The sequence below is a fragment of the Microbispora sp. CSR-4 genome (genome assembly GCF_008033685.1).
GTDB lineage: Bacteria > Actinomycetota > Actinomycetes > Streptosporangiales > Streptosporangiaceae > Microbispora.
In genome coordinates this window covers 55,890-110,433 of sequence record NZ_VJVX01000026.1, presented here as the reverse complement: position 1 = coordinate 110,433, position 54,544 = coordinate 55,890, and the positions used below count along the sequence as shown (strand labels likewise).

General features: G+C 71.5%; 54 protein-coding genes and 3 tRNA genes (1 of these 57 running past the window's edge). 40 read left to right on the top strand and 17 right to left on the bottom strand.

All coding sequences use genetic code 11. The annotated features are described in order from the left end of the window. Positions 1–110 precede the first annotated feature (110 nt). The 3 genes from FLV34_RS20400 to FLV34_RS20390 are packed head-to-tail and all read left to right on the top strand — an operon-like array spanning position 111 to position 2,281. On the top strand, positions 111–494 hold the full coding sequence (locus tag FLV34_RS20400; RefSeq protein ID WP_142646102.1) for a group 1 truncated hemoglobin: 384 nt from the start codon (positions 111–113) through the stop codon (positions 492–494). After that, positions 495–1,616, top strand: coding sequence for a globin domain-containing protein (locus FLV34_RS20395; protein ID WP_142646100.1), 1,122 nt, complete (start codon positions 495–497; stop codon positions 1,614–1,616). It abuts the gene before it with no gap. Next, positions 1,613–2,281: a DivIVA domain-containing protein gene (locus FLV34_RS20390; RefSeq protein WP_168065704.1), complete on the top strand. Its 669-nt coding sequence runs from the start codon at positions 1,613–1,615 to the stop codon at positions 2,279–2,281. The genes FLV34_RS20395 and FLV34_RS20390 overlap by 4 nt, the downstream gene beginning before the upstream one ends. A 32-nt stretch (positions 2,282–2,313) precedes the next feature. On the opposite strand, the gene FLV34_RS20385 is transcribed toward FLV34_RS20390, so the two are convergent. Continuing rightward, the gene (locus tag FLV34_RS20385) at positions 2,314–3,984 is read right to left on the bottom strand and encodes a heparinase II/III family protein (protein WP_142646096.1); all 1,671 of its coding nucleotides are present in this window, start codon (positions 3,982–3,984) and stop codon (positions 2,314–2,316) included. Positions 3,985–4,175: 191 nt separating this feature from the next. Between FLV34_RS20385 and FLV34_RS20380 the strand changes: the two genes are divergently transcribed. Beyond that, the gene (locus FLV34_RS20380) at positions 4,176–4,823 is read left to right on the top strand and encodes an HD domain-containing protein (protein WP_222709564.1); all 648 of its coding nucleotides are present in this window, start codon (positions 4,176–4,178) and stop codon (positions 4,821–4,823) included. A gap of 210 nt (positions 4,824–5,033) precedes the next feature. Here the strand turns inward: FLV34_RS20380 and FLV34_RS20375 are convergent, their stop codons facing one another. Then, positions 5,034–5,453 (bottom strand): antibiotic biosynthesis monooxygenase, encoded by a 420-nt coding sequence (locus FLV34_RS20375; RefSeq protein ID WP_222709563.1) that lies wholly within the window; start codon positions 5,451–5,453, stop codon positions 5,034–5,036. Between the two features lie 262 nt (positions 5,454–5,715). On the opposite strand from FLV34_RS20375, the gene FLV34_RS20370 reads away from it, so the two are divergent. Continuing rightward, entirely contained in the window at positions 5,716–6,486 is a 771-nt protein-coding gene (locus FLV34_RS20370; protein WP_142646094.1) for a fumarylacetoacetate hydrolase family protein, read from the top strand. 28 nt (positions 6,487–6,514) lie between these two features. Continuing rightward, a complete protein-coding gene (gltX, locus tag FLV34_RS20365; RefSeq protein WP_205829978.1) occupies positions 6,515–7,843 on the top strand; it encodes a glutamate--tRNA ligase in 1,329 nt (442 codons plus the stop codon). Here gltX and FLV34_RS20360 read toward each other — a convergent pair. Further along, positions 7,740–9,071 carry an MATE family efflux transporter gene (locus FLV34_RS20360; protein ID WP_187280675.1) on the bottom strand — a complete coding sequence of 444 codons (1,332 nt, stop codon included), beginning with the start codon at positions 9,069–9,071 and terminating at the stop codon, positions 7,740–7,742. The two genes, gltX and FLV34_RS20360, sit on opposite strands and share 104 nt — an antisense overlap. 72 nt (positions 9,072–9,143) lie before the next feature. Here FLV34_RS20360 and FLV34_RS20355 point away from each other — a divergent pair, with 72 nt between their 5' ends. Then, positions 9,144–9,683: a PadR family transcriptional regulator gene (locus tag FLV34_RS20355; protein ID WP_142646088.1), complete on the top strand. Its 540-nt coding sequence runs from the start codon at positions 9,144–9,146 to the stop codon at positions 9,681–9,683. 15 nt (positions 9,684–9,698) lie between these two features. On the opposite strand, the gene FLV34_RS20350 is transcribed toward FLV34_RS20355, so the two are convergent. Then, the gene (locus FLV34_RS20350; protein ID WP_147943802.1) at positions 9,699–11,681 is read right to left on the bottom strand and encodes a M3 family metallopeptidase; all 1,983 of its coding nucleotides are present in this window, start codon (positions 11,679–11,681) and stop codon (positions 9,699–9,701) included. Positions 11,682–11,929: 248 nt separating this feature from the next. On the opposite strand from FLV34_RS20350, the gene FLV34_RS20345 reads away from it, so the two are divergent. From FLV34_RS20345 to FLV34_RS20330, 4 genes are all read left to right on the top strand, one after another. After that, a tRNA-Gln gene (locus FLV34_RS20345) sits at positions 11,930–12,001 on the top strand. A 45-nt stretch (positions 12,002–12,046) separates the two neighbouring features. Further along, positions 12,047–12,119, top strand: a tRNA-Glu gene (locus tag FLV34_RS20340). Positions 12,120–12,132: 13 nt separating this feature from the next. Beyond that, a tRNA-Glu gene (locus tag FLV34_RS20335) sits at positions 12,133–12,205 on the top strand. A 353-nt stretch (positions 12,206–12,558) separates the two neighbouring features. Then, positions 12,559–12,987, top strand: a complete 429-nt coding sequence (locus FLV34_RS20330; RefSeq protein ID WP_142646085.1) for an ester cyclase — start codon at positions 12,559–12,561, stop codon at positions 12,985–12,987. A 31-nt stretch (positions 12,988–13,018) separates the two neighbouring features. Here the strand turns inward: FLV34_RS20330 and FLV34_RS20325 are convergent, their stop codons facing one another. Then, entirely contained in the window at positions 13,019–13,741 is a 723-nt protein-coding gene (locus tag FLV34_RS20325; RefSeq protein ID WP_142646083.1) for an MgtC/SapB family protein, read from the bottom strand. 77 nt (positions 13,742–13,818) lie between these two features. Between FLV34_RS20325 and FLV34_RS20320 the strand changes: the two genes are divergently transcribed. Next, positions 13,819–14,313, top strand: coding sequence for a PaaI family thioesterase (locus FLV34_RS20320; protein WP_147943801.1), 495 nt, complete (start codon positions 13,819–13,821; stop codon positions 14,311–14,313). Here FLV34_RS20320 and FLV34_RS20315 read toward each other — a convergent pair. Further along, positions 14,291–15,892: a hypothetical protein gene (locus FLV34_RS20315; protein WP_261985846.1), complete on the bottom strand. Its 1,602-nt coding sequence runs from the start codon at positions 15,890–15,892 to the stop codon at positions 14,291–14,293. The genes FLV34_RS20320 and FLV34_RS20315 overlap by 23 nt on opposite strands. 259 nt (positions 15,893–16,151) lie before the next feature. Next, positions 16,152–16,868: an IclR family transcriptional regulator gene (locus tag FLV34_RS20310; protein ID WP_079312748.1), complete on the bottom strand. Its 717-nt coding sequence runs from the start codon at positions 16,866–16,868 to the stop codon at positions 16,152–16,154. A 140-nt stretch (positions 16,869–17,008) separates the two neighbouring features. Between FLV34_RS20310 and leuC the strand changes: the two genes are divergently transcribed. The 5 genes from leuC (at position 17,009) to FLV34_RS20285 (ending at position 22,031) form a co-directional block, all read left to right on the top strand. Further along, on the top strand, positions 17,009–18,394 hold the full coding sequence (leuC, locus tag FLV34_RS20305; RefSeq protein ID WP_147943799.1) for a 3-isopropylmalate dehydratase large subunit: 1,386 nt from the start codon (positions 17,009–17,011) through the stop codon (positions 18,392–18,394). Between the two features lie 32 nt (positions 18,395–18,426). Then, positions 18,427–19,014, top strand: coding sequence for a 3-isopropylmalate dehydratase small subunit (gene leuD / locus FLV34_RS20300; RefSeq protein WP_142646074.1), 588 nt, complete (start codon positions 18,427–18,429; stop codon positions 19,012–19,014). Beyond that, positions 18,993–19,253, top strand: coding sequence for a hypothetical protein (locus FLV34_RS20295; RefSeq protein ID WP_147943798.1), 261 nt, complete (start codon positions 18,993–18,995; stop codon positions 19,251–19,253). Before leuD ends, FLV34_RS20295 begins: the two co-directional genes overlap by 22 nt. A 53-nt stretch (positions 19,254–19,306) precedes the next feature. Beyond that, positions 19,307–19,603, top strand: a complete 297-nt coding sequence (locus FLV34_RS20290; protein WP_142562214.1) for an HU family DNA-binding protein — start codon at positions 19,307–19,309, stop codon at positions 19,601–19,603. Between the two features lie 403 nt (positions 19,604–20,006). Beyond that, on the top strand, positions 20,007–22,031 hold the full coding sequence (locus tag FLV34_RS20285) for a SpoIIE family protein phosphatase (protein ID WP_261985845.1): 2,025 nt from the start codon (positions 20,007–20,009) through the stop codon (positions 22,029–22,031). Here FLV34_RS20285 and FLV34_RS20280 read toward each other — a convergent pair. Continuing rightward, complete coding sequence (locus tag FLV34_RS20280) at positions 22,010–23,581, bottom strand: MFS transporter (RefSeq protein ID WP_147943796.1); 1,572 nt, start codon at positions 23,579–23,581, stop codon at positions 22,010–22,012. The two genes, FLV34_RS20285 and FLV34_RS20280, sit on opposite strands and share 22 nt — an antisense overlap. A 149-nt stretch (positions 23,582–23,730) precedes the next feature. Between FLV34_RS20280 and FLV34_RS20275 the strand changes: the two genes are divergently transcribed. Both FLV34_RS20275 and FLV34_RS20270 read left to right on the top strand, forming a co-directional pair. Beyond that, a complete protein-coding gene (locus FLV34_RS20275) occupies positions 23,731–24,102 on the top strand; it encodes a YciI family protein (protein WP_142646071.1) in 372 nt (123 codons plus the stop codon). Beyond that, positions 24,099–25,313, top strand: a complete 1,215-nt coding sequence (locus tag FLV34_RS20270; protein WP_142646070.1) for an RNA polymerase sigma factor — start codon at positions 24,099–24,101, stop codon at positions 25,311–25,313. Before FLV34_RS20275 ends, FLV34_RS20270 begins: the two co-directional genes overlap by 4 nt. A gap of 16 nt (positions 25,314–25,329) precedes the next feature. Here FLV34_RS20270 and FLV34_RS20265 read toward each other — a convergent pair whose 3' ends face one another. Together FLV34_RS20265 and FLV34_RS42570 are read right to left on the bottom strand one after the other, a co-directional pair. Next, a complete protein-coding gene (locus tag FLV34_RS20265; RefSeq protein ID WP_142646069.1) occupies positions 25,330–25,512 on the bottom strand; it encodes a hypothetical protein in 183 nt (60 codons plus the stop codon). Between the two features lie 411 nt (positions 25,513–25,923). Next, positions 25,924–26,742, bottom strand: coding sequence for a TetR family transcriptional regulator (locus tag FLV34_RS42570; RefSeq protein WP_261985844.1), 819 nt, complete (start codon positions 26,740–26,742; stop codon positions 25,924–25,926). 110 nt (positions 26,743–26,852) lie between these two features. Between FLV34_RS42570 and FLV34_RS20255 the strand changes: the two genes are divergently transcribed. After that, entirely contained in the window at positions 26,853–27,644 is a 792-nt protein-coding gene (locus FLV34_RS20255) for an SDR family oxidoreductase (RefSeq protein ID WP_142646068.1), read from the top strand. A gap of 269 nt (positions 27,645–27,913) precedes the next feature. Here FLV34_RS20255 and FLV34_RS20250 read toward each other — a convergent pair whose 3' ends face one another. Further along, positions 27,914–28,114, bottom strand: a complete 201-nt coding sequence (locus FLV34_RS20250) for a hypothetical protein (RefSeq protein WP_142617359.1) — start codon at positions 28,112–28,114, stop codon at positions 27,914–27,916. Positions 28,115–28,185: 71 nt separating this feature from the next. On the opposite strand from FLV34_RS20250, the gene FLV34_RS20245 reads away from it, so the two are divergent. Further along, positions 28,186–29,433: an MFS transporter gene (locus FLV34_RS20245; RefSeq protein WP_147943795.1), complete on the top strand. Its 1,248-nt coding sequence runs from the start codon at positions 28,186–28,188 to the stop codon at positions 29,431–29,433. Here the strand turns inward: FLV34_RS20245 and FLV34_RS20240 are convergent. After that, complete coding sequence (locus tag FLV34_RS20240; RefSeq protein ID WP_147943794.1) at positions 29,430–30,173, bottom strand: TetR/AcrR family transcriptional regulator; 744 nt, start codon at positions 30,171–30,173, stop codon at positions 29,430–29,432. The two genes, FLV34_RS20245 and FLV34_RS20240, sit on opposite strands and share 4 nt — an antisense overlap. 198 nt (positions 30,174–30,371) lie before the next feature. Here FLV34_RS20240 and FLV34_RS20235 point away from each other — a divergent pair, with 198 nt between their 5' ends. After that, positions 30,372–31,835 (top strand): MFS transporter, encoded by a 1,464-nt coding sequence (locus tag FLV34_RS20235; protein WP_147943793.1) that lies wholly within the window; start codon positions 30,372–30,374, stop codon positions 31,833–31,835. Between the two features lie 158 nt (positions 31,836–31,993). Here the strand turns inward: FLV34_RS20235 and cofC are convergent, their stop codons facing one another. After that, positions 31,994–32,641 (bottom strand): 2-phospho-L-lactate guanylyltransferase, encoded by a 648-nt coding sequence (gene cofC, locus FLV34_RS20230; RefSeq protein ID WP_147943792.1) that lies wholly within the window; start codon positions 32,639–32,641, stop codon positions 31,994–31,996. A gap of 78 nt (positions 32,642–32,719) precedes the next feature. Between cofC and FLV34_RS20225 the strand changes: the two genes are divergently transcribed. The 3 genes from FLV34_RS20225 to FLV34_RS20215 all read left to right on the top strand — a co-directional run bounded on the left by FLV34_RS20225 (position 32,720) and on the right by FLV34_RS20215 (position 35,814). Next, a complete protein-coding gene (locus FLV34_RS20225; RefSeq protein ID WP_260617146.1) occupies positions 32,720–33,517 on the top strand; it encodes a 1-acyl-sn-glycerol-3-phosphate acyltransferase in 798 nt (265 codons plus the stop codon). A 53-nt stretch (positions 33,518–33,570) separates the two neighbouring features. Next, the gene (locus tag FLV34_RS20220; RefSeq protein ID WP_142646063.1) at positions 33,571–34,578 is read left to right on the top strand and encodes an NAD(P)H-dependent glycerol-3-phosphate dehydrogenase; all 1,008 of its coding nucleotides are present in this window, start codon (positions 33,571–33,573) and stop codon (positions 34,576–34,578) included. Between the two features lie 120 nt (positions 34,579–34,698). Continuing rightward, positions 34,699–35,814 (top strand): D-alanine--D-alanine ligase family protein, encoded by a 1,116-nt coding sequence (locus FLV34_RS20215; protein WP_142646062.1) that lies wholly within the window; start codon positions 34,699–34,701, stop codon positions 35,812–35,814. Here FLV34_RS20215 and FLV34_RS20210 read toward each other — a convergent pair whose 3' ends face one another. Both FLV34_RS20210 and FLV34_RS20205 read right to left on the bottom strand, forming a co-directional pair. After that, positions 35,815–36,270, bottom strand: a complete 456-nt coding sequence (locus tag FLV34_RS20210) for a DUF3515 domain-containing protein (RefSeq protein ID WP_142646060.1) — start codon at positions 36,268–36,270, stop codon at positions 35,815–35,817. It abuts the gene before it with no gap. A 23-nt stretch (positions 36,271–36,293) separates the two neighbouring features. Continuing rightward, positions 36,294–36,527, bottom strand: a complete 234-nt coding sequence (locus tag FLV34_RS20205; RefSeq protein ID WP_030506047.1) for an Lrp/AsnC family transcriptional regulator — start codon at positions 36,525–36,527, stop codon at positions 36,294–36,296. A 47-nt stretch (positions 36,528–36,574) separates the two neighbouring features. On the opposite strand from FLV34_RS20205, the gene FLV34_RS20200 reads away from it, so the two are divergent. From FLV34_RS20200 to thiD, 3 genes are all read left to right on the top strand, one after another. Further along, positions 36,575–37,543, top strand: coding sequence for a thiamine-phosphate kinase (locus FLV34_RS20200; RefSeq protein WP_147943791.1), 969 nt, complete (start codon positions 36,575–36,577; stop codon positions 37,541–37,543). A 182-nt stretch (positions 37,544–37,725) separates the two neighbouring features. Next, on the top strand, positions 37,726–39,090 hold the full coding sequence (locus tag FLV34_RS20195) for a hypothetical protein (protein ID WP_147943790.1): 1,365 nt from the start codon (positions 37,726–37,728) through the stop codon (positions 39,088–39,090). Between the two features lie 259 nt (positions 39,091–39,349). Next, entirely contained in the window at positions 39,350–40,147 is a 798-nt protein-coding gene (gene thiD, locus FLV34_RS20190) for a bifunctional hydroxymethylpyrimidine kinase/phosphomethylpyrimidine kinase (RefSeq protein ID WP_147943789.1), read from the top strand. Between the two features lie 67 nt (positions 40,148–40,214). Here thiD and FLV34_RS20185 read toward each other — a convergent pair whose 3' ends face one another. Then, the gene (locus tag FLV34_RS20185; protein ID WP_261985847.1) at positions 40,215–40,889 is read right to left on the bottom strand and encodes an NAD(P)H-binding protein; all 675 of its coding nucleotides are present in this window, start codon (positions 40,887–40,889) and stop codon (positions 40,215–40,217) included. A 205-nt stretch (positions 40,890–41,094) separates the two neighbouring features. Next, complete coding sequence (gene rpmB / locus FLV34_RS20180) at positions 41,095–41,280, bottom strand: 50S ribosomal protein L28 (protein WP_030506042.1); 186 nt, start codon at positions 41,278–41,280, stop codon at positions 41,095–41,097. 207 nt (positions 41,281–41,487) lie between these two features. On the opposite strand from rpmB, the gene FLV34_RS20175 reads away from it, so the two are divergent. The 12 genes from FLV34_RS20175 to ftsY form a co-directional block, all read left to right on the top strand. Then, the gene (locus FLV34_RS20175) at positions 41,488–43,056 is read left to right on the top strand and encodes a DAK2 domain-containing protein (protein ID WP_147943787.1); all 1,569 of its coding nucleotides are present in this window, start codon (positions 41,488–41,490) and stop codon (positions 43,054–43,056) included. 36 nt (positions 43,057–43,092) lie between these two features. After that, on the top strand, positions 43,093–45,255 hold the full coding sequence (recG, locus tag FLV34_RS20170; protein ID WP_147943786.1) for an ATP-dependent DNA helicase RecG: 2,163 nt from the start codon (positions 43,093–43,095) through the stop codon (positions 45,253–45,255). Positions 45,256–45,578: 323 nt separating this feature from the next. Then, positions 45,579–46,148, top strand: coding sequence for a 16S rRNA (guanine(966)-N(2))-methyltransferase RsmD (rsmD, locus tag FLV34_RS20165; protein WP_142646044.1), 570 nt, complete (start codon positions 45,579–45,581; stop codon positions 46,146–46,148). 17 nt (positions 46,149–46,165) lie between these two features. Then, positions 46,166–46,642 carry a pantetheine-phosphate adenylyltransferase gene (gene coaD, locus FLV34_RS20160; protein ID WP_142617375.1) on the top strand — a complete coding sequence of 159 codons (477 nt, stop codon included), beginning with the start codon at positions 46,166–46,168 and terminating at the stop codon, positions 46,640–46,642. A gap of 70 nt (positions 46,643–46,712) precedes the next feature. Continuing rightward, complete coding sequence (locus tag FLV34_RS20155; RefSeq protein WP_142646042.1) at positions 46,713–47,267, top strand: DUF177 domain-containing protein; 555 nt, start codon at positions 46,713–46,715, stop codon at positions 47,265–47,267. Position 47,268: 1 nt separating this feature from the next. After that, a complete protein-coding gene (rpmF, locus tag FLV34_RS20150; RefSeq protein ID WP_142646040.1) occupies positions 47,269–47,448 on the top strand; it encodes a 50S ribosomal protein L32 in 180 nt (59 codons plus the stop codon). 268 nt (positions 47,449–47,716) lie between these two features. Beyond that, on the top strand, positions 47,717–48,466 hold the full coding sequence (gene rnc, locus FLV34_RS20145) for a ribonuclease III (RefSeq protein WP_142646039.1): 750 nt from the start codon (positions 47,717–47,719) through the stop codon (positions 48,464–48,466). Between the two features lie 16 nt (positions 48,467–48,482). After that, positions 48,483–49,364: a bifunctional DNA-formamidopyrimidine glycosylase/DNA-(apurinic or apyrimidinic site) lyase gene (gene mutM, locus FLV34_RS20140; RefSeq protein WP_142646037.1), complete on the top strand. Its 882-nt coding sequence runs from the start codon at positions 48,483–48,485 to the stop codon at positions 49,362–49,364. Between the two features lie 35 nt (positions 49,365–49,399). Next, a complete protein-coding gene (locus FLV34_RS20135; RefSeq protein ID WP_222709565.1) occupies positions 49,400–49,681 on the top strand; it encodes an acylphosphatase in 282 nt (93 codons plus the stop codon). Positions 49,682–49,869: 188 nt separating this feature from the next. Then, a complete protein-coding gene (locus FLV34_RS20130; RefSeq protein ID WP_036331364.1) occupies positions 49,870–50,064 on the top strand; it encodes a hypothetical protein in 195 nt (64 codons plus the stop codon). Positions 50,065–50,342: 278 nt separating this feature from the next. Continuing rightward, entirely contained in the window at positions 50,343–54,065 is a 3,723-nt protein-coding gene (locus FLV34_RS20125; protein ID WP_147943784.1) for a chromosome segregation SMC family protein, read from the top strand. 334 nt (positions 54,066–54,399) lie between these two features. Then, positions 54,400–54,544, top strand: partial view of a signal recognition particle-docking protein FtsY gene (gene ftsY, locus FLV34_RS20120; protein ID WP_142646033.1) — the 5' portion only. The gene runs 1,037 nt beyond the window's last position; the window shows 145 of its 1,182 coding nt (coding positions 1–145); its start codon is at positions 54,400–54,402; the stop codon falls past the right edge of the window.

Here is a 54,544-nt window from a genome sequence, read left to right as displayed (position 1 = left end):
TGAGGGGTCGCGTTTGTCATCTCCGCACCGGGGCGCCCTCAACTACCCGTCCGTCCCAGGGCTGCGCCCATCTCACCAGCCGAGAACGCTTGGGCCCTGTGGGAGGGTCTGTGATCACCTCGCCGTCTTACTATGACCAGATCGGCGGCGCACCTGTGGTGCGCGAGGTCGTCGAGCGTTTCTATGATCGCGTGCTCGGCGACGACGATCTGAAGCCGTACTTCACCGGCATCGACATGCCCAGGCTGAAGCGGCACATGGTCATGCTGCTGTGCTCCGTCCTCGGCGGGCCCGAGCCGTACGAGGGCCGTGACCTGGGCGAGGCCCACGCCGGCATGGGCATCACGTCGGAGCACTACGACAAGGTCGGCGAGCACCTGGTCGCGGTGCTGCAGGGCGGCGGCGTCGGCGAGGACATCCTGCGCGACGTCGGCCTCGTCCTCGGCAAGGTGAAGTCGTCCATCGTCGCCGAGCCCGCGGAAACGGCCGACTGAGTGGACACGCAGGCTCTCAAGGACAGCTGGCACCTTGTTTCCCGATCGGGCGACCAGGTGCCGCTGTACTTCTACTCGATTCTTTTCCTGATGAACCCGGACGTACGGGACATGTTCCCGGTGTCGATGGCGCGTCAGCGTGACAAGCTCGTGGGCGCCCTGGGCCGCGTCGTCAGCAACGTCGACCGGGTGGAGGAAGTCGTCCCGTTCCTGCAGCAGCTCGGCCGCGACCACCGGAAGTTCGGGGTGACCGCCACCCACTACCCGGCCGTCGGCCAGGCGCTGCTCGCCACGCTGGAGCACTTCCTGGGCGACCGGTGGACGCCCACTCTCGCGCACGACTGGACGCAGGCGTACAACCTGGTCGCCCAGGTGATGGTCGACGCGGCGAACGAGTCGTCGAAGGTCTCCCCGCCCTGGTGGGAGGCGGAGATCATCAGCCACGAGACGCGCACCCTCGGCATCGCCGTCATCCGCGCGCGGCTGAACTACCAGTACCCCTTCCGCCCGGGCCAGTCGGCGTCGATCTCCTACGCCATGCGGCCGCGCGTGTGGCGCTTCTACTCCTTCGCCAACGCGCCCCGCCAGGACAACACCATCGACCTGCACGTACGCATGGTCGACGGCGGCGTGCTCAGCTCGGCGCTCGTCATGGGCGCGCGGCGGGGCGAGGTGCTGCGCGTGGGCGCGGCGGTGGGCGAACGGCTGACGCTCCCCGCGGACGTCCAGGGCGACCTGCTGATGATCGCGGGTGGCACCGGCCTCGCGCCGCTCAAGGCGCTCGTGGAGCAGATCGCCTACGAGGGCCCGACGCGCAGGGTGGACCTCGTGATCGGCGCCCGGAACTCCAGGGAACTGTACGACTACGAGGCGATGGCCAAGATGGCCGCCGAGCACCCCTGGCTCAACGTCGTGCCGGTCGTCTCCCATGACCCCTTCTATCGGGGCAACCGCGGCTACGCCGTGGACGTCGCGCTGCAGGGATGGCGTGGCCAGCACGTCTACGTCTGCGGCTCGGAGGAGATGGCACAGGCCACCGTCGGACGGCTGCTGGACGCCGGCGTGCCGACCGAGCAGATCCACTTCGACGAGTTCACGAGCGACAAGGGTCGGGAGTCATGACGGCAGAGACGCCTTGGGGCAACCCGACGGGGGAGCGCCAGCCGCTCACCCCGGATCGGGTGCGCAAGCAGGAGTTCACGCGCACCTCGCTCGGGCGCCGCGGCTACAGCGAGGACGAGGTGCGCGCGTTCCTCTACCGCGTCGCGGAGGACATGGCGGCCAGCGACAAGGAGAAGGCCGACCTGCGGGCGTACATCGACCGCATGAAGCAGTGGTACAAGGAACACGGCATGAACCCGGAGCAGGCCGCCGTGTCCCAGACCCCGAACGTCGACGCCATCAACATCCTGTCCCGCGCCCAGCAGACCGCCGACGCGCAGATCGCGGAGGCGGAGGACTACGCGCGGCGCATCGTGAGCCAGGCCCGCCGGCAGTACGAGGAACTCCTGATGGAGGCGCAGCGGCAGGCCGAGGAGGCCGCCAACCAGGCGGTCGGCGCCTACCGCGCGTCGGGCAACGGGCTGCAGAGCGCCGAGGCCGAGGAGCTGGAGCGCCGGATCGCCTACCTGCGCACGTTCGCCGACGTCACGCAGGTGCAGTTGCGGGCGGTCCTCGAGGGGCTGGCACAGGAGGTCGACAAGCTCGGCCACGTGCCCGAGCAGGCCAAGCAACTGGCGGCCGGTCCTCTGGCGGGCGGCTCCCCGTCACCCTCGGTGTACGGATAACCGCCCGCCGCCCTCCTGTCGGGGGAGGAGGTCTACGACAGCGTGCCGGCAGAGCTCGCGTGCAGCGTGACCGAACCGGCCGGGGTGTGAACGATCAGAGTGCGTCCTGAGCAGCTGACCTCCGGCCGGTCGGTTCCGGGCACCACCACGGTCAGCAGCGACGTGGCCACGGGCGAGACGATCACCGGAGCCGGCTCCTTGTGCATGTAGCTCGGCGAGACCCAGCCCTGGTAGGGCGAGGTCTGCCCGCGCACCACCCGCTGGCCGCCGACGGGCTTGCACGACGGCATCGCGAGCTGGACGATCGACGCCTTCCAGTCGCCGTCGCCCACCACTACCTGCCCGCCCGAGTCGGACACGACCTTCAGCTTGGGATCGAGGTGCCACAGGTTCTGGAGCTTGCCTCCGCCGCTGTCGAGCACCGCCATGACGTCCTCGCCGTGGTTCACCAGCACCGACCGCTTGCGCGGCACGCCGTACGCCTTGTCGGTGAACGTGAACGCCTGCCGGTCCTTGCGAACGGACTTCGACACCAGGGCCGTGGGGGTGTGCCCGCGGAACTTCCTGCCCACGATGATCGGCACGTTGTGCGCCTCGGGGCTCATCGTCCACCGCCGGTAGGGCGTGTTCTCGTACGAGACGAAGCCCGCCTCGGTGAGGATCGAGCGGCCCTGGGCGTAGTAGGTGACGCCCATGTGGTCCTCGTGGCCGTGGAACTTCAGCGCCGGCCCGAAGCGGATCGAGTAGTAGGCCGACTTGGGGTCGTCCCACGCCGTACGGCCGAACACGTAGCCGGCGTTGAACACCTGCACGGTGGACCTGGCGTGCTCGAAGGCGGTCGGCTGGACGTCGGCGGGACCGTCGCCGATCGGCACCATGTAGCCGTTGGGCTGGGTGGCGGCGCTGATGTGCCGCGGCAGGCTCTCCCAGCGGGTGGCCAGCGCCGCGGGCACCTTCATCTTGCAGTCCTTGATCGTGTCGACCGCCACCCTGAGCCGGTCGTGCACGTAGATGGCGTAACGCGGCGCCTGCTCGCGCAGCGCGCCCTGCGCGTCGATGTCGAGCTTCATCGACTTCACCATGCGGTTCACGGCGAGGTTCTTCCACGTCGCGTTGCCGTAGCGGCAGCCGATGCGCAGCAGGCCGATGTCCTGGTCGAGCCCGTGGTTGTGGCCGAGCTCGTAGTTCTTGGGGTCCGACAGCAGCTTCGCGTGCAGGGCCAGGCTCTTCGTCAGCCAGTCGGCCTTCACATACCTGCTCAGGCACACCAGGGCCGGGGCGCGCAGCGCGATCGGGTGCTCGGCCCAGGCGTACGGGCTGGTGGTGCGCCCGCCGTACGGGTTGTCCTTGACCCAGTCCTTGGCGATCTCCTCGGCCCGGCTGAGGTAGTCCTCCTCTCCGGTCGTCTCGTAGTCGGCCACGAGCCGGCCCATCCACCGCAGCGACTGGAACACCATCTGCCAGGACCGGTTCTTGTACGGGTCCGTGTGCCAGTTGACGTCCTTGCCGACGGTGACCGCGGGCAGGCCGAGGAAGGACAGCTTGCCGCTCATGACGTCGCCGGCGGTGGGGGTCGCGGGCAGCCAGTCTCCCTGGCACTCCGCGGTGCGGTGCGGCGCCCGCGCCTGGGCGGGTGCGGCCACGGCGAGCGCGGTCAGCGGGAGGACGGCCACCAGAGAGAGGGCTGAGAGGCGGCGGAACACGCCGGATTCCTTCCGAGATCGAATTGGGAGCCGCTCATGCTGTCCGAATTCTGGCGATCTGGTCAAGTCACTCTGATTACAAGTGCACAACTGCTCACAAAAGCCACTTCGGGCCGGGCTGGCCCGAATCATGCGGCACGTGGCCGTACGGCTGCTCGCGCCCGGTCTCCGCGCTCTGCCAGCATGAGGCCATGCCGGCTCCGTTCCCAGAGAGGTTCCCGGACGCGTTCCGAGACGCGTTCCGAGACTCGTTCCGAGACGCGTTCCCCGAGACGCCCGCCGCCGCGGCCGCGCTCGCCGTCGCCACCCGCTTCTGCTCGCCCGCGCTGCTCAACCACTCGATCAGGGCCTACGTGTGGGGCGCCGGCTACGCCCGGGCGCACGGGATCGAGTTCGACGACGAGCTCTACTACGTGTCCTCCCTGCTTCACGACATCGGGCTCACCGAGACCTTCGACAGCCACACGGTGCCGTTCGAGGAGGCGGGGGGACGCCTCGCCTGGGTCTTCGGCACGGCCGCCGGATGGTCGCCGGAGAGGGCCGCGCGGGCCGAGAAGATCATCGTCGTGCACATGCGCGACGACGTCGCCGCGTCCGACGACCCGGAGTCGCACATGCTGCAGGTGGCCACGTCGTGGGACGTGTCGGGACGGCGGCCCGAGGAGTTTCCGCAGGACGCCCGGGCCGCCGTGCTCGCGCGGCATCCCCGGCTCGGGTTCGGCGCGGAGTTCCTCGCCGCCTTCGAGGATCAGTCGCGGCGCAAGCCGGGCTGCGCGGCGGACCGCTCCGTCACGGGAGGCATCGCCGCCCGGATCGCCGCCCACCCGCTCGACGCCTGAACCCGTACGTACGACGGCCCGGCGGGGCGTCCGGGTCCGTCTCGGTCAGGACGCCATCCGCAGGGTCGGCCGCAGGGTCGGCCGCAGGGTCGGCATGGAGACACGCGAGCGGCGGCCCCGCGTTCCGGGGCAAGGAATTCACGCATCCCACACGGCCTGTCCTCGTCGCGGACAGGCCGGGCCGCGGACAGCGACGCCGACGGGTCTGACTCAGCCGTCCTGCTTGGGACCGGTGCTCTCCACGACCTCGAACGTCCACAGCTCGGAGCCGGTCGCGGCCGGGCCCTGCCCGTGACCATGACCATGTCCCTGAGCCTGCCCCTGCCCCTGAGCCTGGGCCTGGGCCTGGGCCTGGCCGTGTCCGTGGCCCTGCGCCCCGGCCTCGGCGGCGGCCTGCGCGTGCCCCGCCTGGAACGCCCGGCTCTCCTGCCAGCGCCGGAAGTCCTCCTCGCTGCGCCAGCGGGTGTAGACGAGGTAGCGGTCGCTGCCCTCCACCGGCCGCAGCAGCTCGAACCACTCGAACCCGTCGGCCGACTCCACCATCCCGGCCCGGTTGGCGAACCGCTTCTCCAGCTCGCGCCGCATCTCCTCGGGCACCGTCAGCACATTGATCTTCACGACCGAAGGCACATCGACTCCCCGTAGCGCTCGACAACGTACGTGACCACCTTACGTACGCCCACCCGGCGTCCCCCACTTCGTGCCCCTCCCGTCTGTGTTCGCCCGTCGAGTCGCTCGTCGCGCCGCCCGTCGCGCCGCCCAGAACGGCACCTCGCTGCGTTGTGCGGACGCCCACGGCTCCGCTGTGGCCTCCTCCTCCGCCTTGCGATGCACCACTCCGGACACCGCTCCTTCTGGCAAACCTTGGCGGTCGCGGCACTAGGCTCGTGACGTGCGTATTGCGAGGTTCTCGATGGGCGACCAGGTCGCCTTCGGCGTGGTGGAAGAGGGCGGGCAGGTCATCGCCCGCATCGGCGGGCACCCCTTCCACGGGGTGGAGTTCACCGGCGAGCGGTTCCCGGTCGCCGAGGTCCGCCTGATCGCCCCCATGCTGCCCAGCAAGATCATCGCTATCGGCAAGAACTACGCCGACCATGCCAGGGAGATGGGTGGCGAGCCTCCGGCCGAGCCGGTGATGTTCCTCAAGCCCAACACGACCGTGATCGGGCCGTCGGAGGCGATCGCCTACCCCGGGAAGCTGACGGAGCGGGTCGACTACGAGGGCGAGCTGGCCGTGGTGATCGGCCGGCTGTGCCGTGACGTCCCCGCCGAGCGCGCGAGCGAGGTGATCTTCGGGTACACCTGCGCCAACGACGTGACCGCACGCGACCTGCAGGCCAGGGACGGCCAGTGGACCAGGGCCAAGGGCTTCGACACGTTCTGCCCGCTCGGTCCCTGGATCGAGACCGAGCTCGACCCGGCCGACCTGGCGATCACCACGACGCTCAACGGCGAGGTCAGGCAGAGCGCCCGCACCTCCCTCCTGCTGCACGACATCCCCGCGCTCATCGCGTACGTGAGCGCGGTCATGACCCTGCTGCCCGGCGACGTCATCCTGACCGGCACGCCCGCCGGGGTGGGGCCGATGTCCGTGGGCGACGAGGTCGGCGTGACCATCGAAGGAATCGGAACTCTCACTAACCGGGTGATCTCACGTGACTAGGGTGCGCTTCGCCCCTTCGCCCACCGGCATGTTCCACGTCGGCGGCGCCCGTTCGGCGCTGTTCAACTGGGCGATCGCCGAGCAGTCCGGCGGCACGTTCGTGCTGCGCATCGAGGACACGGACGCGGCACGCAACCGGCCGGAATGGACCGAGGGCATCATCTCGGCCCTCGCCTGGATCGGCATCAGCGGCGACTCGCCGCACTTCGAGGGGCCCTACTTCCAGTCCGCCTACGAGCAGCAGCACCGCGACGCCGCGGCCAAGCTGCTCAAGGAGGGCAAGGCCTACCACTGCACCTGTACGCGTGACGACGTGAAGGCCAGGACCGGCTCGGAACACCAGGGCTACGACGGCTACTGTCGCGACCGTGGTCTCACCGAGGGCGCCGTGCGGTTCCGTACGCCCGACGAGGGCGTGACCGTGGTGGAGGACAAGGTCCGCGGCCGGGTGGAGTTCCCCAACTCGGCGATGGAGGACTTCGTCATCGTCCGCGGGGACGGCTCGCCGCTGTTCATCCTCGCCAACGTCGTGGACGACATGGAGATGCGCATCAGCCATGTCGTACGGGCCGAGGAGCACCTGTCGAACACGCCCAAGCAGCAGCTCCTGTGGGAGGCGCTCGGCCACGAGCCGCCGATCTGGGCGCACGTGCCGGTGATCGTCAACGAGAAGCGGCAGAAGCTGTCCAAGCGCCGCGACAAGGTCGCCCTGGAGTCCTACCGCGACGAGGGCTACCTCCCCGAGGCGATGGTCAACTACCTGATGCTGCTCGGCTGGGGGCCCGGCGACGACCGCGAGATCATGCCGTGGTCGGAGATGATGCCGCTGTTCCGGCTGGAGGACGTGAACCAGGCGCCGGCGTTCTTCGACGAGAAGAAGCTGCGGGCCTTCAACGGCGAGTACATCCGGGCGCTGCCACGCGAGGTGTTCGTCGCCCGCTGCGAGCCGTGGCTCGACCCGTCGTGGGACCGCTCGGTGTTCGAGCGCGTGGCCGACCTGGTGCAGACCCGGGTCGCCGTGCTGTCGGAGGTCACCGCCAACGTCGACTTCCTGTTCCTCGACGAGCCCGTCTTCGACCAGGCGTCCTGGGACAAGGCGATGAAGCCGGGCGCGGCCGAGATCCTGGCAGGGTACGCCGAGCGGCTGGAGACGGTCGACTGGAACCCCGAGTCGCTCAAGACCGCCCTGGAGGAGGTCGGCCTCGCGCACGGGCTCAAGCTCGGCAAGGCGCAGGCCCCCGTCCGCGTGGCGATCACCGGCCGGACCGTGGGCCTGCCGCTGTTCGAGTCGATCGAGGTGCTCGGTCGCGAGCGCTCGCTCGCCCGGGTGCGCGCGGCCCTCGCCAGGCTGGGCTGACCAGGCCGAGCGACAGCGCGGCGCCGGCGGCCATGGCCAGCCAGACTCCCGTGGTGCCCATCCGGGCGCCGAGCAGGAAGGCCAGCGGCAACTGGACGGCGAAGCCCGCCAGCGTGGCCGCGAGCAGGCCGGCGCCCCGCCCGCCGGCCTGCAGCACGCCGCCGACGGCGATCAGCCCGCCGAAGGGCACGAGATAGAGCGGCATGCAGCGCAGGAACCACACGGCCTCCGCGGCCACCGCGGGGTCGGCCGTGAACAGGCCCACGGCCGCCGGGGCGAGCGCGTTCAGCACGAGCGAGGCGGCCAGCCCCGCGGCCAGGCCATAACGCACCACGGGAGCGGCGTGCCCACGAGGCGGGCCGTCCGCCTCGCCGGCCCGCGAGGTGTGGATCATCGCCGCCTGCCGGAGGGCGTAGAAGGACATCACCCCGGCCATCATGATCTTCAGGCCGATGCCGTACCCGGCGAGCGCGGCCACGCCGTGCCGGCCGACGATGCCGGTCAGCGCCATGCCCACGAGCGCGCGGGCGAGGAAGTCGCCCGACATGGGCAGCCCGGTGCGCAGGATCGCCGCCGCGTCCGACCGGCTGACCGTGCCCTTCTCCGCCCCCGTCCGCGCGCGCAGCCGCCGTACGAGCAGGAGTGCGGACACGGCCAAAGTGGCCAGACGGGCCGCCACGGTGGCCAGCGCGGCTCCGCGCACGCCCAGGCCGAGCCCGTAGATCAGCAGCGGGTCCAGGCCGATCACGAGCACGTTGCAGAGCAGGGCGGTCCGCATCGGCGTCCGGGTGTCGCCGAGTCCCTTGAAGACGCCGTCGACGAGGTTCTGCGCGTAGAAGATCGGGATACCGGCGAACGCCACCGCGTAGTAGCCCGCGGCCAGCCCCACCGTCACGGGATCGTCGGTGAACAGGCGGGCGATCGGCTCGCGCAGCAGCACGCCGGGCACCGCCACGGCCAGGGCGAAGCCGCCCAGCAGCAGCCAGGCCGTACGGATGACCGGGGCCAGCGGGGCACGGCCGTCGCGCCGTCCGACCAGGACCGTCGTGCCGGTCCCGACGCACAGGATCACGCCCAGGGCCAGGTTCTCGGTCGTGGTGGCGACCGTGACCGCCGCGACGGCTTCGCTGCCGAGGCCGGAGACCCACAGCGTGTCGATCAGCCCGACGGCCACGACGGCCGTCAGCAGCTCGACGTAGACGGGCAGGGCGAGCCTGATCAGGCGCATACGTTCACCTCGGCATCCTGAGAACATCGAATCGAGATACATCGAATAGAGGTATAACGATACGATGCCGCCGTGGCAAGCGGTGACCTGGCGCTGACGATCCTCGGATTCCTCGACGAGGAGCCCATGCACGGATATGAGCTCAAGCAGCGGATCGCCGAGCTGAGCGGGCATGTCCGGCCGGTCAGCGACGGCGCGCTCTATCCGGCGATCGCCCGCATGGAGGCCGCGGGGCTCCTTGAGCGGCACGAGGAGGAGGGCTCGGGTGCCGCCCGGCGTCAGGTGCTCACGATCACCGAGCGGGGCCGGGAGGAGCTGTTCAGGCGGCTGCGGGAGCCGTCCGATCTCGAGATCAGCGACCAGGCGAGGTTCTTCACCGTGCTGGCGTTCCTGTCCCGGCTGCCCGATCCCGAGGATCAGGCGCGGGTGCTGCGCCGGCGCCTCGCCTTCCTGGAGACGCCGGCGAGCTTCTTCTACCGCGGCGGAAAGCCCCTCAGGGCCGAGGAGACGCCCGATCCCTTCCGCCGCGGCATGATGCTCGTCGCCCGGGCCGTGACCGCCGCGGAGAAGGACTGGCTCCGGCAGGCGATATCGGACCTCACCCGGACGTGACCGCTACCGGAGCCCTTACAGCAGCCCGCGGCGGTCGAGCAGGGGAGTGATCTCCGGGGCGCGGCCCCGGAAGTCGCGGAACGCCGTCATCGAGTCGATGCTGCCGCCCCGGGACAGCAGGGCCCGGCGGAACGTGTCGCCGTTCTCCCGGCGCAGCCCGCCGTTCTCGTTGAACCACTCGACGGTGTCGGCGTCGAGGACCTCGCTCCAGATGTAGGAGTAGTAGCCGGCGCTGTAGCCGCCCGCCCAGATGTGGGCGAAGTAGGTGCTGCGGTAGCGCGGCGGGACGGCCGGCAGGTCCACCCCGGCCTCCCGCCGCGCCCGCCGCTCGAACTCCTCCACGTCCTCCTCGCCGTCGTACGCCGTGTGCCAGGCCCAGTCGAGCAGGGTGGCGGCCAGGTACTCCAGCGTGGCGAAGCCCTGGTTGAACTTCTGCGTCTCCAGCATCCGGTCGACGAGGTCCTGCGGCATCGGCTCGCCCGTCTCGTGGTGCCGGGCGTACTCGGCCAGGATCTCCGGATGGGTCGCCCACATCTCGTTCACCTGGGAGGGGTACTCGACGAAGTCGCGCGGCACCGCCGTGCCCGAGAACCGGGGGTGGCGCACGTCGGAGAACAACCCGTGCAGCGCGTGCCCGAACTCGTGGAACATCGTGTTGACCTCGTCGAACGTCATCAGGGTCGGCTCGCCCTTGACGATGTTGAGGTTGTTGACCACGACCGGCCTCGTGCCCTCCAAGCCCGACTGCCGCACCAGACTGTTCATCCACGCCCCGCCCCGCTTGGAGGCCCTGGCGTGGAAGTCGCCGAGGAACAGGCCCAGCGGGGAGCCGTCCTCGTTGCGCACCTCGAAGACCCGTACGTCGGGGTGGTAGCCGTACAGGTCGGTGCGCTCGTGGAAGGTGACGCCGTACAGGCGCGACGCCGCGTTGAAGACGCCCTTCTCCAGCACGGTGTTCAGCTCGAAGTACGGCCGCATGAGCCGGCTGTCGATGTCGTAGCGGGCCTTGCGCACCTTCTCGGAGTAGAACGCCCAGTCCCACGGCTGGATCGGGTGACCGGCGATCTCCTCCAGGTCGGCCTGCTCCTTGCGCGCGTTGGCGACGGCGGGCGGCACGAGCCGGTCGAGCATCTCGGTGACCGCACGGGTCGAGCCCGCCGTCTGGTCGGCCAGGACGTACTCCGCGTGGTTCTCGTAGCCCAGCAGCCGGGCGCGCTCCCGGCGCAGGACCGCCATCTCCTTGATCAGCTCGGCGTTCGCCGCGCCCCGCCCGACCGAGGCGCGGTGGATCCGCTCACGCAGGGACCGGTTGGTAAGCTCGGCCAGGGCGGGCTGCCCGGTGGGCAGGACCAGCGTGATCAGATACTTGCCGTCCAGCCCGCGCTCCCTGGCCTGGTCGGCGAGCGCCTGGATCGCGTCCTGCGACAGCCCGTCGAGCTCGGCCACGTCCTCGACCACCACCGCCCGCTCGTTGGTGTCGGCGAGCAGGTTCTGCTCGAACGTCGTGCCCAGGGCCGACAACCGCTCGTTGATCTCCCGGAGCCTGGCCTGGTCCTGCGGGCCCAGCGTGGCGCCCGCCCGGGTGAAGTCGGTGACGTAGCGCTTCAGCAGCCACCGCTGCTCCTCGTCGGCCGCCTCGACCGCCTGGATGCGGGCGAAGAGCCCGGCGTTGAGGTGGATCGCGTCGGCGTGCTTGGAGAGCTTCGGCGTGACGTCCTTCTGGATCTCCTGGACGCCCGGCGTCGTGTCGGAGGACGCCTGGTTGAAGAACACCGCGGAGACCCGTTCGAGCAGGGCGCCGGACCTCTCCAGCGCCTCGATCGTGTTCTCGAAGGTAGGCGGCTCCGGGTTCTCGGCGATCGCCTCGACCTCCGCGAGCTGCTCGGCCATGCCCTGCTCGAACGCCGGCGCGTAGTGCTCCTCCCTGATCTCCTGGAAGGGGGGCAGCCCATAGGGCAGGGTGCTCGGGCTGAGGAAGGGGTTCGCGGCCGAGGTCATGGCTGGCGGCTCCTCACGTGGTGCTGACGGTTTCCCCCAGCCTCGCACAGGAGGATCCGGCCCCGCGCGCAGGAGGACCGCCGTTCTCCACCAGCGAAGATCCGGCCTTCCTCCGGGGGATCGGCCCTGCGTACGGGGCATCGGATCACGAGATCGCGAGGCGCGCCGCAATCGTTTTGGTAGTGGGTCGCAAGCTGGGCTATTCTTTCGGAGTCGCAAGCGAGAGCCGCGAGGCCCCCGCGAGCAGATGGGGTATGGGGTAATTGGCAGCCCGACGGATTCTGGCTCCGTTAGTCTAGGTTCGAGTCCTGGTACCCCAGCTGGATCCCCCCAAGGGATTCTGCTGGAAACAGCGCAGTGTGCAAGGTCCCGTCGTCTAGTGGCCTAGGACGCCGCCCTCTCAAGGCGGTAACGGCGGTTCGAATCCGCTCGGGACTACTTCACTGCACTCGGCTCCGTCGTCTAGTGGCCTAGGACGCCGCCCTCTCAAGGCGGTAGCGCCGGTTCGAATCCGGTCGGGGCTACATCCACCGAGAACCTCGGCACTTGCCCGTGCCGGGGTTTTCGCCGTTACGGACGCCGCGCCCCGCTCATGGCCCGCTGCGCGGGCGCGAATCCGGTGGGGGCTACATCCACCGAGAACCTCGGCACTTGCCCGTGCCGGGGTTTTCGCCGTTACGGACGCCGCGCCCCGCTCATGGCCCGCTGCGCGGGCGCGAATCCGGTGGGGGCTACATCCACCGAGAACCTCGGCACTTGCCCGTGCCGGGGTTTTCGCCGTTACGGACGCCGCGCCCCGCTCATGGCCCGCTGCGCCGGGTTACCCTCCGAGACCCGCCGCTTACGCTGGAAGCGACGGGGCGGGGGGTGATGGACGGTGACATCGGCGCGGGAGATCTTGGACCGGCTGGTGCGCGCCTTGGACGCTCATGACGTCGAAGGCGCGGCGCTGCTTTTTCATCCACGGGGCGCCATCGTGGGCCCGGAGGGCACGGCGGACGGGCGCATGGAGGTCGCGTCATACCTGGAGAGGTTCTTCGTCGCCTTTCCGGATTGTCACCACCTGATCTGGCGTCAGCTGGACGTCGGCGACTGCGCGGTCAACGAGTCGACGCTGACCGGCACGCACAAGGGTCCGCTGCTGTTGCCGACCGGTGAGGAGATCGAGGCGACGGAGCGGCGATTCCACCTGCGTGCCTGCCAGATCGCCACGGTCGAGGACGGGCTGGTGATCGGCTACCAGTTCTACTGCGACCAACTGGAGCTGCTCGCACAGCTCGGGCTCTATCCGCCGCCACCGGACTAGCCACCGGACCGGCCACCTGGCTGGAAGCGAGCTAGAAGTGCTGGGCGTTGGCGTCCTCACAGGCGACGGCGACCACGCCCTCTATCTCGGCCAGTTTGCTCGTGAGGTCCGCGATCGAGCCCGGGCCGCGGATCAGCAGGGTGACCGTTACCGTGCCGGCGTCGTGGCTCCTGCCGGGCTGCTCCAGCGACAGCTCGTCGACCACGAAACGCAGGCCCGTGCACTCGGCGAGGGCCTGGCGCAGCACGCCCCGTCCGTCCGCGTACGACAGGCGCAGCCGCGACTGGGCGTGCTTGGAGCGGGGGAGCCGGGCGGCCAGCGGGGTGAGCCCCAGCATCACGACGAAGTTCCCCACCGTGGCGAGGACGGCGAGCCACCAGAGGCCGGCCCCCGCGGCCATGCCGACCGCGGCGGTGAGCCACACGGCGGCGGCGGTGGTCAGTCCCTTGACCACGTCGCGGCGTACGAAGATCAGCCCGCCGCCGATGAAGCCGATGCCGGAGACGATCTGGGCCGCGACCCGGGACGGATCGAGCACCACCGACTCGCCGAGGATGTCGGAGAAGCCGTACTTCGACACGAGCATGAACAGCGCGGCGCCGAACCCCACGAGCGTGTGCGTGCGCAACCCGGCGCTCTTCTGCCGGATCTCCCGCTCCAGCCCGATCGCCGCCGACAACACGAGCGCGAGGGCGAGATCGACGCCCTGTTGCCAGCCGGGGGCGCCACCCGCGCTCAGTGATGCCGTTATCACACGACAAGACTAGGTTTCCTCGCCTCGGGATGTGCGCGATTTGCGTTACGGGAACCCTGAGTTCGAAAATTAGACTCATGACGACGACAGCGAACACGCGTACGCATACGTGGGCTCCGACGACCACGCCTCCGGCCGACATGAGCGGGATCGACTTCCTGCGGGCGCTGCTCGCCGGGCGGTTCCCGCCGCCCCCGATCGCCGGCACGCTGGGCTTCACCCTCGTCCGTGTGGAGCCGGGGGTCGCGGTCTTCGAGGGGGAGACGGGCGAGCACCAGTACAACCCGCTGGGCTCGATTCACGGCGGCTACTTCGCGACGCTGCTCGACTCGGCGCTGGGCTGCGCGGTCATGAGCCGCCTGCCCGCCGGGCGGGGCTACACCACCACCCAGCTCAACGTCCACATGGTGCGTCCCGCCTTCGCGCACACGGGAACGCTGAGGTGCGAGGCGACCGCCCTGCACGTCGGCAGGACGGTCGCGACCGCGGAGGCGCGGCTGACGGCCGTGGGCGACGGCAAGCTGTACGCCCACGGCACGACGACCTGCGCTATCTTCCCGACCGCGCCTTGAACAGCGCCCGCTTGGCGGCCTTGACCACCTGCTTGTCCGGGTGGGTCTCGCCGATGAGGTCCAGCAGCTCCTCGACGTGAGGGTGGTGGACCTTCCAGATCACGTCGAGCAGCCCGATGAGCGTCTGCGCGGGGCCGATGTCGTGCAGGCTGGACACGAACTCCGGCCTGCCGAGCCCGGCGGAGATCGTCCACATGTCGAGGATCAGCCAGTGGGTGTCCGCCTGGGTCGGCTCCGGGGCGTCCTCGACGTCCATCTGGGTCAGGTGCGTCGCGGCGTACGGCCGCAGCGAGGGCTCCTTGAGCGCCTCCTGCCAGGCGGGGATGGCGGCCTCGCCCAGGGAGCCCACCAGGCTGGCGGCCTGGACCCGCACGAGGGCGTCGGCCTCCTCCTCGGCGGCGGCCTGGAGCAGCTCGGAGGCGGCCCGCTCCGGGTCGCGCAGGGCGAGCCAGGCGGCGAACTCCTCGTCGGCCTCCTCCTCGGACATGTCGGCGCTGAACGACAGCAGGTCGAGCGCGGTCATGGCGTCGATGGCGGGCCGGGCGTCGATCTCGATGTCCTCGTCGTCCAGCATGTGGACGAGGCCCTCGGTGCCGAGCGGCGTGAGGGTCACCGCGTCGCCTTCGACGGTGACCATGCCGTAGCCGGTCAGCCAGGCGAGCACGGAGGCGAGCGGGTCGCCGGCCGCGGCCCAGGCGTCGGCGCCCAGGTCGTCGTACTCCGCCGCGGCCTCGGCCAGCTCCTCGCGCAGCGAGGACACCGGCCGCGTGCCGTCGGCCAGCAGCACGCGGATCAGCAGCGCGCGGGTCAGGCCCGACAGGGCCAGCGTGAGATCGTCGTCGTCCAGCTCGGGGTCGCCGTAGTCGAGAGAGTGGAGGCCGAGCATCCAGGCGTCCAGGACGTCGTCGTCGTCCTCGAAGGGCCAGGCGGCGGTGTCGGAGTCGACGCTGACCGTGTCGTCGCCGTCGGGGGCGAGGAACTCCAGGTCGATCGCGAGGTTCCACAGGTTCCAGATGTTGCGCGCGTCGGGCAGGCCGAGCGTGCGCACCGCCTCGTCCACCTCGGACTCGGTGAGCAGCGTCTCCTCGCCCACCTTGCGCCCGGTGCCGACCCACAGCGCCAGGTCGCGGGCCTGTGCGATGAGCGTCACCCCGCGGGCCGCCTCGGCCAGCTCGGTGTCGGGACGCAGCCTGATCGTGGGCAGGGCGCCGATCTCGTCGGCGAACGGCTCGAAGTCGCCGAGGCCCTCGTCGGCCTCGTCCTCGTCGAGCTCGTCCTCCTCCTCGTCCCAGTCGCGCTCGGCGATGGTGTCCTCCATCGCGTCCACGAAGTCGTCCTCGACCTCGTCCAGCTCCGCGAGCAGGGTCTCCAGGGACGCCGAGCCCGGCGAGAGCCGTCCGGTGGACGACAGGAACGTCAGATAGGACCGGACGGCGGTGATCATGCCGTCCGCGGCGGCGTCGGGGTCCTCGACGACCTGGGGCATGCGCTCCAGCAGGACCGTGCGCAGGTCTCCACGCTTCCACAGCCCGACGTCGTTGCGGGCGATCAGCCGATGCCACAGGGCGACGGGGCCCACGAGATCGGGGTCGCTGCCGGGTGCGTTGTCCGGCGCCCAGAGGATGAATTCTTGGAGCAGGGGACGCAGTTCAGCGGCGGCTGCCTCGATGCGGTCTGTCCCCCCGCCAGCCTAGTGCCGCGACCGCCAGGATTTGCCCGGAAGGAGCGGTGTCCAGGGCGGGTGGGGCGACCAATGCGGCGAGGCGCCGCTCCGGGTGACGCGACGGGGTCAAGAGCGGCGGGAGGGGGCGCCGGGGGCTGCCCGGACCGCTCTCCGATCAGTTCGCGCGGCGCATGGCTTCGGTGATCCGCTCGGCGGCCGCGACGACGGGGGCGGCGTGCATCCGGCCGGGCGTACGGGTCAGCCGCTCGATGGGGCCGGACACGGAAACCGCGGCGATCACCTTGCCGCCGGCGCCGCGGATGGGCGCGGAGACGCTCGCCACGCCCTGCTCGCGCTCGCCGACGCTGTGGGCCCAGCCCCTCCTGCGTACGCTCGCGAGCGTGGCGGCGGTGAACTTGGCCCCTCGAAGGCCGCGGTGCAGCCGGTCGGGCTCCTCCCAGGCGAGCAGGATCTGCGCGGCGGAACCCGCGGTCATGGGCAGGGCGGAGCCGACCGGCACCGTGTCGCGCAGCCCGCTGGCGCGCTCGGCGGCGGCCACGCAGACCCGCTCGTCGCCCTGACGCCGGTAAAGTTGAGCACTCTCCCCGGTCAGGTCGCGAAGCTGGGTGAGCACCGGGCCGGCGACGGCGAGCAGCCGGTCCTCGCCCGCGGCTGTGGACAGTTCCGACAGGCGGGGGCCGAGGATGAACCGGCCCTGCGTGTCGCGGGAGACGATGCGGTGGTGCTCCAGCGCGACGGCCAGCCGGTGGGCCGTCGGCCTTGCCAGGCCGGTCGCCTGGACGAGCTGTGCCAGGGAAGCCGGGCCCGCCTCCAGGGCGTTGAGTACGAGAACCGCCTTGTCGAGTACTCCGACCCCGCTAGAGTTGTCCATACCCCGATACTGCCGTCTCGCCATACGAGATGCAAACGCAATGTTGGGAAACAACAGATACAGTGTCCATATCCCGATATTTCCGTCTCATCATGAGAGACACGACCGCGGGGGTCTGAACGCGAGGAGGCGTCACAACCATGGGTCGCACACTGGCTGAGAAAGTCTGGGAGCAGCACGTCGTACGGCGTGCCGAGGGCGAACCCGACCTGCTCTACATCGACCTGCACCTCATCCACGAGGTGACCAGCCCGCAGGCGTTCGACGGCCTCCGCATGGCCGGCCGCACCGTGCGTCGCCCCGAGCTCACGATCGCCACCGAGGACCACAACGTGCCGACCGTGCTCGGGCCGATCTCCGACCCGGTGTCGCGCACGCAGGTCGAGACGCTGCGCAAGAACGCCGCGGAGTTCGGCATCCGCCTGCACCCGATGGGCGACGCAGGTCAGGGCGTGGTGCACATCATCGGCCCGCAGTTCGGACTGACCCAGCCCGGCATGACGATCGTCTGCGGCGACTCCCACACCTCGACCCACGGGGCGTTCGGCGCCATCGCGTTCGGCATCGGCACCTCCGAGGTCGAGCACGTGCTGGCCACCCAGACGCTGCCCGCCTACCGGCCCAAGACGATGGCCATCGAGGTCAAGGGCGAGCTGCCGGTCGGCGTGACCGCCAAGGACCTGATCCTCGCGATCATCGCGAAGATCGGCACCGGCGGCGGCCAGGGCCACATCGTCGAGTATCGCGGCGAGGCCGTGCGCAAGCTCTCCATGGAGGGCCGCATGACCGTCTGCAACATGTCGATCGAGGCAGGCGCGCGGGCGGGCCTGATCGCCCCCGACGAGACCACGTTCGAATACCTGCGTGGCCGTCCGCACGCGCCCTCCGGCGAGGACTGGGACCGGGCCGTCGAATACTGGAAGACGCTGCGCACCGACGACGACGCCGAGTTCGACAAGGTCGTGGAGATCGACGCCGCGACTCTCACGCCGTTCGTCACGTGGGGCACCAACCCGGGCCAGGGCGCGCCGCTCGGCTCCACGGTGCCGTCGCCCGAGCAGTTCGCCGACCCGGTCGAGCGGTCCGCCGCCGAGCGGGCGCTGGAGTACATGGGCCTGACCGCGGGCACGCCGCTGCGCGACATCCAGGTGGACACCGTCTTCGTCGGCTCCTGCACCAACGGCCGCATCGAGGACCTGCGCGCCGCCGCCGAGATCCTGCGGGGCCGCAAGGTCGTCACCCGTACGCTGATCGTCCCGGGCTCCATGGGCGTCAAGAAGGCCGCCGAGGAGGAGGGCCTCCACGAGGTCTTCAAGGCGGCCGGGGCCGAGTGGCGCGAGGCCGGCTGCTCGATGTGCCTGGGCATGAACCCCGACACCCTGAAGCCGGGCGAGCGCAGCGCCTCGACCTCCAACCGCAACTTCGAGGGCCGCCAGGGCAAGGGCGGGCGCACCCCCCTGGTCTCGCCGCAGGTCGCGGCCGCGACCGCGGTGACCGGCCGGCTGCCCGCCCCCGCCGACCTCTAGCCCGCCCGCCCCAGTCCCAGGAAGAGATCATCATGGATGCCTTCACCACCCACACCGGCCGGGCCGTGCCGCTGCGCCGCAGCAACGTGGACACCGACCAGATCATCCCGGCGGTCTGGCTGAAGCAGGTCAGCCGTACGGGCTTCGAGAAGGGCCTGTTCGCCGCCTGGCGCGAGGACCCGTCCTTCGTGCTGAACGACCCGGCGTACGAGGGCGCGTCGATCCTGGTGTCCGGGCCCGACTTCGGCACCGGCTCCTCGCGCGAGCACGCCGTCTGGGCCCTCCAGCAGTACGGCTTCCGCGTCGTGATCGCCTCGCGGTTCGGCGACATCTTCCGCAACAACTCCACGAAGATGGGCCTGCTGCCGGTCGTCCTGCCCGAGGACGTCGTCAAGCGGCTGCAGGACGCGGCCGAGGCCGACCCGAAGACGGAGATCACCGTCGACCTGGTGGAACGCCAGGTGCGCTCGGGCGACATCGTGGCCTCGTTCGAGATCGACGACTACACCCGCTGGCGGCTGATGGAGGGCCTCGACGACATCGGGCTGACCCTGCGTCACGCGGACGCCATCGAGGAGTACGAGAATGGACGGCAGCCATGGCTGCCGACGACCGTCTGAACGATCCTCAGACCGTAGATGAGCTGCTGGCGCGGCGACTGCGTGATGCGCATCGCCGCGTCAGAGCGTTAGCCTTACCACAGGAGGAGCAGGCCCGCCTGGCGCGACGGCTGCTTGCTATCTGTGACGTGGCAAAGCGGGACATAGCCCATGCGGCCGCCCGGCTGGACGCCTTCATCGCCTATCTGGACGGCACATTCGACACGCCGAGCAGGCGAAACATGCCCCATGGTGATTGAAGTCCCGCGACCTCGTCCCCTAATTTCAAGCGCGTAAGGGGGAGGAAACCGAAATGAACAAGAAAGAACTCGTCGACGCGATCACGGATCGTGTCGGCGACAAGAAGACGGCTACCGAGGCCGTCAACGCCGTCCTCGACGCCATCCAGAGCGCTGTCGCGAGCGGGGACAAGGTCTCGATCACCGGCTTCGGCGCCTTCGAGATGGTGCACAAGCCGGCTCGTACCGCCCGCAACCCCTCCACCGGGGATCCGATCAAGGTGGAGGAGAGCTGGGCACCCAGGTTCCGGCCCGGAGCAGATTTCAAGGAGCAGGTCAACGCGGGCGGCAAGGCTGCGAAGAAGAAGTAGCCGGCCCCACCCCGCACCAGTGGACGGCGCTCGGAGCCCCCGGGCGCCGTTCGTCGTTTCCGGGGCCCGCCGACGATGCCGCCGCCGCGTGAGGGCCCCGTGGCGCGGGGGCACTGCGGCGCGGGGGCGCTGTGGCGCGGCTTTTCGTACAGCAGCACAGGTGCCCTGAGGCGCCTGCCGCTTAGGCTGCCGCATGAGGGCCCTGTGGCGCCGGTGGCACGAGGACCCTTCCTTCTTCCCTCTCTGACCTGGGCAAACGTGTGTAATCTCAGGTAGGCGAGTCGTAGGGCGGGTACGCGGGGGTGCCCTCGATCGCGTGCACACGGTCAGACCGGGGGAAGAAGCAGTGCAAGTCGGTCAAAAGTCTGAGACGGCGGCAGCGCGAAAACGCCAGTCAAACTGGGTGCCGCTGGACGTGTTCGACCGGGCGCCGGTCGCGGTGCTGGTGACCGGTGGGGTCGAGCATCGGCTGCGCTATACGAACAACGCCTTCCGGGCGATGTTCGGGCACCGGCCGATCGGGGCGCCGGTGTCGGAGGCTCTCGACGACCTCGTGGGGCATGACACCCTCGCCGCGTTCGACAAGGCGCTGGCGACGGGGCGTACGGTGCGCCTCGACGACGTCTCCACGACCGCGGACGGCGGCGACGGACGGCACGAGCGTCTCTTCCGGGTGAGCCTCTCCCGAGTGCCCCTCCAGCATGGCGGGGGGGGACTTCTGGCGCTGGTCCAGGAGGTCACGGCACAGGCCGCCACCGCGCGGCGGCTGCACGCCATGGAGAAGGAGTTGCGCCGCCTCCGGCGCCGCTACCAGAGCATCATCTGGGCGGGCGCGCACGGGGTGTGGGTGACCGGCCCGCACGGCGAGTCCAGAGAGAGCCATGGCTGGCAGCGGCTGACAGGACAGAGACCGGAGGAGAGTTTCGGCCACGGCTGGATGGAGGCCCTGCACCCCGAAGACCGCGTGTACGCCGAGGAATGGTGGGGCAAGGCCTCCGAGCAGGAGGTCCCGCTCCAAGAGGCGACCTACCGCGTCCGCACCCGCGACGGCGTCTACCGGCACATCCGGTTCCGGGCCGTTCCGGTGCGCGAGAACGGCGCGGTGGTGGAGTGGGTGGGCACCTCAACCGACGTCGAGCAGGAGTGGCAGGAGGAGCGCCGCCGCCGGCTGCTGGAGCGCGCCGCGGCCGCCGCGAGCGACATCACCAACCTGGAGGAGATGTGCCAGGCGCTCGCCGACGTGGTCGTGCCCGAGCTCGCCGACACCTGCGACGTCCATCTGCTTCGCGAGCCGAACGGCGGTCTTCCGTACACGGACGTCATCGTCGCCGAGCGCCTCGGCTGCGCCGTAAGTGAGGGAATACCGACGCTGCCGATGCTGCAGGAGCACTACTCCGCCGAGGTGCTGCGGCGAGCGGTGAGGCAGCGCCGCCCCGCCCAGATGTCCTTCCCCCGTGGACGTCCTCCGTTCCTCTACCCGGAGGCGATCAGCAGGTGGCTCGCCGAGATCGAGGCGCACAACGTTGTCATCCTCCCGATCGTGGTCGAAGGCGAGGTCGCGGCCGTGGTCACGGCCTGCGTCCGCGGGGACCGGCCTCCGATCGGCCAGACCGACATCGACCTGATGGGGCAGATCCTCGATCACACGCACGACGCCATCAGCAATGCTCTGCGCTTCCGGCGCACCCAGCGGGTGGCGCTGGCCCTGCAGCACAGTCTGCTGGCCGAGCCGCCGCATATCCCCGGTCTGGAGCTCGCCGCGCGCTACCAGCCGAGCCCGACCGCCGCCGAGATCGGCGGAGACTGGTACGACGCGTTCGTGCTGCCCGGTGGCGCGGTCAAGCTGGTGATCGGCGACGTGGCCGGGCACGACCTCGCCGCCGCAGTCTGCATGAGCCAGGTGCGCAACATGCTGCGGGCGCTCGCCGTCGATCGTGACGAGTGCCCCGGTGAGGTCCTGCAGCGGCTGAACAGCGCCATGGAGGCCCTGAACGGCGAGACCACGGTCACCTGCGCCCTGACCCGCGTGGAACGGGATGCGGAGGGCCTCTGGGGGCTGGCCTACTCCGCGGCCGGCCACCCGCCGCCGTTGCTGGTGACCGGCGAGGGGGAGGCCCGCTTCCTCCGGGAAGCGGGCAACCCGCTTCTCGGCCTCTGCTACGAGCAGCCGTGGATCAGCGCCGTCGAACCGTTGCCACCGCGCAGCACGCTGCTGCTCTACACCGACGGCCTCGTCGAGCGGCGCGGTGAGGACATCGGCGACGGGCTCGAACGGCTGCGGCGGTGCGCGGAGCCGCTCGCCCGCGAACCGCTGGACCGGTTCTGCGACCAGGTGCTCACCGGGATGCCGGTGACGGGGGAGGACGACGTCGCCATGATCGCGTTACGGGTGCCGATGGAAGGCGGCTACGAGGGAGTCACCTCATAACCGGCCTCACGACCGGGCTCACGACCGGCCTCGTGACCGGCCTCGTGACCGGCCTCGTGACCGGCCTTATGACCGGGGACCGGAGCCGTGGCGGTCCGGGTCGCCGGACGCATCGCCAGGACCAGCATGGCCAGCCCGGCGAAGACGACCGCGGCTGTCAGGCCGGTGACGTGCAGGCCGGCCGTGAACGCCTCCCGTGCGGTGTGCAGCAGGTGCGCGCCCTCGGCGGCGGGAAGGTGCCGGCTCGCGGCGACCGCGCCGGCCAGCGAGTCGGACGTGCCGTCCATCCTGCCGCGGTAGACCACCGAGGCCACCACGCCGAGCAGCGCGAGGCCGAGCGAACCGCCGAAGTAGTTGCCGGTCTCCGACATCGACGCCGCCGAGCCGGCGCGCTCCGGCGGCACGGACCCGACGACCAGCCCGGTGCCCAGCGCGAACAGCGGGCCCGTGCCCAGCGCCAGCACGGTGATGCCGATCACCACCGGCGGCAGGGCACCCGCGCCGCCGACACCGGCGCCGATCAGCAGCAGGCCGCCCACCGCCGACACCGCCAGTCCGCCGGCGATGGCGGTCGTCCGCCTCACCCGGCGGGCCAGCGCCGGCGCCGCCATGGTGCCGGCCGCCGTGCCCAGGCCCATCGGCGCGAACAGCAACGCCGACACGGCCGGGGAGAGGCCCAGCACGCCCTGCAGATACTGGGTCACCATCAGGCCCGTGCCGGCCATGGCCACGCCGGCGAAGACCAGCGCGACGAGCACGGCCGTGAAGGGGCGGTTGCGGAGCAGCCGCAGATCGAGCAGCGGCGCCTCCACCCGCAACTGCCGCCGTACGAACAGGAAGCCCAAGCCCGCGCCCGCGACGAGGGCGCCCGCCGGGACGGCCGGGCCGCTCGCGACGGTCAGTTGCTTGATCCCGAAGACCGTCAGGAGCACCGCCGCGAGCGACAGCACGACGCCGGCCGGGTCGAGCCGTCCGGCCTGGTCGCTGCGGAACTCCGGCAGCAGCACCGGCCCGGCGAGCAGCAGCAACGCCATCGCCGGCACGGCGACCAGGAACACCGATCCCCACCAGAAGTGCTGGAGCAGGAACCCGGCGAGCACGGGCCCGAGCGCGCCGCCGGTGAACTGGCAGGCCGCCCAGATCGCGATGGCCTTGCCCCGCTGCCGTTCGTCGCGGAACATGCTGGTGATCAGGGCGAGCGTGGACGGTGCCAGGGTCGCCCCGGCGACGCCCAGCAGGGCACGCGCGACGATCAGCATCAGCGGATCGGCCGCGAAGGCCGCCGCGACCGACAGCACCAGGAACGCCGCTCCGCCGATCAGCAGCAGCCGCCGGCGGCCGATCCGGTCGCCGAGCGTGCCCATCGTGATGACCAGACCGGCCACCATGAACCCGTAGCTGTCGCTGATCCACAACTGCTCGACGCTGGTGGCTCCCAGGTCGGCGCTCAGCTGCGGCAGCGCGAGGAGCAGCGCCGTCGCGTCGATCGCGACGAGCAGCGCCGGCAGCGCCAGGACGACCAGTCCCAGCCACGCCCGGTTGACTCGCATGTCGAAACTCCCTGTTCTCTCGACGTCTCGCCGATCGGTCGGAGCGGCCGGGAGTTTTTTGACGCGAGTACGTGTCAAGACGGCGGAGCCGGCTCCGACCACCCGGTGGAAGGGCCCCGAGGGGGCTCGCGAACCACGAGGAGAACGAGATGAAGTTCCTGATCAGCCTGCACATCAACCCGGCCGTGCTCGACGCGCTGACCGACGAGGAGCGGGCGGCGATCGGCGAGGGGCACGGCAGGTTCATCGAGGGACTGAAGCGGTCCGGGGAGCTGATCACCACGCAGGCGCTGGTGGACCCGTCGCAGGCCGCGGTGGTGTCCGTACGCGACGGCCAGCCGGTGGTCACCGACGGCCCCTTCCTGGAGGCCAAGGAATATCTGGGCGGCTTCTACCTGATCGACTGCGAGAGCAAGGAGCGGGCGATCGAGCTGGCCGCGCAGATCCCGGACACCGCGATCGAGGGTCTCGGCGTCGAGGTGCGGCAGGTCATGTTCGCCGACGGACAATTGGAGGCATGACAGCACCGGTCATCGAGGACCTGTTACGTGAGCTCACGCCGCAGGTCCTCGGCGCGCTGGTACGGCGGTACGGCCGGTTCGAGGGGTGCGAGGACGCCGTGCAGGAGGCCGTTCTCGCCGCCGCCGTGCAGTGGCCGGCCGAGGGGGTGCCGGACAACCCCCGCGGCTGGCTGTCGACCGTCGCGTCCCGGCGGTTAATCGACCAGATGCGCAGCGACCACGCGCGCCGTGAGCGGGAGTCGGCGACGGCGGCCGTCGAGGTGACACCGGAGGACGTGCCGGACACCGACGACACGCTCGTCCTGCTCTTCTTGTGCTGCCATCCCACGCTGACCGCGGCCTCCCAGGTCGCCCTGACGCTGCGGGCGGTCGGCGGCCTGACCACGGCCGAGATCGCCCGCGCGTTCCTGGTGCCGGAGGCCACGATGGCGGCCAGGATCAGCCGGGCCAAGCAGCGCATCAAGGCCGCCGGCAGCACGTTCGCCATGCCGGGCGGCGCGGAGCTCCACGAGCGGCTCCGCGTCGTCCTGCACGTGCTCTATCTGATCTTCAACGAGGGCTACACCGCCTCATCGGGCAGTGAACTGCACCGCGCCGACCTCGCGCACGAGGCGATCCGGCTGACCCGGATGGTGCACGCCCAGTTGCCCGAGGACGGCGAGGTGACCGGGCTGCTCGCGCTGATGCTGCTGACCCACGCCCGCCGGGAGGCCCGTACGACCCCGTCCGGCGACCTGGTGCCGCTGGACGAGCAGGACCGCGCGAAATGGGATCGCGGGCTGATCGACGAGGGCATCGAGCTGATCAAGGCTGCGCTGGCCGGCCCCGAGCTGGGGCCCTACAAACTGCAGGCCGCCATCGCCGCCACGCACGCCGACGCGGCCACGGCCGAGGAGACCGACTGGCCGCAGGTGCACGCCCTCTATCTGATCCTGGAGCGGATCGCACCCAACCCGATGGTCACCCTCAACCGGGCGATCGCGCTCGCCGAGATCGAGGGCCCGAAGGCCGGGCTGGCCCTGCTGTCCACGCTGGACGGGGACGAGCGGATGGCCGGGCACCACCGGCTGCTGTCCGTGCGCGCGCATCTGCTGGAGAAGACCGGCGACACGGCCGGGGCGTACGAGCACTACCGGCGCGCCGCGAAGGCCACGGCCAGCATGGCCGAGCAGCGCTACCTGGAGTCCCGGGCCAGGCGGGTGCGGCCGTAGCCGCCGCCCCGCCCGCTCAGACCCCCAGGAGGTGCCGGAGGACCAGCAGCCCGATCTCCAGCCCCAGGTGCATGCCGACGCCGGCCTCGGCGGAGCCCGCCAGGGCGAGGGCGAGAGGCATCAGGACGGGGAACAGGACACGAGCCGTCCGGTGCAGGATCTGCGGCAGCGTGAACGGAACGGAAATCGTGATCGTCATGACGGACCTCCTGTCCCGTGCCGGGAGTGCGGCACGGATGAGAACCCGTCACCTCGCGTGACAGCGGGCGGCGACCGCCTCGACGACGCCGGGGCTTCGCGTCGCGGGGAAGGCGACGGGATGGGATGGTTCTGGGCTACTGCCGGATGTCATCCCGATCACCTCCTCGGTGTCGTACGGCGGCGCGTAGAGCCTCTCCAGTAGAACCCCGGCCGGGTGATCGGGTCAAACCCGCCCCAGGTCAGGGCCCAGGTCAGGGCCCAGGTCAGGGTCAGGGCTCAGTTCAGGAGGGTGAAAGCGGGGAGAGCGTCTCGCGGGCGACAGGTCCGCGGCCCAGGCGTCGGGGGTGCTCGCTCATCGGCGGCCACCGGAGACCGGGTCTGCCTGATCAGACCGACTCGGAAGCTCCCATCAGGCGATGACCGGCGCGCTGGGGGAGCCGAACCCGCGCAGCAGGGTGTCCACGACCCGGGTCGCGAGGGCCTCGGCGTCCCGGCTTTGGGAGTCGCCGTCGGATGTGCTCCCGGACGTGCCTCCAGACCTGTCCCCGGCCCTGCCCTGAACCCCGCTCTCAGACCCGTCCTCGGACACGCCTCCGGATGTGCCCCAGGCCCCGTCCCCGGACCCGTTTTCGGACGTGCCCTCGGCCCCGCCCTGAGACCCGCCCTCGGACACGCCTCCGGACGTGTCTCTGGACGTGTCTCTGGCCGCGCTCTCGGCGGCGGCCTCGTGGATGAGGGCGTAGTAGACGCGGCGGGTCCAGTCGATGTCGGCGTCGGGACGCAGCACACCCGCTTCACGGGCCCGGCGGAGCAGCCGCTCGCAATCGTCGCGGACCTTCGCGTGCACGCGGGCGGCCTCGGGGTGGGCGTCGTCGGCCGTACGGTTCATGGCGAACCACCAGTCCGTCTTCACCCGCAGGACGTTGGCGGTCACCTGGTAGAGCGCGACGAGGGGCGGCGTGCTGTCCGCGTGGGCCGACTCGACGGCCTCGGCGAACCGGCGGGCGGCCCAGCCGGTGAGCTCCTCCACCAGGGCCTCGCGGGTGGCGAAACGGCGGTGGACGGTCGTGCGGGCGACCCCGGCCGCCTGGGCGACCTGCTCCATGGTCGCCGCCGGATTGGCGGCGAACACCCGCTCGGCCGCCTCCAGGATCGTCCGCACGGTCCGCTCGGAGTCGGCCCGGAGCGGGCGCTTTCCGAGCTGCGAAGGCTGCTGGGCTTTCGGCACCGTCACATGCTACCGGCAGGATTCAGCTCGCTCATGACTTGCAACATTTATGTAGCAAGTTATAGCTTCATTGCGTCATTCAAGTTGCGAAAAGCGCGGAGGGGTGCGCCATGGACATGGGACTCAAGGGACGTACGGCGCTGGTCACCGGTGCCAGCCGGGGCATCGGGCTGGCGGTCGTCGCGGCGCTCGCCGCGGAGGGCGTCCGCGTGGTGGCGGCGGCGCGGAACGTCAGCGCGGAGCTGAAGGAGACCGGCGCGATCGCCGTTCCGGTGGACCTCTCGACGCCCGAGGGCCCGGCGCACCTGGTCGAGCTTGCGGTGGCAGAGCTGGAGGAGGGTCTCGATCTGCTCGTCAACAATGTGGGCGGCGGGGACCCCGGCGTGAACGGCGTGCGGGGATTCCTCGGCTTCGCGGATGACGAGTGGCTCTCGTGGTTCGACCTCAACTTCTTCGCCGCCGTACGGACGACTCGCGCCGCGCTGCCCGCCGTCGTGCGCCGCCGCGGTGTGATCGTGAACATCTCCTCGAACGGCGCCCGCATGCCGCACGTGGGCCCGCTGCCGTACACCACGGCGAAGGCGGCGCTCACGGCGTTCGGCAAGGCCCTGGCGGAGGAGTTCGGGCCGCAGGGGGTGCGGGTGAACACGGTCTCGCCCGGCGCGGTCCGCACCGCAATGTGGGAGGCGCCCGACGGCTACGGCGCCGAGCTGGCTGCGGCGCTCGGAGTGTCGCACGAGCAGTTTCTGGCCGGGCTGCCGGCCCGGGCGGGCATGACCACGGGACGGCTGGTCGAACCGGCGGAGGTGGCGGCCCTCGTGACCTACCTCGCCTCACCGCGCGCGGCGAGCGTCAACGGCGCGGACCTGGTGATCGACGGAGGAGCGCTCAAGACCGTCTGACGCGCCAACGCCCGAAACGCGGGAGACTCCGGGGGCCCGAGACGCGGCGCCGGACACGTGGCGCGCCGGGACTGAGCGCCGGGACTGAGGGGGCGGGAGACCCAGGGCGTCGCAAGCTCGGCGGGCCGCGGACTCAGGGCGCCGGAGACTCCGGGGGCCCGAGACGCGGCGCCGGACACGTGGCGCGCCGGGACTGAGCGCCGGGACTGAGGGGGCGGGAGACCCAGTGCGCCGGAGACCCGGAGGACAGGAGACGGAGCGCCGGAGACTCAGGGCGTCGGGAACGTGGAGAGCGTCACGTAGGTGACGCGGTCGTCCGCCATGACGAGGGCGACCCGCTGGCCGGGGCGCAGGTGGCGCAGCGGCCCGGCGTCGAACGCCTCGCCGTCGAACGGGATCCGGGTGCCGTCGTCGAGGAAGACCCAGCCCGAGCGGGTCGCGGGGTCGAAGCTCTGCACCGTCGCCTGCACGCCGCAAGCCTACCGCTGTGCGTGGAAAATCCTTTGACCAGCGAATCCTCCGGCTGCCAGCATGGCCCGCCATGACCGAGGCAGTGGCGAGGAGCCTGTGGCGCGTGCGTGACTTCCGGCGATACGCCGGGGCCGACGCGATCAGCAAGCTCGGCAGCGAGGTATCCCTGGTCGCCCTGCCGCTCACGGCGGCGCTCACCCTGCACGCGAGCCCGTTCGAGGTGGGGCTGCTCACCGCCGCCGAGATGGTGGCGTTCCTGCTGGTCGGCCTGCCCGCCGGAGCGTGGGTGGACCGCATGCGGCGCCGTCCGGTGCTGGTCGCCGCCGACGTGGTCCGCGCCCTGGCGCTGCTGTCGATCCCGGCCGCGGCCCTGCTCGGAGTGCTCGGCCTGCCGCAGATGTACGCCGTGGCCTTGGTGAACGGGCTGTGCACGGTCTTCTTCGATGTCGCCCACCAGAGCTATCTCCCGTCCATCGTCGGCCGGGAGGACCTCGCCCGCGGGCACGGCACGCTCGCCGCGAACCAGTCGCTCGCCCAGCTCTCCGGCCCGGGGATCGGCGGCTGGCTGGTGCAGGCGCTCACCGCCCCGATCGCGGTGGTCGCCGACGCCCTCAGCTACGCGGGGTCCGCGCTGCTGCTCCTCGGCGTACGCGCGGACGAGCAGCCCGGTGAGAAAGCCCTGAGAGACAGAGACGTCAGGGGCGGCGCCCGGCTGTGGCCGGAGATCGCCGAGGGCCTGCTGTTCGTCGCCGGGCAGCCCGTCCTGCGCCGGGTGGCCGCCGTCGGGGCGTTGATGATGCTGACGTTCGGCCTGTGGTCGGCCACGGTGCCGCTCTACATGGTCCGCGAGGTCGGCGTCAGCCCCGGCACGTACGGCATGCTGCTGTCGGCCGGAGCGGTGGGCGGGGTGGCCGGGGCCTGGCTCGCCCCGCGGATCACGGCCCGCGTCGGCACGGGCCGGGCCATGTACGGCTCGGCCTGGGCGGCCACGGTCTGCATAGCCCCGCTCGCGCTGACGGCGGCGGGCCCGCGCCTGCTGATCCTGCCGGCGGCCCTGGCGGCCAGTGGGGTGGCGACCACCGTGTTCAGCGTGGCGCAGGGGGCCTACCGCCAGTCGATCTGCCCGCCGCACCTGCTCGGCAGGCTGAGCGCCACGATGCGGTTCCTGATGTGGGGTCCGATGCCGCTCGGCGGCCTGCTGGCGGGCACGCTGGGGCAGCTCGCCGGGGTGCGCGTCGCGTTCTGGACCGCCTGCGGGGCCTACACGCTCGCCCATCTGCCGGTCCTGCTCGCGCCGCGGATCCGCGCGGTCTCCTAACCCTCCTCGCGCTCCTCGCCGGGCTCCGGCTCACCGATGTAGGAGGCGAGCCCGCGCAGGATGATCTCCAGGCCGAGCTCGAACCGGTAGTCGTTCGACTCGTCCATCATGATGTCGGCGAGCGCCACCAGGTTCGGGAACCGGTCGGGCGGCAGCGAGGCGAAGTAGCCGTTGATCTCCTCGCGCAGCTTGTCCCACGAGCCCTGCGACTCGCGGTAACGCTCCTGCCAGACGGTCTCCTCCAGCGCGAACCCGTTGATGTAGGTGGACAGCAGGTCGCCGGAGATGGCCAGCACGTGCCGCGGAATCCCGGCGGCGGCGAAGACCGCCAGCAGCCGCTCGACGTAGGGGAGCAGCTCCGGGGTGAACGGCACGTGGCCCATGGCGAGCTTCGGCAGGTCGCGATGGCTCAGCATCCGCTCACGCGCCTGGCGGGCGAAGTCCTTGACCTGCTCCCGCCAGTGCTCGGGGTCGGGCTCGGGAACGTCGTAGCCCTCGAACATGCGGGTGTACATGAGCTGCAACAGTTCGTCCTTGTCGCGTACGTGGACGTACAGCGCCGAGACGGCGACCCCGAGTTCGGCGGCGACCTGCCGCATGCTCAGCCGGTCGTATCCATCACGGTCGAGAACCGTGTAGGCGGCGTCGACGATCCGCTCGCGGGTGAGTGGCACCCTGGCGGGCGTACGTCGCCTGGGCGGACGCTCCCACGGCGGTGTGGGCATGTCCGGCTGTGTCATGAAGGACCTCCCGCTGTTCCGCCCATGCTAATGAACACCGCTCCGCTTCCACGAACACCGCTCTCTCAACGAGATATATCTTGTGTGGCGCCGAAACGAGATATATCGTGGTGAACATCGAACTTGGCGCTGAACACTGATCGGTGATAGAACAGCGCTCACTTTACTATGAACACTGTTCAGTTTCAGGGAGGGATGATGTCGGAACCCATCACGGCGACCGCGCCGGCGTCGCCGGTGGCGGGGGCGCCGTACCGCTGGCGCTGGGCGGCGCTCTTCGTGATCCTCGCCGGAGAGGTCATGGACCTTCTCGACGCGATGGTCACCAACATCGCGGCGCCCGAGATGCGCGCCGACCTGGGCGGCTCCGAGGCCGTCATCCAGTGGCTCGGCGCCGCCTACACGCTTTCGATGGCCGTGGGGCTGATCACCGGCGGGCGGCTCGGGGACATCTTCGGCCGCAGGCGCATGTTCTTGATCGGAGCCGCCGGGTTCACCGTGGGATCCCTGCTGTGCGCCGTCGCGCAGTCGCCCGAGGTGCTGATCGGCGCCCGGGTGATCCAGGGCCTGTTCGGCTCGGTCATGCTGCCCCAGGGCCTCGGAATGATCAAGGAGATGTTCCCGCCCGCCGAGATGGGCAAGGCGTTCGGGATGTTCGGGCCGGTCATGGGGTTGTCGGCCGTCGGCGGCCCGATCCTCGCCGGCTGGCTCGTGACGGCCGACTTCTGGGGCACGAGCTGGCGGATGATCTTCCTGATCAACCTGCCGCTCGGCCTGGCCGCGCTGCTCGCCGGAATGCGCTTCCTGCCCGAGTCGCGATCGCCGCAGCCGCCGCGGCTCGACCTGGCCGGGGTCGCGCTCGCGTCCGTGGGCGCCTTCCTGGTGATCTACCCGCTGGTGCAGGGCCGCGAGAACGACTGGCCCGCGTGGGCGTTCGTCATGCTCGCCGCGTCGGTGCTCGTGTTCGCCGTCTTCGGCTGGTTCCAGTCCCGCCGCAGCCGCGCGGGCGGCGACCCCCTGATCGTGCCGAGCCTGTTCCGCAAGCGCGCGTTCACCGGGGGCCTGTTCACCGGCATGGTGTTCTTCTCCGGCATGGCCGGGTTCATGCTGGCCTTCAACCTCTACTGCCAGCTGGGGCTCGGCTACTCGCCGCTCAAGGCGGGGCTCGCGATGGTGCCCTGGTCGGGCGGCATGATCCTCGGGTTCGGGCTCGCGCAGGGGCTGCAGAAGTTCGGGCGCAAGCTGCTCCAGGGCGGCACCCTGCTCATGACGCTGGGCGTGCTCGGCGTCGTGCTCACGCTGAACCTCGCGGGCATGCACGTCAGCCCCTGGCAGCTCGCCCCCGCGCTGATCGTCAGCGGCATCGGCATGGGCCTGCTGATGTCGCCCTTCTTCGACATCGTGCTCGCCGGCGTGGAGGAGCACGAGACGGGCTCGGCGTCCGGCACGCTGACGGCGGTGCAGCAGCTCGGCAACGCGTTCGGCGTGGCCCTGCTCGGCACGGTCTTCTTCGACCTGCTCGGCGACGTCCCCACCGCCGGGAGCTTCGACCAGGCCATGAAGATCACCCTGTGGGTGGTGGCCGGAATGCTCCTGCTCACCTTCGTCGTGGCCTTCCTCCTGCCCAAGCAGGCCCGCGAGAACGCGGAGGCGGCCCACTGACACGACGTCACGGGCGGCCACGCCGGAGCGGGGGCTCGGCGCGGCCGCCCTTCTGACGTCAGGGCCGCACGGCCATTAGAACCGCCGGGACGTCCGGGCCGCACGGCCATCAGGGCCATCCGGGCCGTACGGCCGTCAGGGGCGTGGTGTCCGAAGGGTCAGGGTTCCGGAGTCGTGCCGAGGATCAGGGCCGCGACCTCGGCGGTCGCGGGGCCGACGCCAAGGGCGAGGGCGTCGCGCAGGTCCTCCACGGTGTCCACGTCCCTGCGTACGGACGTGATCCCCGGCGGGGGCAGCTCCCTGGCCCCCCGCGACAGGTGCCTGGCCCGCGACTCGCCGCCGAACCCCGGCCGGAAGGTCACGCCCGGCCGCACGCCGTAGAAGGTCGTCCCCACCTCGGCGGCGTCGGGGACGAACGCCTGGTCGAACTCCAGTGCCGCCGCGAGCACCGTCTCCAGCTCCGCGGGCCGCAGGGCGGGCAGGTCGGCCTGCAGCGCGCCGACGGCGTCGCCGGGCGCGAGCCGTACGGCCTCCTCCGCCCCGGTGCGAAGGGCGGTGTTCAGCCCCCGGTCGGGATCGGCCACCACGTGGGCACCGAGCGCGGCCAGCCGCCGCGCGGGCAGCGGGTCGGCCGTCACGACCACCACGCGCGCCACCAGCGGGCACCGCAGCGCCGCCGCCACGGTGTCGGAGGCCACCGCGACGGCCAGATCGGCCCGGTGCGGCCCGGCGGCCGCCGCCAGCCGTGTCTTGGCCCGGATCAGGGTCTTCACCGGGACCACTATTGACCATCGCGCGAGGTGCATGCCTGTAGCATCCCGCCTCGACATCGCCCATGGCCAACCGGGAGACTTGTCCCGGATCCCGGTGATTTTGGAGACCCTGTGAGCCACCCCAGCGAACCCTCGTCCGACCCGACCACACCCGCGCCCACACCCGCGGCGCCCGCCGCCGCCACGGTGAACCGCCGCGCGGGCCGTCCGCCGCGCTTCTGGGAGACGCTCGCGGTCGTCGTCGTCAAGCCGATCTCACGGCTGTTCGTACGGCGGAGGTGGCGGGGCGGGGAGAACATCCCCCGCACCGGCGGGCTGATCATCGCCGCCAACCACCTGTCGTGGTCCGACCCCGTGCTGCTCTCGCACTACCTCTACAACAACGGGCGGTGGCCCACGATCCTGGCCAAGGCGGGTCTCTTCCGGATCCGCGGGCTCGGTCACGCCATCGCCCAGCTCCAGGCCATCCCGGTCGAACGCAACAGCACCGAGGCCACCAAGTCGCTGAAGATCGCCGAGGAGCGGCTGCGGAACGGCGCCTGCATCCTGTTCTATCCCGAGGGTACGATCACCCGCGATCCCGACCTGTGGCCCATGGTCGGCAAGACCGGTGTCGCCCGGCTGGCCCTCGCTACCGGCGTGCCGGTCATCCCGATCGCCCACTGGGGCGCCCAGGAGCTGCTGCCGTACGGGGCGACGAAGCCGCGCCTGCTGCCGCGCAAGACCTTCCACGTGCTCGCCGGGCCGCCGGTCGACCTGTCCAAGTACGCCGGGAAGCCCATGCGCGGCTCGGTGCTGCGCGACGCGACCGCCGACATCACCGCCGCCATCACCGAGCTGCTGGCCGAGATCCGGGACGAGAAGGCGCCAGAGGTCCCCTATGACCCCAAGAATGCGGCCGAGGGCTGAGCGGAGCGTACGGTGAGGGGGGAGCGCGCGGAGCAAGAGGAGTGGTGCGGCCAGTGAGCAGGGCGGCTGTTTTCGGAACGGGCTCGTGGGGCACCACGTTCGCGATGATCCTCGCCGAGGCCGGCACCTCCACGACCCTGTGGGGCAGGCGGGCGGAGATCGTCGATGCGATCAACGAGACCCGGGAGAACCCCGAGTATCTGCCGGGGACGCGGCTGCCCGACACGATCCGCGCCACGACCGACCCCGCCGAGGCCATGGCGGGCGCCGACTTCGTGGTCCTCGCGGTGCCGTCCCAGACGCTGCGCGCCAACCTCCGGACATGGAAGCCGCACATCCCGCCGGACGCCGTGCTCGTCAGCCTGATGAAGGGTGTCGAGCTCGGCACCTGCAAGCGGATGAGCGAGGTCATCTGCGAGGTGGCCGAGGTGCCGGAGCGCCGGGTGGCCGTGGTCTCCGGGCCCAACCTGGTGCCCGAGCTGGCCCGGCGGCAGCCCGCCGCGGCCGTCGTCGCCTGCTCCGACGAGGAGGTGGCCGCCCGGCTCCAGGAGGCGTGCCATCTGCCGTGGTTCCGGACCTACACCAATCCGGACGTGGTGGGCGTCGAGCTCGGCGGCGCGGTCAAGAACGTCATCGCGCTGGCCGTCGGCGTCGCGGCCGGCATGGGCCTGGGCGACAACGTGCGGGCGACGCTCATGACGCGGGGGCTGGCCGAGATCGCCCGCCTGGGCGCGGTGCTCGGGGCGGACCAGCACACCTTCGCCGGCCTCGCCGGGATGGGCGACCTCGTCGCCACCTGCACCTCGCCGCTGTCGCGCAACCGCACCTTCGGCGAGAACCTGGGCCGGGGCATGACGATGGCCGAGGTCGTCGCCGCCACGAAGCAGACGGCCGAGGGGGTCAAGTCGTGCGAGTCGGTGCTCGAACTCGCCAAGAAGCACGACGTGGAGATGCCCATCACCGAGGTGGTCGTCGGCGTCGTCCACGACGGCATGACCCCCGGTGAGGCCGCCGTCCTGCTGATGTCGCGCACGCCGAAGCCGGAGCGCTACGGCGTCTGATCACCGTCCGATCGGGATCTCGCCGGGTTCTGATCACGGTCTCAGCGGGGATAACGGACTCCCACGACGGGCGTGGCTGACAAGCCGTTTTGCGTCTCGAACACGGTAGATTCGGGCATCATGAATGAGGAGCGCGAGTCCCCGTCACGCGTACGCGTGGCAGTCGTCTTCGGTGGCCGCAACTCCGAGCACGCCGTCTCCCTGATGGGCGCGGGCAGTGTGCTGGAGGCCATCGACCGGACGAAGTACGAGGTCATCCCCATCGGCATCGCCCAGGACGGGCGCTGGGTGCTGGCGTCGGACGGCCAGTCCTACGCGATCGAGTCCGGTCGCCTGCCCGTCGTGGACGACTCCGGCACCGCGCTCGCACTCCCCGGCGACTCCGGCACCCTTGTGGCTCTCGATTCGGGCGACATCCCGCGTGCGCTCGGCCGCGTGGACGTCGTGTTCCCCATGCTGCACGGGCCGTTCGGGGAGGACGGGACGATCCAGGGCCTGCTGGAGATGGCCGGGGTCCGCTACGTGGGCTCGGGCGTGCTGGCCAGCGCGGTCGGCATGGACAAGGCGTACATGAAGCTCGTGCTGCGCGCCGCCGGGCTGCCGGTCGGCCCGTTCGTGGTCGTACGCGACCGCGACTGGCGGCTCGACCGCGGCCGGGTGCTCAAGGAGATCGAGGAACTGGGCTGGCCGGTGTTCGTGAAGCCGTCCAGGGCCGGGTCGTCGCAAGGCATCACCAAGGCGCACGACCCCGAGTCGCTGGAGGCGGCGATCGAGCTCGCCCGGGAGCACGACCCGAAGGTGCTGGTCGAGGCCGCGATCGTCGGCCGGGAGGTCGAGTGCGCGGTGCTGGAGTCGCTCGGCGACGCCGCCCCCGAGGCGAGCGTCCCCGGCGAGGTGCTCGTGCGGGGCGAGCGCGAGTTCTTCGACTTCGAGGCCAAGTACTACCCCGACCAGATGGAGCTCCGGGCGCCGGCCGACATCCCCGGCGAGGTGGCCGAGACGCTGCGGTCCCTGGCCGTGCGCGCGTTCGAGGCGCTCGGCTGCGAGGGCCTGTCGCGGGTCGACTTCTTCTACACGCCGTCCGGCGAGCTGATCGTCAACGAGATCAACACGATGCCGGGCTTCACGTCGCTGTCGGTCGCGCCGCAGCTGTGGGCCGCCACCGGCCTGCCGTACGCCGACCTGGTCGAGCGGCTGATCCAGCTCGCGCTGCGCCGGCCCGCGGGCCTGCGGTAGTCACTCCGGGATGCTCGACTTGATCGGCTCGGCGAGGTCGACCAGCACGGCCCCGGCCTGGATCCCCTGCCCGATCGTCACCTCGACGTACGCCACCCGGTTGGTGGACGTGAACAGCGTCGGCCGCCGCGGGTCCTGGAACCAGCCGACGCCGTTGATGTCGGCGACCTCGGCCGTGGGCTCCATCGCGGCGGGCCGGGGCACGCCGCAGCGCAGCGCGATCTGGCCGTCACCCCAGACGGCGACGTACGGCGAGGGCGGCTCGGAGGGGGTCCGGTCGAGCCCTTCGAGCGTCTTCGGCAGCGCGGCTTCGAGCTTGCGGCAGGCCGCGGCCGCCTCGCCGGTCGGCGTGGGCGGCTCCACGTGGACGGTGGACGAGCAGGCGGCGAGCAGGGCGAGCGCCGCCAGGACCAGGCCTGCCGGTGTGGCGCGCAGGGGCCTCCTCGCCTCTCGCATCGTCTCCTCGGCTCGCGCTCCGCTCAGATGTGGACGATCGGACACGTCAGTGTACGGGTGATGCCGTGGACGGCCTGGATCTGGGCCACCACGAGCTTGCCGAGCTCGTCCACGTTGTTGGCCTGGGCGCGGACGATCACGTCGTAGGGCCCGGTGACATCCTCGGCCTGCGTCACCCCGGGAATGGAGGAGATCTCCTCGGCCACGTTGGCGGCCCTGCCGACCTCGGTCTGGATAAGGATGTAGGCCTGCACCATGACGCCCTCCGGGTAGAGATCAGTGCCGGAGCGTAACCGTACCTCGAATGCACAAGGGGTGTGCCATCACAGTCGGAGATCTCGGCGAATTCGGAGTAATCCAGCGGATATCGGGACGCCTTCCGCGGACTGCGGCCGTACTGCTGGGCCCCGGCGACGACGCCGCGGTCCTGAAGGCGCCCGATGGGCGGGTCGTCGTCAGCACGGACCTCCTGATCGAGGGTAGGCACTTCCGCCGCGACTGGTCGAGTGGCTACGACATAGGCCGGAAGGCGGCGGCACAGAACCTTTCCGACATTGTTGCCATGGGGGCCGATCCGACCGCTCTCGTGGTCGGCCTGGGGCTGCCCGCCGACGTCGGCACCGACTGGGTGGACGCCCTGACCGACGGCTTCCGCGACGAGTGCGACCTGGTGGGGGCGACGGTGGCGGGGGGCGACATCGCCCGCTCGGAGACCGTCGTGCTCGGCGTGACCGCGCTGGGCGATCTCGGCGGCAGGGCCCCGGTGACCCGGTCGGGCGCGCGTCCGGGCGACGTGGTCGCGGTGGCGGGCCGTCTCGGCCACGCCGCGGCCGGCTTGGCCCTGCTCGAAGCGGGGGTGACCGGCGGCTCCCCGGACCTCGTGACCCTGCTGGAGGCGCACCGCCGTCCCCGGCCGCCGTACGCCTGCGGTCCTGCGGCGGCGCTGCTCGGCGCGACGGCGATGCTCGACGTCAGCGACGGCCTGCTGCAGGACCTCGGTCACGTCGCCGACGCGAGCGGCGTGGCCGTGGGACTGGACGCCGCCGCCTTACCCGTGCCGGAGTCACTGTCCGCGGCGGCACGCGAGCTCGGCGCGGACCCCCTGGAGTGGGTGCTCACGGGAGGTGACGACCACGCGCTGGCCGCGACGTTCCCTCCCGGCGTACGGCTGCCGCCCGAATGGACGCGTGTGGGAGCCGTCACGGAGGGACACGGAGTGCAGGTCAACGGACAGACCTGGACCAAAGGGGGATGGGATCACTTCCGTGCGTGATGTGAAATTTGTGACATAGGCGTATTAGATCTGTTATTAAGTATGGCGGTCAGGCAACAGGAAGGACCGTCATGGGCCGCCACACGGCAGGACGCAAGGCACGAGAGGGTCAGCCCTCCCCGGGTCAGGACGACCTCGCAGAGAGGGGTGGCGTTCAGGACCACCTGGCCTACCGTCCGCCGGTGACGCCGGACGAGCAGTCCCTCGCCGGGCCCGGCCAGTCCGCGCAGTGGCCGGGCGGCGGTGCCGTGCCGTGGCCGGTGCCGCCCTCGGAGGCCGCCGGTGGTCCCGCGACCGGCCCTGTGACGAGCAGTGGCCTGGCGACAAACAGCGGTGCCGTGCCGTGGCCGGTGCCGCCCTCGGAGTCGACGAGCCGGATGTTCGCGGCCCTGTCGCCCGAGCGGCTGGAGTCCGAGAGTCCGTCGTCGCCGTCGATGTCGTCATCGCCTTCGGAACGGACGGCCTCGTCCGCCCTCCTGACGGCGTCCTTGGGCGCCGGGGAGCCCGGGCAGGACGGGGACGACCATGCGAAGCCGCCGAGACGCATGCGGCGGCTGGCGCTCGTGTCGGGGCTGTCGGTGCTGCTGGCCGTGGGCGTCACGGCCGGCGGCGCTCGGCTGCTCGCCGGGCGGACCTCCCTGGCCCTGGATCAGCCGACGACGGCCTGCCCGACGTCGGAGAACTGCGCAGCCGACGGCGGGCCGTACGGAGCCGGGTCCGGCCAGTCCCTCGACGCGACCCCCGCGTCCGGCGACCCAGCCGGGAACGGTCAGGACCAACAGGGCAAGAAGGACTCCGGCGCGTCCGGTTCCGGCCAGGAGGACACCGCACAGAAGGACACCGCACAGGAGGACGCCGCGCAGAACGACGCCGGGGAGGGCACCCCCGCGGCTCCCCGCGCCACACCGGTCGCGACGGCGACCTCGAAGGGCCGGGACCACGACCACACGTCCGCCCGTACGCGTGCCTCGTCCACCGCTGCCCCGCGTGCGTCGGCCCACCCGACCGGGCAGGTGGACGATGCTCCCGCCGCCGTCACGGCCGACCCGGACGACACGACGGGCGCCGGGTCCACCGACGGCGCGACGCCCGGTGAGACCCCGCTGAACGACTCCGGGAGCGGCGAAGACGCCGGTGACGCGGACGACTCCGCTGACGAGTCCGACGCCGATGCGAACCGCAGGACCGGCGCGCACCCGGTGCGGACCACGTCCGCTCTCGTCGCCGGAGGCCCGGCGGTGCGGGTGGGGTTCACGGTGACGAACCGTCACGCGGGCGGCTACACGGCCCGGCTCGCCGTACGGAACGAGGGCCCGGACCTGCCCGCATGGACCATCCGGCTGGCCGTCGGCGGGCGGGTGACCTCGGTCGAGGGGGCAGGCTGGCGGCAGCAGGGGGACACCCTGACCCTGACCTCGCAGGCCGCGCTGGACCAGGGCGGCACGCTGACGCTGACCATCCACGCCGAGGGCGCGTCGGCCGCACCCGCCGACTGCGTGCTCTCCGAGGGACGTTGTGAGGTCACCGGCGCGTCCCAGCGCGGCTGAGGCGTCCCCGGCGGCCCGGCGGCGTCGGCGGCGTCGGCGGCTCGGCGGAACGCCTCGGGACGGCCGGGCGCCGCGTACGCCAACGCTTCACGGGTGTGCGGCATGAGTCTCGGCGCGGCCGCGACCCGCTGACCCGGTCCCCAGCTCCCGGCCCCCGGTCCCCAGCTCCCGGCCCCCGGTCCCCAGCTCCCGGCTCCCGGCCACAGCCGGAGACGGGGCGTTTTCCAGGGAACGGCGGGGGTTTTGGTTGGATGGTCGCATGACCACCCCACCACGTGTCCTGACCATCGCGGGCTCGGACTCCGGCGGCGGCGCCGGCATCCAGGCCGACCTGAAGACCATGCTGGCCCTCGGCGTCCACGGCATGAGCGTCATCGCGGCCGTGACGGCGCAGAACTCACTGGGTGTGCAGGGCTACTGGGAACTGCCCCCCGAGGCGGTGCGGGCACAGCTCGACTCGGTCCTCGGCGACATCGGAGCCCAGGCGGTCAAGACGGGCATGCTGGCGTCGTCCGTGCTGGTGAAGACCGTCGCGGAGGTCCTCGCGGGCGTGACCGTGCCCGTCGTGGTGGACCCGGTCGGCGTGTCCAAGCACGGCGACAGCCTGCTCGCGCCGGAGGCCGTGGAGACCGTCAAGAGCGTGCTGCTGCCGACCGCGACCGTGGTCACCCCCAACCTGTGGGAGGTCGAGCAGCTCACGGGCGTCAAGGTCGAGGACACCGGCGACATGCCCCGCGCCGCCGAGGCGGTGCTGGCGCTCGGCCCGAAATGGGCGCTGATCAAGGGCGGCCACCTTCCCGGGGAGCCGGTGGACCTGCTCACCGACGGGTCGAGCGAGCACCGCTTCACCGCCGAGCGGCACGACAACCGGCACACCCACGGCACCGGCTGCACGCTCGCCTCCGCGATCGCGTCGTACCTCGCCCTCGGCGAGGACGTGCCCGGCGCCGTACGGCGGGCCAAGGAGTACGTCACGGGCGCCATCGCGCACGGGTTCCCCCTGGGCGCGGGCATCGGGCCCGTGGACCACGCCTGGCGGATGCGGACGGACGCCTGAGCCGGGGCGTCCGGGTCGCGGGAGGCCCCGGCGCGATGCCCTGGCGGGGATGCCCTGGCGCGATGCCTCAGCGGAAGGCGTCGGCGTGGTCGGCGGCCCACTGGCGGAACGTCCGCGCGGGTCTGCCGGTGATCTGTTCCACCGTCGAGGTCACCAGGTCGGAGCGGGGACGCCGGGTGCTCGCCAGCAGTGCCTCGACCAGCGCGGGCGGCCTTCCGTCCGCGAGCATCCGCTCCCGTGCGGCCTCCACGGGAACCTCCTCGAAGCGCAGCGGACGGCCGATCGCCTCGCCGATCAGGCGGACCTGGTCGGCCCTGCTCACCACGTGCGGTCCGGTCAGCACGTGCGTGGCCCCCGCGTGCCCGTCGCCGGTCGGCACGCGGGCCGCCACGGCCGCGACGTCGGCCTGGTGCACCACCGCCGTGGGGGCGATGCCGGGGCCGCGTACGACACCGTCCTGCCGGATCTGCCCGGCCCATCCCAGCGCGTTGGAGGCGATCGTGTCGGCGCGCAGGATGGTCCACTCCAGGCCCGACGCCTTGATGAGGCTCTCCATCTCGGCGTGGAGCCGGTAGATCGGGTCGGTCCGCCACCCGGCGTCCTCGTTCACGCCTGACGACGACAGGTAGACGAGGCGGCGGGCGGAGCCCGCGATCGTGGCGAGGACGTCCTGCGCGCCCTCGGACGTGAGGAAGGGCCAGACCAGGAACACCGTCGTGATCCCGCTCAGCGCCCTTTCCAGGGCGGTCGAGGTCGTCTCCAGTCAAGGTTGTCCCGGTCCAGGTCGTCCCGGGCCGAGACCATCTCCGGTCGAGGTCGTCTCTGCCGAGGTCGTCTCTGTCGAGGTCGTCTCTGTCGAGGCCGTCTCTGGTCGAGGTCGTCTCTGTCGAGACAGCGCGAGAGCCCGCCACCGGTTCAGGTGGCGGGCTCTCGCGGATGTCAGACGGTCAGCGCGTGACCTTGCCCGCCTTGATGCAGGAGGTGCAGACGTTCATCCGCTTCGGCGTCCCGTTGACCACCGCGCGCACGGTCTGGATGTTGGGGTTCCAGCGGCGGCGGGTGCGGCGGTGCGAGTGGGAGATGTTGTTGCCGAAAATCGGCTTCTTGGCGCAGACGTCGCAGACGGAAGCCACGGTAATCGCTCCTTTGAATCAGTCGATCGGCCCGGCGCCGGTGCAGCGGCTCGTCCGAGCAATGCCGGGACAACCGGCTGGCCACACGAGGATATCCGATGTTCACCGTTGCACGCCAAACGGGACTCCGGCGAACGGGGGATAGTCTCGTACCCGCCAACGGTAGCGCATCGGGGGGCCGGATCGCGCGGAAGGAAGGTCTGCCGGATGCTCAAGGTGCTCGATCCCCCCGCCGTGCGCCGCTGGTCGCGCCACTGCGCGGCGGCCCTCGGCCGGGCCAGGGCGGAGATCGACGCGCTCAACGTGTTCCCCGTGCCCGACGGGGACACCGGCACGAACCTGCACCTCACGATCCTGTCGGCGGCCGAGGCGGTGGACGCGCTGCCCGGCGGCGCGGACGCGGACGCCACCTGGCAGGCCCTGACGCGCGGGGCCCTGCTCGGCGCGCGGGGCAACTCCGGGGTGATCGTCAGCCAGGCCGTCAGGGGCCTGGGTGAGGTGCTCGGGCGCGCGCCGGGAGGCGGCGCCGACCTGCGCGACGGCCTGACGAGGGCGGCCGAGATGGCCAGGGCGGCGGTGGTCCGCCCGGTGGAGGGCACGGTGCTGAGCGTGTTGTCGGCGGCGGCGCAGGCCGTGCGCGACGCGCCCGACGACCTGGCCGAGGTGGCCCGCCGGGCGGCCGACGAGGCGCGGCGGGCCCTGCGCCGTACGACCGGTCAGCTCGGCGTGCTGTCCCGCAACGGCGTGGTGGACGCGGGCGCGGCCGGGCTGGTGATCATGCTGGAGAGCCTGGCCGAGGTGGTGACCGAGGCGTACAGCGAGCGCCACGAGGTGCCCGCCCCGGCCGCGCGGATCGCGCCCGAGCAGGCGCAGGACACCGGCGGCCCCGGTTACGAGGTCATGTACCTCCTCGATGCGGGCGCGCAGGAGGTGGACCGGCTGCGGGGCGAGCTCGACGCGCTGGGGGACAGCCTGGTGATCGTCGGCGGGGAGGACCTGTGGAACGTCCACGTCCACGTGGACGACGCGGGCGCGGCGATCGAGGCAGGGCTGCGCGCGGGACGGCCCCACCGGATCAAGGTGACCTACCTCGGGGGACGGCCGCACGAGCCGGGCCCGGCGCGGGGCGTCGTCGCGGTCGCCGCGGGGGACGGCCTGGCGGCCCTGTTCCGGGAGGCGGGGGCGGTGGTCGTGCGGCGCGAGCCGGGCTCCGCTCCGACGGCGGCGGCCCTGCTGCGGGCCGTCCGGGAGGCCGGCACCGAGGTCGCGGTGCTGCCCAACGACGCCGCCACACATGACGTCGCCGTGGCCGCCGCGGAGATCGCCAGGGAGGAGGGCGTGACGGTCAGCGTCCTGCCCACCCGGGCGTCGGTGCAGGGCCTGGCCGCGCTGGCCGTGCACGACCCGCTGCGCCGCTTCGACGACGACATCGTGGCGATGACCGACGCGGCAGGGCACACCCGCCACGGGCACGTGTGGGTGGCCGACCGCGAGGCGATGACCAGCGCCGGGATCTGCCGCCCCGGCGACGTGCTCGGGGTGGTGGACGGCGACGTCGCGCTGATCGGCGCGGACCTGACCGAGACCGCGGTCGAGGTCGTCCGGCGCCTGGTCTCCGGCGGCAGCGAAATGGTCACGCTCGTCGCCGGCGCGTGCGCGCCCGAGCCGCTCCTGCCCGCCGTACGCGTCCATCTGGAGCGGGTCCGCCCCGACCTGGAGATCGTCGTGTACGAGGGCGGACAGGGCGGTTATCCCCTCCTGATCGGCGTCGAGTAGCCGGATTGTCGGCCCGTACGGGTAGTAATTGGTGTCGTGACGAGCTTCGACGAGCCGCTCAAGAAGGTGGTCGGCAGGTCGGCCGCCTCGCTGGAGAGCGCCCTGGGCATCAGCACGGTCGGTGAGCTGCTGCGCCACTATCCGCGGCGATACGCGCAGCGCGGGGAGCTGACGCCCATCGCGTCGCTGGAGCACGACGAGCACGTCACCGTGGTCGCGAAGGTGTCGTCGGCCGTGCGCAGGCCGATGAAGAACCGGCAGGGCACCTGGCTCGACATCGAGGTGACCGACGGCAAGGAGAAGCTCCACCTGGCGTTCTTCGGCAAGGGCGCCTACGTGGCCGAGCAGCGGCTCACGCCGGGCACCGAGGCGATGTTCTCCGGCAAGGTCGGCGTCTTCGTCGGCGGGAGGACCAGGCGCGTCTCGCTCACTCATCCCGAATACGAGTCGTTCGACGAGACGGAGGAGACGGCCGAGGAGTTCGCCTCCGCACTGGTGCCGATCTATCCCTCCGCCCAGGGGCTGCCGAGCTGGAAGATCCGGCGGGCCGTGCGCACGGTGCTCGACGTGCTCAGCCTGGACGACCCGGTGCCCGCCGAGATCCGGGAGCGGCTGGGGCTGCTGCCGATCGATGATGCGCTGCGGCGGGTCCACCGGCCCCGCAGCCAGGCGGACGTCGCCCGGTCGCACGACCGGCTGAAGTTCGACGAGGCGTTCGTGTTGCAGGCCGTGCTGGTGCGGCGGCGCATGGCCGCGTCCGCCTGGCTCGCCCGGGCCCGTCCCGGGCGCGACGACGGGCTGCTGCGCGAGTTCGACAAGCGGCTGCCGTTCCAGCTCACCGAGGGGCAGCGGCAGGTCGGCGAGGAGATCGCCGCCGACCTCGCCCGCGAACACCCCATGCACCGGCTCCTGCAGGGCGAGGTCGGCGCGGGCAAGACCGTGGTCGCGCTGCGCGCGATGCTTCAGGTGGTCGACTCCGGCGGGCAGGCCGTGCTGCTCGCCCCCACCGAGGTCCTCGCCCAGCAGCACCACCGGTCGATCGTGAACATGCTGGGCGACCTCGCGGCGGGCGGCATGTTCGGCGGGACGGCGGTCGCGCTGCTCACCGGCTCGATGGGGGCCGCCGCGCGGCGGAGCGCGCTGCTCGACGCGGCCTCCGGCGCGGCCGGCATCGTGATCGGCACTCATGCCGTGCTGCAGGAGCACGTGCAGTTCGCCGACCTCGGCCTGGTCGTGGTGGACGAGCAGCACAGGTTCGGCGTCGAACAGCGCGACGCGCTGCGCGAGAAGGGCGGCGGCGGACGCCCCCACGTGCTGGTCATGACGGCGACGCCGATCCCGCGCACGGTCGCGATGACCGTGTTCGGCGACCTGGAGGTCTCCACGCTGTCCCAGCTCCCCTCGGGGCGGGCCCCGATCACCACCCATGTGGTGCCCGCCGCGGAGAAGCCTCACTACCTCGACCGCGCCTGGCAGCGGGTGCGCGAGGAGGTCGGCCTGGGCCGCCAGGCCTACGTGGTGTGCCCGCGCATCGGCGACCAGGAGGGCGACGAGGGCGACCTGGCGAAGGACGACGAGGAGCGCAGGCCGCCCCTGGCGGTGCTCGACGTCGCGCGCATGCTCGCCGAGGGCCCCCTGTCGGGCCTGCGGATCGAGGCGCTGCACGGCAAGCTCGCGCCCGAGGACAAGGACGCCACGATGCGGGCCTTCGCCCGGGGCGAGATCGACGTGCTGGTCGCGACCACGGTCATCGAGGTCGGCGTCGACGTCCCCAACTCGTCGGTGATGGTCATCATGGACGCCGACCGCTTCGGGGTCTCCCAGCTCCACCAGTTGCGCGGCCGGGTGGGCCGGGGCGGGCTGCCCGGGCTGTGCCTGCTCGTGAGCGAGGCCCCGGAGGGCACCCAGGCGCGCCGCAGGCTCGACGCGGTGGCGGCGACCCTGGACGGGTTCGAGCTGTCCCGTGTCGACCTGGAGCAGCGCAGAGAGGGCGACGTGCTCGGCGCCGCCCAGTCGGGGCGCAAGTCCTCGCTCAAGCTGCTGCAACTGCTGCGCGACGAGGACGTGATCGAGACCGCCCGGGCCGAGGCGACCGCCCTGCTGTCCGCCGATTCCGAGCTGTCGGCCCACCCGGCCCTGCGCGCCGAGATCGACACCATGGTCGCCGGCGAACGCGCCGAATACCTCGAGAAGGCGTGAGGGGGGAAATGAAACGGGCGCCGTGTGAACACGACGCCCGTTAAACGACCCAGGGCCCAGCCTTGGGACGGCCTCCCCCCGAATGCCGTCCCCGGCTGGGCCCGCCCTCGGGTCAGGTGCCGAGGGCGCCGGCGTGCGGAAGGGCTCACGACCACGCCGGCCGGCCTCCCCCTGGGTCACCGCGAAGGCCGCAGAACTCATGATGCGCAAGTGACCGACCCCGCGATACGGCTCTTACTCATTCGTCGCCGCGGCTTGCCCACTCTTGACTCCGTGCCCCTCCGCTGTGCCGGGACGGCCGCCGGGGGCGGGACAATGAAGGTGTGACGCGGGTGATCGCAGGGACGGCGGGGGGACGCAGGCTGGCCGTCCCACCGGGGAGATCGACCAGGCCGACGAGCGACCGCACCCGGGAGGGCCTGTTCGCCACCGTCGGCTCCGCGCTCGGCCCGCTGGACGGGGTCCGGGTGCTCGACCTGTACGCCGGGTCGGGCGCCGTCGGGCTGGAGGCGCTGAGCCGGGGGGCCGCCCACGCGCTGCTGGTGGAGTCGGACGCCAGGGCCGCGCGCACGATCAGGGAGAACATCGCGTCCCTCGGGCTGCCGGGCGCGGCGCTGCGGGCCGAGAAGGTCGAGCGGGTGGTGGCCCGGCCGTGCGAGGAGCCGTACGACTTCGTCTTCGCCGATCCGCCCTACGCCGTCTCCGACGAGGCGGTCACGCGGGTGCTGACGGCGCTGCGCGACAACGGCTGGCTGGCCGAGGGCGCGCTCGTGGCCGTGGAACGGGAGTCGAGGGGTAAGGACCTGGTGTGGCCCGCGGGCTTCACGGAAGACAGGGTCCGTCGATACGGCGAAGCGGCCGTTTGGTACGGTCACGCAGCCGGGAACCCGTGAATCTATGGGGGTGCGCCTTGCGTCGTGTCGTCTGCCCGGGGTCGTTCGATCCCGTGACCAACGGTCATCTGGACATCATCGGCCGGACGTCACGGCTGTATGACGAGGTCGTCGTGGCCGTGCTCATCAACATCGAGAAGCGCAGCCTGTTCACCGTCGACGAGCGCATCGAGATGCTCCAGGCGGTGACGAAGGAGTACGGCAACGTCCGCGTGGAGAAGTTCCACGGCCTGCTGGTCGACTTCTGCAGGCAGCAGGGCATCCCGTCCATCGTGAAGGGCCTGCGCGCGGTCAGCGACTTCGACTACGAGCTGCAGATGGCGCAGCTCAACTATCGGATGTCGGGCGTCGAGACGCTGTTCATGTCCACCAACCCGGAATACTCCTTCCTGTCGTCGAGCAGGCTCAAGGAGATCGCCCGGTACGGAGGGGACGTGTCCGGCCTGGTCCCCGACCTCGTCCACCAGCTGCTGGTGGAGCGGCTCAGAGGCTGAACCGGGGCTGGTATTCTTGCCTTTCAGCCTTGCACGACGGCGGTGATTCGCCATGCCTAACGAGAGCAGGATGAGTCTGCACAGCCTCGATCCCCGAGCCCCCTGGGTGATCTCCACCCATGACCTGGGGCGCCGACCGGGATCGATGCGCACACTCAGCCCGGTTCTCCCGGCACCGGTGGATCTCGCCGTCGGAATGATCGGCGTTCCCAAGGACGCCGACGTCGAGCTGGACATCCGGCTCGAGGCGGTGATGGAGGGCGTGCTCGTGACGGGCACGGCGCAGGCTCCCCTGACGGGGGAGTGCTCGCGCTGCCTGGACCCGTTGACCTCGGAGATCGAGGTCGACTTCCAGGAGCTCTACTTCTACTCGGCGGAGGACGCCGGAGAGGACGATCTGCTCCTCGACGGCGAACTGCTCGATCTCGAGCCGGTATTCCGTGACGCGGTGGTGCTCGCACTGCCGCTGAGCCCGGTGTGCGGTGATGACTGCCCCGGTCTCTGTGCGGAGTGCGGGATCAGGCTGGCGGAGGCCGGCCCTGACCACCGGCACGAAGCGATCGACGCCCGCTGGGCGGCGCTGCAGGGTTTGGTTGTGGAACAGGAAGACGATCAGGAGGGTTGACGTGGCCGTCCCCAAGCGGAAGATGTCGCGGAGCAACACCCGCGCCCGCAGGTCCCAGTGGAAGGCGGCGGCGGTCGCACTCGTGAGCTGCCCGCAGTGCCGCTCGCCCAAGCGCCCGCACGTGGCGTGCCCGAGCTGCGGCACCTACAACCGTCGTCAGGTCGTCGAGCCGTCGGCCTGATCGCGCGTGCGGTAAGGGACGTCGGGACGCCGGCCGGATCGTCAAAGCGAGCCGGTCGGCGTTACCGTGCTTCAAAGAGTTACCGTGCTCCATAGGAACGTGCGGTGGCGGTTGGACGGTACGCACCGACATGCACGCCCGCGGCCGTGGTGGACGCCGGGGCCATCGGCTCCCGGCGGACCGGCGTCCACCACGCCTTCGGGCCTTCGGCCGGCCCGCCTGCCTCCCGTGCACGGCCCTGCCTGCACCTAGGAGTTGGGAGGATTTCATGGCCGCGCCGTCTGTAAAGCCCGTGCCCGTCGAGGTCGCGAGAGACGAGCTGTTCCAGATCCTGGATGTCCGGCTCAGCACCGGCATCCTCGAGCGGGCGCTGACGCACCGCTCGTACGCGTACGAGAACGGCGGACTGCCGACGAACGAGCGCCTGGAGTTCCTGGGCGACTCGGTGCTGGGTCTCGTGGTGACGGACACGCTGTTCCGCAACCACCCGGACCTGCCGGAGGGCCAGCTCGCCAAGCTGCGCGCCGCCGTGGTCAACATGCGCGCGCTAGCCGACGTCGCCAGGACGCTCGACCTCGGCAAATACCTGCGGCTCGGCCGTGGCGAGGAGGGCACCGGCGGCCGCGACAAGTCGTCGATCCTGGCCGACACGCTGGAGGCCCTGATCGGCACGGTCTACGTCGACAAGGGCCTCGACGAGGCGTTCCGCGTCGTCCACCTGCTGTTCGACCCGCTCATCACGCGGTCGGCGTCGCTCGGCGCCGGGCTCGACTGGAAGACGTCCCTGCAGGAGCTCACCGCCGCCGAGATGCTCGGCGTGCCGGAGTATCACGTGGACGAGAGCGGGCCCGACCACGCCAAGTCGTTCTCCGCGGTCGTGCGCGTGGGCGGCAAGGAGTACGGCAAGGGCTCGGGCCGCAGCAAGAAGGAGGCCGAGCAGCAGGCGGCCGAGGCGGCCTGGACCGCGATCCGCGCGGTGCGCGACGCCCGCGAGGGCGCCGGTCCCGTACACGCCTGAGCACGGGAGACGGCGCATGCCCGAACTGCCCGAGGTCGAGGTAGTCCGCAGGGGCCTGGAGAGCTGGGTCGCGGGCCGGACGGTGGCCGCGGCCGAGGTCCTGCACCCCCGGGCGGTCCGGCGCAACGTCGGCGATCTGCCCGCCCAGCTCAAGGGCCGCACGCTGGCGTCGGCCGAGCGGCGCGGCAAATACCTGTGGCTGCCCCTGCGCGACGACGCCACCGGCGAGGAGGAGCCCGGCGAGGCGCTGATCGCCCATCTCGGCATGAGCGGTCAGCTTCTCGTCGTGGACCCGCTGTCGCCGATAGAGAAGCACCTGCGCGTGCGCATGGGCTTCGCCGACGGCGGCCTGGAGTTACGCTTCGTCGACCAGCGCACTTTCGGGCACCTGCTGGTGGCGCCCATGACCTCCGGTCTCGGCCGGCCGGTGCCGGAGCCGATCGCGCACATCGCCGCCGACCCGCTCGAGGACGCCTTCGACGACGCCGAGTTCGCCGTACGGCTGCGGCTGCGCCGTACGGGGATCAAGCGGGCGCTGCTCGACCAGTCGCTGATCAGCGGGGTCGGCAACATCTACGCGGACGAGGCGCTGTGGCGCGCGCGCCTGCACTGGGCGCGGCCGACGGAGACGCTGACCCGGCCGAAGATCGCCGAACTGCTCGCGGCGGTCCGCGAGGTCATGACCGAGGCGCTGGGGCAGGGCGGCACCTCCTTCGACAGCCTCTACGTCAACGTGAACGGCGAGAGCGGCTACTTCGACCGCTCGCTCGCGGTGTACGGCAGGCGGGACGAGCCGTGCCGCCGCTGCGGAACGCCCATCAGGCGGGAGGCGTTCATGAACAGGTCCTCCTACAGCTGCCCGAAGTGCCAGCCCCGCCCGAGGAGCGCCCGCCCTTAGACCACCCCCCGCTGCGCCGGCCGGAGTCGATCTGGATACTTGTAGGCGTGGTTCGGTTGACGGCATGGGTCCGTGGACGGGTGCAGGGTGTGGGGTTCCGCTGGTGGACCCGCGCCCGCGCACTGGAGCTCGGGCTCGTCGGGTGGGCCTCGAACCTGGCCGACGGGAGGGTCGAGGTCGTCGCCGAGGGCCCGAGGGAGTCATGCGAGAAACTCCTGTCGTTGTTACGCACCGGAGACACGCCCGGCCACGTCGGGGGGGTGGTCGAGCGCTGGAGCGATGCGAAGAGAGGTATCGCCGGGTTTGTCGAGAGGTAGGGCTTCCCTCAAACCTCCTAAATCCGGTATATTTATCTAGCGAGAGTGCCCACCGGTGCGTCTGTGCGGAGCGTTCAACTTGACCGCCTCCATTGCCGGTGCGACTCTTGAGAGGAACCACGCGCACCCCTCCCGCGGCATGAAGTGCGCGAACCAGTCTGGTCACTCAGCGTGGAGGACCCTTTACTATGGCGAAGGCTCTACTCGGCCACGTCGGCGGTCCTGATCCTCGGATGATCTCGGAAATGCGCCGTCTCCAGCAGCGCATCCGCGACCTCGAGGCAGAACTCACCCGGCTCCAGGCCCAGAACGACGCGCTCGCGGCGCAAACTCGTGACGAGGCCCTGGTCCGGCTGCAGGATCGCGAGCCGGCTCTCACCTGAGGCCCGGCGGGAACGGGAAAGGATTGTAGGGACGCCCCGCAAAGGCGTCCCTTGCCATTTGCGCCGTCGTTCCCCGGCAATTTGATTCGACGGTTAACTGATCATAAAAACGGTTGACTGATCATAAGTAACGGGCCACGGGCGGGATGGGCGAACCGCCCGTCTTGCCTTACCCGAATTCATTTCCCAATCGGCCACGGGCGCCTATCACCACATCCCCGGCCGCCGGGCGCTGTAGTCTTCCCCCCAAACGCCAGGCGGCACCGAGGGGGGCGGACGTGTATCTGAAGACGCTCACCTTACGCGGCTTCAAGTCCTTCGCCTCGGCCACCACCCTCCGCTTCGAGCCGGGCATCACCGCCGTGGTGGGCCCCAACGGCTCCGGCAAGTCCAACGTCGTGGACGCCCTCGCGTGGGTGATGGGCGAGCACAGCGCCAAGTCGCTGCGCGGCGGCAAGATGGAGGACGTCATCTTCGCGGGCACCTCGAGCCGCCCGCCGCTCGGCCGCGCCGAGGTCACCCTCACGATCGACAACAGCGACGGCGCGCTCCCGATCGACTACACCGAGGTGACGATCAGCCGGCTGATGTTCCGTTCCGGCCAGAGCGAGTACGCCATCAACGGCGACACCTGCCGCCTGCTCGACATCCAGGAACTGCTGTCCGACTCCGGCATCGGCCGGGAGATGCACGTGATCGTCGGCCAGGGCCAGCTCGACCAGGTGCTGCACGCGGGGCCGGAGGAGCGCCGGGCGTTCATCGAGGAGGCCGCGGGCGTACTCAAGCACCGCAAGCGCAAGGAGAAGGCCCTCCGCAAGCTCGACGCGATGCAGGCCAACCTGACCCGCGTCCAGGACCTCGTGGCCGAGCTGCGCCGCCAGCTCAAACCGCTGGGCCGGCAGGCCGAGATCGCCCGCAAGGCGGCAGTCATCCAGGCCGACCTGCGCGACGCCCGGCTGCGCCTGCTCGCCGACGACGTGATCACCCTCCGCGACACGCTGCAGCGTGAGGAGGCCGACGAGGCGGCCGTACAGGCGCGGCGCGCCCACGTGGAGGCCGAGCTGGCCGAGGGCCAGCGGCGGGAGGCCGAGCTGGAGGCGGCCGAGAACGAGGCCCAGCCCCGCCTCAAGGCCGCCCAGGAGACCTACTATCGCCTTTCCGGCCTGCGGGAGCGGCTGCGCGGCGTGGAGAGCCTCGCGGCCGAACGACGGCGGCACGCCGCGGACGCCGCCTCCATCGAGCGGCGCGGGCGCGACCCGGAGGACCTGGAACGCGAGGCCGCCGAGGTGCGCGAGCAGGAACGGGTGCTGGCGGAGGAGCTGGACGAGGCGCGTGAGCGGCTCGACGCCGCCGTCGAGGCCCGCGCCGAGGCCGAGGAGGCGCTGGCCGCCGAGGAGCGGCGCCTGACCGCCGCCTCCCGTGCCGCGGCCGACCGCCGGGAGGCCCTCGCCCGCCTCCGCGGCCAGGTCGAGTCGGCCAGAAGCCGGGCCAGGGCCGCCGGAGACGAGATCGGCAGGCTCACCAAGGCCGTCGAGGACGCCACCCGGCGCGCGGAGCAGGCCCAGGACGAGCTCGACGCGCAGGCGGTCGACGAGGCGCCGGCCGACCCCGGGCTCGCGGCCGAGCTGGAGGCCGCGCAGGAGAGCGTCGATCTCGCTCGCGCCGCGGTGGAGGAGGCCAGGGCCGTGGCCGAGGAGGCCGAGGCCGTCGTGGAGCGGGTGCGGGCCGACCTGGCCGCGCCCAGGGACGCGCTGGCCGCCGCCAAGGCCGCGGTGAGCACGGCCAGGGCCGCCGACGCCGAGTCGCAGCGTGCGGTCGCCGCTCTCCAGGCGCGGTGCGAGGCCCTGGAGATGAGCCTGGCCGGGGGCGCGGACGGGGCCGCCGCGCTGCTCGGCGCCGGGCTGCCCGGCCTGCTCGGCCCGATCGCCACGCTGCTCGCCGTACGCCCGGGGGCTGAGGCCGCCATCGCGGCCGTGCTGGCCGTGGACGGCGTCGCCGTGGCCTCGCTCACCGCCGCCGTCGCGGCCGTGGAACACCTTCGTGAGGCCGGTGCCGGACGCGCCGCCCTGCTGATCGCGGGCGACCGTCAGAGTGACGGCGACCAGAGCGCGCGGCCGGAGACGCCGGTCGCGGGCGCCGAGTGGGCCGCCGACCTGGTGACCGTGCCCGACGAGCTGCGCCCCGCCGTGGAGGCGCTGCTGTCCGACGTGGTCGTGGTGCCCGACCTGCTCACCGCGCGCAAGGTCGTGGACGCCCATCCGGAGCTGCGGGCCGTCACGATGTCCGGCGACCTGCTCGGCGTCAACGCCGCGCACGGCGGCTCGGGCGGCGGCTCCTCGCTGCTGCAGATGCGTACGGCGCTCGACGAGGCCGCCGCCGATCTCGCCACCGCCGGGGCCGAGGCCGAACGGCACGCGGAGGCGCTGGCCGAGGCCGTGGCCGCCGAGCGGGAGTGCCAGCTTGCGCTGGAGGCGGCGCAGGCGCGGGTCGCGGAGGCGCTGAACGGCGTGAGCGCCGCCCAGAGCGGCGTCAACGCGGCACAGAACGGGCTGAACGCGGCGCAGGGCGGGCTCGACCGCCTGCGCGGCAGACAGCGGGAGGCCGACCAGCGGGCCGCGGCGGCGGCCAAGCAGCTCGCCCGGCTGGAGGCCGCCGTCAAGGCCGCCCAGGACGAGGCGGCCCGGCTGAGCCGGTCGGTGGTGGACGCCCAGGAGGCGCGCGAGCAGGCCCAGGCCGCGGTCGTGGAGCTGGAGGAGCAGCTCGCCGAGGCGGAGTACGCCGCCGAGCTGGAGGCGGAGCCGACCACCGACACCCGAGACGAGCTGGCCGCCGCCTGCGGCGTCACCCGGCAGGCCGAGATGGAGGCCCGGCTGACCGTCCGTACGGCCGAGGAGCGGGTGCGGGGCATCGCGGGCCGGGCCGACGCGCTGCTGCGCGCGGCGCAGCGCGAGCGGCAGGACCGGGCCAGGGCCGCGGCCGACCGCGAACGCCGCCGCAGGCAGGCGGAGATCGCCGCGGCCGTGGCCGAAGGTGCGCGTGCCGCCCTGAACGCCCTGGAGGGCTCGCTCACGCGGGCCGCAGAGGAGCGCGACGAGGCCGAGCGGGCCCGCGGGCAGATCGACGCCGAGCTCAAGCAGGTGCGCCTGCGTGTGCGGGAGCTCAGCTCCGAGCTGGACGCCCTGGTCAACCGGGTCCACGGCAGCGAGATGGCCAGGACCGAGCGGCGGCTGCGGCTGGAGCAGATGGAGCAACGTGCCCTGGAGGAGTACGGCATCGAGCTCGAACCGCTGATCGCGGAGTACGGGCCGAGCGTGCCGGTGCCGGGCGACCCGCCCGTGCCGTACGTCAGGGAGGAGCAGGAGAAGCGGGCCAGGACGGCCGAACGGCAGATGACCCAGCTCGGCAAGGTCAACCCGCTGGCGCTGGAGGAGTTCGCCGCCCTTGAGGAGCGGCACGCCTTCCTCACCTCCCAGCTCGAAGACCTCAAGAAGACCCGGCGCGACCTGCTGCTCGTGGTCAAGGAGGTCGACGACCGGGTCGAGCAGGTCTTCGCGGCGGCGTACGAGGACGTGGCCCGCGAGTTCCAGGGGATCTTCCAGCGGGTCTTCCCCGGTGGCGAGGGCCGCCTGCTGCTGACCGACCCGGAGGACATGCTGACGACCGGGGTCGAGGTCGAGGCCCGGCCGCCCGGCAAGAAGGTCAAGCGCCTGTCGCTGCTGTCCGGCGGCGAGCGGTCGCTGACCGCGGTCGCGTTCCTCATCTCGATCTTCAAGGCCCGCCCGTCGCCGTTCTACGTCATGGACGAGGTCGAGGCGGCCCTCGACGACACCAACACGCAGCGGCTGCTCACGCTGTTCGAGGAACTGAGACAGACCTCACAGCTCATCGTGATCACGCACCAGAAGCGCACGATGGAGATCGCCGACGCGCTGTACGGCGTGTCGATGCGTGGCGACGGCGTCACCCAGGTCGTCAGCCAGCGCCTCCGCGAGAAGGTCTAGCACTTCACCACCCCCGCCGCTCGCATCCGCTCTGGTCGTGCCGGAGGCGCGCGCGGGGAGTGCGGTCGTGCCGGAGGCGCGCAGGGAATGTGGTGTGCCGGAGGCGCGCAGGGAATGTGGTGTGCCGGAGGCGCGCAGGGAATGTGGTGTGCCGGAGGCGCGCAGGGAATGTGGTGTGCCGGAGGCGCGCGGGGGGGATGGGCCGTGCCGTAGGCGCGCCGGGGAGGGCTGCCTCGCTCGCGGCCGGTCCGTGGCGCGACGGCGCGCCCCTCTATATCGCCCGATCGAGTCGCCCTGTCCGGAGTAATGCGGGCGATCTGGGAAACTGCATGGTGTGGACGGTTACCTCGGCATCATCGTGATCGTGGCCATCGTCGCCATATTGGCGGTGGGGGGCCTGTGGCTGCTGTTCCGGCCGAAGGCGAAGGACCTGCCGCCCGCGCCGCCGGCCCCGCCCGAGCCGAAGGCTCCCGTCGCGG

Excerpts from the sequence above, each read along its gene's own strand:
- FLV34_RS20390 (WP_168065704.1), top strand. The coding sequence starts at position 1,613 with ATGACGGCAGAGACGCCTTGGGGCAACCCGACGGGGGAGCGCCAGCCG.
- FLV34_RS20380 (WP_222709564.1), top strand. The coding sequence starts at position 4,176 with ATGCCGGCTCCGTTCCCAGAGAGGTTCCCGGACGCGTTCCGAGACGCG.
- gltX (WP_205829978.1), top strand. The coding sequence starts at position 6,515 with ATGTTCCACGTCGGCGGCGCCCGTTCGGCGCTGTTCAACTGGGCGATC.
- FLV34_RS20360 (WP_187280675.1), bottom strand. The coding sequence starts at position 9,071 with ATGCGCCTGATCAGGCTCGCCCTGCCCGTCTACGTCGAGCTGCTGACG.
- FLV34_RS20350 (WP_147943802.1), bottom strand. The coding sequence starts at position 11,681 with ATGACCTCGGCCGCGAACCCCTTCCTCAGCCCGAGCACCCTGCCCTAT.
- FLV34_RS20320 (WP_147943801.1), top strand. The coding sequence starts at position 13,819 with ATGACGACGACAGCGAACACGCGTACGCATACGTGGGCTCCGACGACC.
- FLV34_RS20310 (WP_079312748.1), bottom strand. The coding sequence starts at position 16,868 with ATGGACAACTCTAGCGGGGTCGGAGTACTCGACAAGGCGGTTCTCGTA.
- leuC (WP_147943799.1), top strand. The coding sequence starts at position 17,009 with ATGGGTCGCACACTGGCTGAGAAAGTCTGGGAGCAGCACGTCGTACGG.
- leuD (WP_142646074.1), top strand. The coding sequence starts at position 18,427 with ATGGATGCCTTCACCACCCACACCGGCCGGGCCGTGCCGCTGCGCCGC.
- FLV34_RS20295 (WP_147943798.1), top strand. The coding sequence starts at position 18,993 with ATGGCTGCCGACGACCGTCTGAACGATCCTCAGACCGTAGATGAGCTG.
- FLV34_RS20290 (WP_142562214.1), top strand. The coding sequence starts at position 19,307 with ATGAACAAGAAAGAACTCGTCGACGCGATCACGGATCGTGTCGGCGAC.
- FLV34_RS20280 (WP_147943796.1), bottom strand. The coding sequence starts at position 23,581 with ATGCGAGTCAACCGGGCGTGGCTGGGACTGGTCGTCCTGGCGCTGCCG.
- FLV34_RS20275 (WP_142646071.1), top strand. The coding sequence starts at position 23,731 with ATGAAGTTCCTGATCAGCCTGCACATCAACCCGGCCGTGCTCGACGCG.
- FLV34_RS20270 (WP_142646070.1), top strand. The coding sequence starts at position 24,099 with ATGACAGCACCGGTCATCGAGGACCTGTTACGTGAGCTCACGCCGCAG.
- FLV34_RS20265 (WP_142646069.1), bottom strand. The coding sequence starts at position 25,512 with ATGACGATCACGATTTCCGTTCCGTTCACGCTGCCGCAGATCCTGCAC.
- FLV34_RS20255 (WP_142646068.1), top strand. The coding sequence starts at position 26,853 with ATGGACATGGGACTCAAGGGACGTACGGCGCTGGTCACCGGTGCCAGC.
- FLV34_RS20245 (WP_147943795.1), top strand. The coding sequence starts at position 28,186 with ATGACCGAGGCAGTGGCGAGGAGCCTGTGGCGCGTGCGTGACTTCCGG.
- FLV34_RS20240 (WP_147943794.1), bottom strand. The coding sequence starts at position 30,173 with ATGACACAGCCGGACATGCCCACACCGCCGTGGGAGCGTCCGCCCAGG.
- FLV34_RS20235 (WP_147943793.1), top strand. The coding sequence starts at position 30,372 with ATGTCGGAACCCATCACGGCGACCGCGCCGGCGTCGCCGGTGGCGGGG.
- cofC (WP_147943792.1), bottom strand. The coding sequence starts at position 32,641 with ATGCACCTCGCGCGATGGTCAATAGTGGTCCCGGTGAAGACCCTGATC.
- FLV34_RS20215 (WP_142646062.1), top strand. The coding sequence starts at position 34,699 with ATGAATGAGGAGCGCGAGTCCCCGTCACGCGTACGCGTGGCAGTCGTC.
- FLV34_RS20210 (WP_142646060.1), bottom strand. The coding sequence starts at position 36,270 with ATGCGAGAGGCGAGGAGGCCCCTGCGCGCCACACCGGCAGGCCTGGTC.
- FLV34_RS20205 (WP_030506047.1), bottom strand. The coding sequence starts at position 36,527 with ATGGTGCAGGCCTACATCCTTATCCAGACCGAGGTCGGCAGGGCCGCC.
- FLV34_RS20200 (WP_147943791.1), top strand. The coding sequence starts at position 36,575 with ATGCACAAGGGGTGTGCCATCACAGTCGGAGATCTCGGCGAATTCGGA.
- thiD (WP_147943789.1), top strand. The coding sequence starts at position 39,350 with ATGACCACCCCACCACGTGTCCTGACCATCGCGGGCTCGGACTCCGGC.
- FLV34_RS20175 (WP_147943787.1), top strand. The coding sequence starts at position 41,488 with ATGCTCAAGGTGCTCGATCCCCCCGCCGTGCGCCGCTGGTCGCGCCAC.
- FLV34_RS20155 (WP_142646042.1), top strand. The coding sequence starts at position 46,713 with ATGAGTCTGCACAGCCTCGATCCCCGAGCCCCCTGGGTGATCTCCACC.
- rnc (WP_142646039.1), top strand. The coding sequence starts at position 47,717 with ATGGCCGCGCCGTCTGTAAAGCCCGTGCCCGTCGAGGTCGCGAGAGAC.
- mutM (WP_142646037.1), top strand. The coding sequence starts at position 48,483 with ATGCCCGAACTGCCCGAGGTCGAGGTAGTCCGCAGGGGCCTGGAGAGC.
- FLV34_RS20130 (WP_036331364.1), top strand. The coding sequence starts at position 49,870 with ATGGCGAAGGCTCTACTCGGCCACGTCGGCGGTCCTGATCCTCGGATG.